The 57,396-nt window shown below is 71.9% G+C and carries 48 protein-coding genes (2 of these 48 running past the window's edge); 14 read left to right on the plus strand and 34 right to left on the minus strand.

The features are described 5' to 3' along the window. Window positions 1–431, plus strand: the 3' portion of a protein-coding gene (locus I4Q55_RS02060) for a class I SAM-dependent methyltransferase (protein WP_206784262.1). 421 nt of this gene lie to the left of the window's left edge; 431 of the gene's 852 nt are visible here — the last part of the coding sequence; its start codon lies off the left edge, out of view; its stop codon occupies window positions 429–431. Here the strand turns inward: I4Q55_RS02060 and I4Q55_RS02065 are convergent. The 9 genes from I4Q55_RS02065 to I4Q55_RS02105 form a co-directional block, all read right to left on the minus strand. Then, complete coding sequence (locus tag I4Q55_RS02065; RefSeq protein ID WP_206784263.1) at window positions 418–2,325, minus strand: TNT domain-containing protein; 1,908 nt, start codon at window positions 2,323–2,325, stop codon at window positions 418–420. The genes I4Q55_RS02060 and I4Q55_RS02065 overlap by 14 nt on opposite strands. A gap of 33 nt (window positions 2,326–2,358) precedes the next feature. After that, window positions 2,359–5,400, minus strand: a complete 3,042-nt coding sequence (locus tag I4Q55_RS02070) for an ADP-ribosylglycohydrolase family protein (RefSeq protein WP_206784264.1) — start codon at window positions 5,398–5,400, stop codon at window positions 2,359–2,361. 16 nt (window positions 5,401–5,416) lie between these two features. Continuing rightward, window positions 5,417–7,660, minus strand: coding sequence for an ADP-ribosylglycohydrolase family protein (locus I4Q55_RS50485; protein ID WP_206784265.1), 2,244 nt, complete (start codon window positions 7,658–7,660; stop codon window positions 5,417–5,419). Further along, on the minus strand, window positions 7,661–9,076 hold the full coding sequence (locus I4Q55_RS02080) for a TNT domain-containing protein (protein ID WP_242545114.1): 1,416 nt from the start codon (window positions 9,074–9,076) through the stop codon (window positions 7,661–7,663). Next, window positions 9,073–9,528: a hypothetical protein gene (locus I4Q55_RS02085; protein WP_206784267.1), complete on the minus strand. Its 456-nt coding sequence runs from the start codon at window positions 9,526–9,528 to the stop codon at window positions 9,073–9,075. Before I4Q55_RS02085 ends, I4Q55_RS02080 begins: the two co-directional genes overlap by 4 nt. Beyond that, window positions 9,528–17,246 carry a toxin glutamine deamidase domain-containing protein gene (locus tag I4Q55_RS48915; protein WP_242545115.1) on the minus strand — a complete coding sequence of 2,573 codons (7,719 nt, stop codon included), beginning with the start codon at window positions 17,244–17,246 and terminating at the stop codon, window positions 9,528–9,530. Before I4Q55_RS48915 ends, I4Q55_RS02085 begins: the two co-directional genes overlap by 1 nt. A gap of 9 nt (window positions 17,247–17,255) precedes the next feature. After that, window positions 17,256–17,579, minus strand: coding sequence for a WXG100 family type VII secretion target (locus tag I4Q55_RS02095; protein WP_206784268.1), 324 nt, complete (start codon window positions 17,577–17,579; stop codon window positions 17,256–17,258). After that, the gene (locus tag I4Q55_RS02100; protein WP_206784269.1) at window positions 17,579–18,121 is read right to left on the minus strand and encodes a YbaB/EbfC family nucleoid-associated protein; all 543 of its coding nucleotides are present in this window, start codon (window positions 18,119–18,121) and stop codon (window positions 17,579–17,581) included. The genes I4Q55_RS02095 and I4Q55_RS02100 overlap by 1 nt, the downstream gene beginning before the upstream one ends. Window positions 18,122–18,264: 143 nt before the next feature. After that, window positions 18,265–19,557, minus strand: coding sequence for an MFS transporter (locus tag I4Q55_RS02105; RefSeq protein WP_206784270.1), 1,293 nt, complete (start codon window positions 19,555–19,557; stop codon window positions 18,265–18,267). Window positions 19,558–19,873: 316 nt separating this feature from the next. Between I4Q55_RS02105 and I4Q55_RS02110 the strand changes: the two genes are divergently transcribed. Further along, window positions 19,874–20,455 carry a YqgE/AlgH family protein gene (locus tag I4Q55_RS02110; RefSeq protein ID WP_206784271.1) on the plus strand — a complete coding sequence of 194 codons (582 nt, stop codon included), beginning with the start codon at window positions 19,874–19,876 and terminating at the stop codon, window positions 20,453–20,455. Here I4Q55_RS02110 and I4Q55_RS02115 read toward each other — a convergent pair. Continuing rightward, window positions 20,452–20,871 (minus strand): SdpI family protein, encoded by a 420-nt coding sequence (locus tag I4Q55_RS02115; RefSeq protein ID WP_206784272.1) that lies wholly within the window; start codon window positions 20,869–20,871, stop codon window positions 20,452–20,454. The genes I4Q55_RS02110 and I4Q55_RS02115 overlap by 4 nt on opposite strands. 66 nt (window positions 20,872–20,937) lie before the next feature. Between I4Q55_RS02115 and I4Q55_RS02120 the strand changes: the two genes are divergently transcribed. From I4Q55_RS02120 to I4Q55_RS02130, 3 genes are all read left to right on the plus strand, one after another. Further along, the gene (locus I4Q55_RS02120; RefSeq protein ID WP_206784273.1) at window positions 20,938–22,098 is read left to right on the plus strand and encodes an esterase-like activity of phytase family protein; all 1,161 of its coding nucleotides are present in this window, start codon (window positions 20,938–20,940) and stop codon (window positions 22,096–22,098) included. A 154-nt stretch (window positions 22,099–22,252) separates the two neighbouring features. Beyond that, window positions 22,253–25,093: a leucine--tRNA ligase gene (gene leuS / locus I4Q55_RS02125; protein ID WP_206784274.1), complete on the plus strand. Its 2,841-nt coding sequence runs from the start codon at window positions 22,253–22,255 to the stop codon at window positions 25,091–25,093. Between the two features lie 90 nt (window positions 25,094–25,183). Continuing rightward, window positions 25,184–25,921, plus strand: a complete 738-nt coding sequence (locus I4Q55_RS02130; RefSeq protein WP_206784275.1) for an SDR family oxidoreductase — start codon at window positions 25,184–25,186, stop codon at window positions 25,919–25,921. On the opposite strand, the gene I4Q55_RS02135 is transcribed toward I4Q55_RS02130, so the two are convergent. From I4Q55_RS02135 to I4Q55_RS02160, 6 genes are all read right to left on the minus strand, one after another. Beyond that, complete coding sequence (locus tag I4Q55_RS02135) at window positions 25,918–26,655, minus strand: TetR/AcrR family transcriptional regulator (protein ID WP_206784276.1); 738 nt, start codon at window positions 26,653–26,655, stop codon at window positions 25,918–25,920. The two genes, I4Q55_RS02130 and I4Q55_RS02135, sit on opposite strands and share 4 nt — an antisense overlap. Window positions 26,656–26,728: 73 nt before the next feature. Next, the gene (locus tag I4Q55_RS02140; protein WP_206784277.1) at window positions 26,729–27,349 is read right to left on the minus strand and encodes a DUF3558 domain-containing protein; all 621 of its coding nucleotides are present in this window, start codon (window positions 27,347–27,349) and stop codon (window positions 26,729–26,731) included. Further along, entirely contained in the window at window positions 27,346–27,747 is a 402-nt protein-coding gene (locus I4Q55_RS02145) for a hypothetical protein (RefSeq protein WP_206784278.1), read from the minus strand. The genes I4Q55_RS02140 and I4Q55_RS02145 overlap by 4 nt, the downstream gene beginning before the upstream one ends. Continuing rightward, a complete protein-coding gene (locus I4Q55_RS02150) occupies window positions 27,744–28,487 on the minus strand; it encodes an ESX secretion-associated protein EspG (protein ID WP_206784279.1) in 744 nt (247 codons plus the stop codon). Before I4Q55_RS02150 ends, I4Q55_RS02145 begins: the two co-directional genes overlap by 4 nt. Then, window positions 28,484–29,836: a hypothetical protein gene (locus I4Q55_RS02155; RefSeq protein ID WP_206784280.1), complete on the minus strand. Its 1,353-nt coding sequence runs from the start codon at window positions 29,834–29,836 to the stop codon at window positions 28,484–28,486. Before I4Q55_RS02155 ends, I4Q55_RS02150 begins: the two co-directional genes overlap by 4 nt. 60 nt (window positions 29,837–29,896) lie before the next feature. After that, the gene (locus tag I4Q55_RS02160; protein WP_242545116.1) at window positions 29,897–30,277 is read right to left on the minus strand and encodes a hypothetical protein; all 381 of its coding nucleotides are present in this window, start codon (window positions 30,275–30,277) and stop codon (window positions 29,897–29,899) included. Window positions 30,278–30,698: 421 nt separating this feature from the next. Here I4Q55_RS02160 and I4Q55_RS02165 point away from each other — a divergent pair, with 421 nt between their 5' ends. The 4 genes from I4Q55_RS02165 to I4Q55_RS02180 all read left to right on the plus strand — a co-directional run bounded on the left by I4Q55_RS02165 (window position 30,699) and on the right by I4Q55_RS02180 (window position 35,730). Then, complete coding sequence (locus I4Q55_RS02165; RefSeq protein WP_206784282.1) at window positions 30,699–31,568, plus strand: ribokinase; 870 nt, start codon at window positions 30,699–30,701, stop codon at window positions 31,566–31,568. 28 nt (window positions 31,569–31,596) lie between these two features. Further along, a complete protein-coding gene (locus I4Q55_RS02170) occupies window positions 31,597–32,334 on the plus strand; it encodes a hypothetical protein (RefSeq protein WP_206784283.1) in 738 nt (245 codons plus the stop codon). Beyond that, the gene (gene ptsP, locus I4Q55_RS02175; protein WP_206784284.1) at window positions 32,327–33,991 is read left to right on the plus strand and encodes a phosphoenolpyruvate--protein phosphotransferase; all 1,665 of its coding nucleotides are present in this window, start codon (window positions 32,327–32,329) and stop codon (window positions 33,989–33,991) included. Before I4Q55_RS02170 ends, ptsP begins: the two co-directional genes overlap by 8 nt. Before the next feature lie 335 nt (window positions 33,992–34,326). Continuing rightward, window positions 34,327–35,730, plus strand: a complete 1,404-nt coding sequence (locus I4Q55_RS02180; RefSeq protein WP_206784285.1) for an MFS transporter — start codon at window positions 34,327–34,329, stop codon at window positions 35,728–35,730. A gap of 72 nt (window positions 35,731–35,802) precedes the next feature. Here I4Q55_RS02180 and I4Q55_RS02185 read toward each other — a convergent pair whose 3' ends face one another. Then, entirely contained in the window at window positions 35,803–36,465 is a 663-nt protein-coding gene (locus tag I4Q55_RS02185; protein WP_206784286.1) for a DUF1707 domain-containing protein, read from the minus strand. 216 nt (window positions 36,466–36,681) lie between these two features. On the opposite strand from I4Q55_RS02185, the gene I4Q55_RS02190 reads away from it, so the two are divergent. Beyond that, complete coding sequence (locus tag I4Q55_RS02190; RefSeq protein ID WP_307793095.1) at window positions 36,682–37,581, plus strand: hypothetical protein; 900 nt, start codon at window positions 36,682–36,684, stop codon at window positions 37,579–37,581. 3 nt (window positions 37,582–37,584) lie between these two features. Here I4Q55_RS02190 and I4Q55_RS02195 read toward each other — a convergent pair whose 3' ends face one another. The 3 genes from I4Q55_RS02195 to I4Q55_RS02205 are packed head-to-tail and all read right to left on the minus strand — an operon-like array spanning window position 37,585 to window position 40,573. After that, entirely contained in the window at window positions 37,585–38,244 is a 660-nt protein-coding gene (locus I4Q55_RS02195; protein WP_206784287.1) for a response regulator transcription factor, read from the minus strand. Continuing rightward, a complete protein-coding gene (gene macS / locus I4Q55_RS02200; protein ID WP_206784288.1) occupies window positions 38,241–39,377 on the minus strand; it encodes a MacS family sensor histidine kinase in 1,137 nt (378 codons plus the stop codon). The genes I4Q55_RS02195 and macS overlap by 4 nt, the downstream gene beginning before the upstream one ends. After that, complete coding sequence (locus I4Q55_RS02205) at window positions 39,374–40,573, minus strand: AI-2E family transporter (protein WP_206784289.1); 1,200 nt, start codon at window positions 40,571–40,573, stop codon at window positions 39,374–39,376. Before I4Q55_RS02205 ends, macS begins: the two co-directional genes overlap by 4 nt. Window positions 40,574–40,860: 287 nt before the next feature. Between I4Q55_RS02205 and I4Q55_RS02210 the strand changes: the two genes are divergently transcribed. Both I4Q55_RS02210 and I4Q55_RS02215 read left to right on the plus strand, forming a co-directional pair. Continuing rightward, window positions 40,861–41,820 carry a hypothetical protein gene (locus tag I4Q55_RS02210; protein WP_206784290.1) on the plus strand — a complete coding sequence of 320 codons (960 nt, stop codon included), beginning with the start codon at window positions 40,861–40,863 and terminating at the stop codon, window positions 41,818–41,820. A 204-nt stretch (window positions 41,821–42,024) separates the two neighbouring features. Continuing rightward, window positions 42,025–45,453: a PE-PGRS family protein gene (locus tag I4Q55_RS02215; RefSeq protein WP_242545117.1), complete on the plus strand. Its 3,429-nt coding sequence runs from the start codon at window positions 42,025–42,027 to the stop codon at window positions 45,451–45,453. A 208-nt stretch (window positions 45,454–45,661) separates the two neighbouring features. Here the strand turns inward: I4Q55_RS02215 and I4Q55_RS02220 are convergent, their stop codons facing one another. Further along, window positions 45,662–46,432, minus strand: a complete 771-nt coding sequence (locus I4Q55_RS02220) for a dioxygenase (RefSeq protein ID WP_206784291.1) — start codon at window positions 46,430–46,432, stop codon at window positions 45,662–45,664. Window positions 46,433–46,499: 67 nt separating this feature from the next. Beyond that, window positions 46,500–46,892, minus strand: a complete 393-nt coding sequence (locus I4Q55_RS02225; protein ID WP_206784292.1) for a MarR family winged helix-turn-helix transcriptional regulator — start codon at window positions 46,890–46,892, stop codon at window positions 46,500–46,502. Window positions 46,893–46,957: 65 nt separating this feature from the next. Here I4Q55_RS02225 and I4Q55_RS02230 point away from each other — a divergent pair, with 65 nt between their 5' ends. Beyond that, entirely contained in the window at window positions 46,958–47,410 is a 453-nt protein-coding gene (locus I4Q55_RS02230; protein WP_206784293.1) for a MarR family winged helix-turn-helix transcriptional regulator, read from the plus strand. Here I4Q55_RS02230 and dnaB read toward each other — a convergent pair. The 12 genes from dnaB to I4Q55_RS02290 all read right to left on the minus strand — a co-directional run bounded on the left by dnaB (window position 47,407) and on the right by I4Q55_RS02290 (window position 57,085). Continuing rightward, window positions 47,407–48,819, minus strand: a complete 1,413-nt coding sequence (gene dnaB / locus I4Q55_RS02235) for a replicative DNA helicase (RefSeq protein WP_091305010.1) — start codon at window positions 48,817–48,819, stop codon at window positions 47,407–47,409. The genes I4Q55_RS02230 and dnaB overlap by 4 nt on opposite strands. A 505-nt stretch (window positions 48,820–49,324) precedes the next feature. After that, the gene (locus tag I4Q55_RS02240; RefSeq protein WP_206784294.1) at window positions 49,325–50,113 is read right to left on the minus strand and encodes an ESX secretion-associated protein EspG; all 789 of its coding nucleotides are present in this window, start codon (window positions 50,111–50,113) and stop codon (window positions 49,325–49,327) included. 84 nt (window positions 50,114–50,197) lie between these two features. After that, on the minus strand, window positions 50,198–51,535 hold the full coding sequence (locus I4Q55_RS02245) for a hypothetical protein (RefSeq protein ID WP_206784295.1): 1,338 nt from the start codon (window positions 51,533–51,535) through the stop codon (window positions 50,198–50,200). Between the two features lies 1 nt (window position 51,536). Next, complete coding sequence (locus tag I4Q55_RS02250) at window positions 51,537–52,133, minus strand: DUF3558 domain-containing protein (RefSeq protein WP_206784296.1); 597 nt, start codon at window positions 52,131–52,133, stop codon at window positions 51,537–51,539. Then, window positions 52,130–52,486, minus strand: coding sequence for a hypothetical protein (locus tag I4Q55_RS02255; RefSeq protein ID WP_206784297.1), 357 nt, complete (start codon window positions 52,484–52,486; stop codon window positions 52,130–52,132). The genes I4Q55_RS02250 and I4Q55_RS02255 overlap by 4 nt, the downstream gene beginning before the upstream one ends. A 129-nt stretch (window positions 52,487–52,615) precedes the next feature. Beyond that, a complete protein-coding gene (rplI, locus tag I4Q55_RS02260) occupies window positions 52,616–53,077 on the minus strand; it encodes a 50S ribosomal protein L9 (protein ID WP_003098743.1) in 462 nt (153 codons plus the stop codon). A 14-nt stretch (window positions 53,078–53,091) separates the two neighbouring features. Next, entirely contained in the window at window positions 53,092–53,340 is a 249-nt protein-coding gene (gene rpsR / locus I4Q55_RS02265) for a 30S ribosomal protein S18 (protein WP_003098744.1), read from the minus strand. Window positions 53,341–53,380: 40 nt separating this feature from the next. Beyond that, window positions 53,381–53,887: a single-stranded DNA-binding protein gene (locus tag I4Q55_RS02270; protein ID WP_206784298.1), complete on the minus strand. Its 507-nt coding sequence runs from the start codon at window positions 53,885–53,887 to the stop codon at window positions 53,381–53,383. Window positions 53,888–53,904: 17 nt separating this feature from the next. Beyond that, window positions 53,905–54,231, minus strand: coding sequence for a 30S ribosomal protein S6 (gene rpsF, locus I4Q55_RS02275; protein ID WP_176173898.1), 327 nt, complete (start codon window positions 54,229–54,231; stop codon window positions 53,905–53,907). A 102-nt stretch (window positions 54,232–54,333) separates the two neighbouring features. Then, entirely contained in the window at window positions 54,334–55,224 is an 891-nt protein-coding gene (locus I4Q55_RS02280; protein WP_206784299.1) for a hypothetical protein, read from the minus strand. Window positions 55,225–55,303: 79 nt separating this feature from the next. Further along, the gene (locus tag I4Q55_RS02285; protein WP_206784300.1) at window positions 55,304–56,185 is read right to left on the minus strand and encodes a hypothetical protein; all 882 of its coding nucleotides are present in this window, start codon (window positions 56,183–56,185) and stop codon (window positions 55,304–55,306) included. 117 nt (window positions 56,186–56,302) lie between these two features. Continuing rightward, window positions 56,303–57,085, minus strand: a complete 783-nt coding sequence (locus I4Q55_RS02290; RefSeq protein ID WP_374194437.1) for a hypothetical protein — start codon at window positions 57,083–57,085, stop codon at window positions 56,303–56,305. A gap of 116 nt (window positions 57,086–57,201) precedes the next feature. Here I4Q55_RS02290 and I4Q55_RS02295 point away from each other — a divergent pair, with 116 nt between their 5' ends. Continuing rightward, window positions 57,202–57,396, plus strand: partial view of a deoxyribonuclease IV gene (locus I4Q55_RS02295; protein WP_206784302.1) — the 5' end (the start) only. It continues 579 nt past the right edge of the window; only the first 195 of its 774 coding nucleotides appear in the window; its start codon is at window positions 57,202–57,204; the stop codon falls past the right edge of the window.

The following is a 57,396-nucleotide window of genomic DNA, read 5'->3' on the forward strand; positions in this document are numbered from 1 at the left end:
CGACCGCCCAGGACTTCCTGGCCCGCGACGACCTCGGCTGGGACTTCGTCCAGTCGACGTTCGCCCTGCAGTCCATCGAGCCGGAGCAGCGTGCCGAGGTGCTGCGGGCACTGCAGCCGCGCACCGGGACGCTGGTGCTCGCCGAGTTCGACGTCCCCGAGTTCGAGGAAGGCTCGCCGGAGCACCTGCACTCGCTCGTCGAGCGCTACGAGCGCGGTGTGGCCGAGTACGGCGAAGACGCCACGCTGGTCGCCCAGGGCTTCCTGCTGCCGGTGCTGCTCGGGATCGTCTCCGGGCAGCAGCGGACGAACTGGGAACACCCGGCCGCGCTCTGGGCCGAGCAGCTGACGACGGCGGGCTTCACCGACGTCGGCGTCGCACCGCTCGCCGACTACTGGTGGTCGCCCGCCGTCCTGATCACTGCCTGCTGAGCGAGCCCGTCTCGACGTGCTGGGCGAGCGGCCGAGGCAGCAGGTACGCGACCGCGCCGCCCGGCAGCCCGCCCCACGGCGCCGCCACGCCGGTCAGCACCCGGATCGCGCGCTGCACCCGGTAGAGCCGCTTCTCGCGTTCGCGCTCGAACGCCAGCGCCGTCTCGACGAACCGGGAGCCGTCGGCGTGCACCAGGTTGCCGGTCTCGTTGCCGAACCGGACGACCGTGGTGCCCGGCGCGAGCGTGATCAGCCGCTTGCCGCGGTAGAAGTTCAACGGCGGTTCGCCGCGCATCGGCAGGATCGGCCAGTCGGCGGGCTGGTCGGACTCCTCCGCCGGCCGCGGCGGCAGCATCAGCAGCACACCGAGCAGGAACCGGGCCGCGTCACCGAGCGAGCCGAACGCCACCGGCTCGTCGGACGGCGGCCGCGAGACCTCCCAGCCGTTCTCGGCCCGGCGCAGCGTCCAGACGCCTTCCGCGGGCATCTCGTTGGCGCCGATCCGGTAGGCCGCCGCGGGCACGCCGTGCTCGGCCAGCCGCTGCTGGAGCAGCTCCAGGGTCTCCGCGCCCTTCAGGTTCCGCACCTGCTCGCCGCGGGCGACGCGGGTGAGCGCGCGCTCGTCCGGCAGGTCCGCGGCCGTCTGCGGCGGCCGCGGCTGGCCGAGGATCTCCGCCTCCGCCGTCGCGCGGACGAGCTCCCCGACGTGCGGCGGGCGGAACCCGGCGGCGCGGATGTGCTCGACCAGCTCCGGCTCCGGCGGCACGCCGTACTTGCGCAGGTAGTGCGGCACGGCGGCGGGCCAGATCCAGGTGCCGTCGGTGTGGAAGGCGTTCGGCACGTCCGGCTTGGCGCCCGGCGCGCCGAAGAGGTCCGGCAGCGGCGCGGGCCGGTGCAGCGCCACCGGCGCCCGGAAGAGGTAGTCGAGCAGGCCGCGGACCTGGTCCGGCGGCACCGGCGGCCGGGTGACCACCGGGCGCTCCCCCTCGACGTGGGAGTCGACGACCCGCGCGTTCCGGAACACGACGTCCAGCGGCAGGCCCGCCTTCGCCGTCAGCCACACCGGCATGTGCTTCGGCGTGCGCGGGAAGGTGGCCAGCTCCAGCTCGTAGGCGGCGGTCGACGGGCGGCCGCCGTCGTTGGGCGGCACCCGCCAGTCCGGCTCGCGGTCGGCGTCGAAGTCGAAGTCGAACTGCGACTGCGCGTCGAGGGTGAACGTGCCCTGGAACCACGTGCCGGCCTCGGCCTGGAACATCGCCGCACGCAGCCGCGCGAACAGCCCGCCGAGCCGGGGCACCGCGGGCAGCGAAACCGACACCGGGCCGTCCTCGTCGCCGATCGCCCGGACCTCGATCTCGGCGTAGTCGCCGACCTGCCGGAACTGCGCGCCGACCTTCGCCCAGCCGCCGGGCACGGTGTGCAGCAGCGTCCGGCCGATGGCGCGCAGCAGCGCGTTCTGGTCGCCGTCGCCCGGCTGCGGCCGCGCTTCCGGTGTCTCGGTGAAGTCCAGCCGCGTCTGCCACAACGCGGTGACCTGCTTGGCGGGCACGGTGACCGAGAAGTCGGTCAGGCCCAGCTGGGCCGCGCGGGCGGCGTCGTCGCGGACCCAGCGCAGGGTCAGCTCCGGCCGGTCGCCCGGCGCGACCTCGAAGACCTCGCCGTCGAACTCGGCGAAGGTGCGCAGCGTGAACGTCGACGGCACTTCGCTCGCCGGGACGACCTTCGCGGGACGGCCGTCGAACTCCTTGTCGAAGCCCTCCGGCGCTTCTTCCTCCGGCAGCACCGACAGCAGCACGGTGCCGTCCGTGGTCGACCGCTGCGCGCGGAAGGTCCCCTCGCCCCACGTCGCGTACAGGCCGTCCGGGCGTTCGGCCACCTCAACCCGGTAACGCACTTTTGTCCTCCCCGTCCCCCGTGAACCAAGAACCTAGTCGACCGGGTACCGAGCGAACCACCGGTCGTCGCCCGGCGCATCCGGGCCGAACTCGGTGAGCGCGTCGTCCGCCAGCTCGACGATGACTTCGCGGAGTTCCAGCCGGTCGAGCCAGCTCTGCCGCAGTGCCTCCTCGCCGTACATCGCGCCGACGAGGTTGCCGCAGACCGAACCGGTCGAGTCGCTGTCGCCGCTGTGGTTGACCGACGCGAGCAACGCCGAATCGGCGTCCGTGGTGGTCAGCGCGACGTACACCGACATGGACAACGCCGTCTCGCCGACGTTGCCCTGGCCCAGCCGCTCGAGCTTCTCCGGCGTGGGCGGCCCGTCCATCGCCAAGGCGGCGTCGAGGGCCGCGCTCTGCTCCTCGTGGCCCGAGTGCTTCACCAGCTCGGCCCGGGCGGTCGCGACCGCGTCGAGCAGCGGTTTTCCGTGCAGCAGCTCGTGCACGATCACCGCGAAGCAGCCCGACGAGAGATACCCGCTCGGGTGACCGTGGGTCAGGGCCGCGCTCTCGGCCCCGAGCCGGAACACCTCGGCGAGGTCGTCCGACCACAGCGCGATCGGGGCCGCGCGCATCACGCCGCCGCAGCCCTTGGAGTTGTTCACCGGCCGGTCGATGGTGCCCCGGACGCCCGAGCGGCCGTACGCCTCCAGCTCGCCGAAGCAGGTGAGCCCGGGCGCACGCCGGCTGAACAGCTCCTGGTGCGTGACCAGCCAGCCGTCCGGCTCCTCGACGTCCGACTGCGGCCCGCGGGCGCGGTCCCACGTGACGCCCTGGGTGTGCAGCCAGCGCTGGTAGGCCAGCTGCAGCGAATGGACGACGTCCGCCGACCCGGTCTTCCGCTGCTGCGCGTGCGCCCTGATCAGCGCTTCGAGCGTGAACAGCGTCATCTGCGTGTCGTCGGTGATCCGGCCGACGCCGCCGTACGCGGGGATGAAGTCGGTGATGCCGTCCGGCCCGGCGATCTCGCGGATCCGGTCGATCGAGTCGAACTCCGTCTTCGCGCCCAGCGCGTCGCCGATCGCCCCGGCCAGGAGGCTGCCCCGCAGTCGCGATCGCAAGCCCGGTCCCTTCGATCGCGGGGTGAACCGGCCGCTCGGGTACCGGCGCTCCCAACGCGGGTGTTCCGCGGTCTCCGTCTGGAGTCCGTTGCGGTTGAAGTACCAGAAGACGTCACTGGCGACGTCCTCGAGCAGGCCGAGGTCGGCCAGCTCGGTCGCCCAGGGCAGGCCGGGCACGCCGACGCGCGCGCCGACCAAGGCACCGGCGATCGCCCCGGCCACCGGGCCGGACCGCGCGGCGAGCGTGATCGCCGCCTCCGGGTCGTACCCGCGCTTGGCCGCGGCGAACAGCGCGCGGCCGAGCACCGACCGCACGCTCCGCCCGTCGCCGATCGACTCCAGCTGCGTGACGTCGTCGGCGTCGCGGTCCGCGCGCAGCGCCAGCGTCGACGCCGCCAGGTCACCGCCCACCTCGTGCAGGCGGACGTGCACCGGCAGCGCGAACGTCTCCCGCGTCAGCAGGGCCTGGAACAGGGAAATCAGCAGCTCGACGCCCTCGGTGACCTCGGCGCCCGCCGCGCTGCCGGTCAGTTCGCGGGCGACGTCCTTCGCATACCGCTCGCCGTCGACGTTCGCGAGTCCGACCGCGCTCGCCGGGGTCGCGGCCAGCGCCGTGGCCAGCAGCGCGGAGAACTCGGCGGGTGCGGGGCCGGCGTGCCGGGTCGCGACGGCGAGCCAGCCGACCGGGTCGGGCTCGGGCAGCGTCGCCGGGACTTCACCGGTCGGCACCGGCGGCAGGCCGCGCAGCACGATGTCGGTGTGGAACAGCAGGTGCCGCGTCAGGCCGCCCAGTGGCAGCGGGCCCGCCGGGTCCGCGCCGCCGCCGAGGGCGTCACCGATCGCGAAGCCGACGTACGCGCCGACGATCCGATGCCACGCGAAGCGGTCGGGCGGCGTCCCGAAGGCGGAGAACTTGCCGAACGTCCAGGGCACCGGCCGCGGCCGCGCGTCCTCGTCCACGTGCGCGATCAGGCCGTTCGCGCCCAGGTCCGCGGGCCATTCCGGCTCCTGGCCTGCCCGGCGGCGGACGCCGTTGCGGTACTGCCAGGCGAACCCGCGCAGGTACCGGACGCACTCCTCCGGCGTCAGTTCGAAGTGCTGGTCGCGGGCGTGGTCCAGGGCGTACCGCAGGTGCCGGGCCGGCAGGTCGGGCGGCTCGACGCCGAACTCCGCGACCAGCCCGGGCAGCGCCGCGGCGACCTCGGGCCCGGCTTCCGGCGCGGGCTCTTCCACGATGGGCCGGCGCTCACCGGTCGTGCCCAGTTCGGCGGCGGTGAGGCTGCGGACCAGCCCGGTGCCGGGGTCGAGCGTCAGCCCCGACGACGCCGGCAGCTCCCGGACGGCCACCCGCCACCGGCGCGGGTAGCGCCCGGGCACCTTCGCCGACGAGCTGTAGGCGATGACTTCACGCTCGTTCTTGCCCGGGACCGGCCGCAACAGCGGCTCGCCGTTGTCGAGCAACGGCACGAGCACTTCGCAGTCCAGCAGGGCACGGGCGAACTCGGCGCGGCTGATCCAGTTCGCGGCCAGGTAGTTCAGCAGCTTCCCGGCGTCGGTCGTGGGTGCCGGGAAGCCGCGCCAGACCGGGCCGGGCGTGTACTGCTCGTTGCCGCGGTATTCGCCGTCCGCCCGGAACCAGCCGCGGACCGCCCGGACCGGCAGGTCCAGCTCGGGGAACGCCTTCTCGTCGAACTCCGGGTCGACGTCCGGCCGCCACTCGGCCTCGGCGGGCGTGCTCGCCATCGCCGCCAGGTCGTAGCCGATCTCGCCGTCGTCCGGCGCGAACACCACCGGGCTGGGGAACAGCCCCGCGCCGACGTCCGTGCCGTCCAGGTAGCCGGCCGCGTTGACCGTGAAGCGCCAGCCGTCCGGGCGGCGCGCGGTGAGTTCCGGCCGGATCCGCAGCCGGTCGCCGCCGGGCTGCGTGCGCAACCACTCCCGCACGCGCGCGACGGCTTCCTCTTCTTCCATTCTCCCCATCCTCGCGCTAATGCCGCGGGTACCGCTCGATCCAGACGTCGCCGAGCGCGCTCAGCGCCGAATGCCGGTCGAAGTGCCAGTAGGCGTCCGAAGCGACCTGCTCGACCAGGTACCGCAGCTCAAGCTGGTCGACCCACTTCTGCGGCAGCCCGGGAATCCCGGTGCGCGCTCCGAGCAGGGCACCGGCGATCGCCCCGGTGAGCGCGCTGCGGCCGGAGTGGTTGACGGCGCGAAGCAGCGCCTGCTCCGGGTAGTTCTCGAAGCCGGACAACGCGGCGAAGGCGCGTCCGAGCACCGAGAGCGTCGTCTTGCCGTCGCCGATCAGCTCCGCCATCCGCAGGTCGGGCAGCCCGTGCTCGCCGAAGAACGGCACCGACTCCGCGACCGTGTCCGCGATGGCCGTCCACGCCGGGCCCTGCTGGAACTGGTTGTCCGGGTTGAGCACCTCGCGGGTGGTGTTCCAGATCGGGAAGCTGAACGCCTCCTTGGTCAGCGCGTGCTCGAACAGCCAGGTCAGGTACGTCGCGGCGGCCAGGTCGGTCTCGTCCTGGTGCGTGACACCGGCGAGTTCGCGCACCGCCTGCCGCGCCCCGCCGCTGAACCCGCTGCCGGGTCCCGCCATGGTCAGCGCGGCCGGCAACGCGGGGATCAGCGCGGCCGGGCCGGTCATCGGCGGCGCGCCGGTGACCCCGGTGGCGAGCTGGTGGTAGGCGTTGAGCTCGGCGTCGTCGATGTCACGCCGGGCGTGCAGGTCGGGGACCTGCACGAGCCAGCCGTCCGGGGCGTCCATCGGCGCGCCCTGGGTGCGCAGCCAGCGCTGCAGCGCCCCGCGGACGACGTCGGGGAAGAGCTGCTCGGCTTCGCGGGATTCCGGCTGCTCGCGGTGCGGGCTGCGGATCACGGCCTCGGTGTAGAAGAGCAGCCGCTGCGTCAGCGAGCCGATCCGGCCGGGCTGGTCGAACGCCGGGATCAGGTCGGTGATGCCCTCGATGCCGAACTTCGCGTGGATGTCGTGCAGCATCATCCGGTCGACGGCCGCGCCGAGCGCCTCCCCGAGCGCGAAGCCGACGTACGCGCCCGTGACGCGCTGCCAGCCGTAGCGGAAGCCGTCGAGGTTCCGCTCGAAGTACTTGCCGAACGTGTCGAGCCGCGGCACCGTGCGGCCGGAGTTGTCGTACGCCGGCGCCAAGCCGTTCGCGCGCAGGTCGTTGGGCTTGCTGCGCGGCGGCTCCGGCATGTTCATCCGCTTCAGCCACGACTCGCCGAGCACGGTCTTCGCGCACTCCTCGGCCGTCAGCTCGAAGCCGCGCCGCCGGGCCTTCTCGGCTGCCTTGAGCGGCGGCTTCACCGGGTCCGGCAGGCCCATCCGGGCCGCGGTTTCGGCGGCGACCCTGATCAGGTCCTCCTCCGCCTCAGGGCAGCGCCCGTGCACGTCGATGCGTGGCTCGTGCCGCGGGAACCGCTTGACGATCTCCGCGAGCTCGCCGCTGGAGACGTCCTCGATGGTCGTCGGGCCGCCGTTGATGACCAGGTTCGGCGGGTGCTCGAACTCGGCCAGCGTCGCGACGTCGACCTTCCACCAGCCGTGCTCGCGCGCGGGCAGGTGCCGGGTCGAGCTGAACACCTTGAGCTCGTTGCGCTCCTCGGCGAAGTAGAACCGGTCGGTCTTGCCGGTCTCCAGGTCGAGCGGGACGTACACCTCGCACCGGATCAGCCCGATGAGCAGCAGCTCCCGCGTCAGCCAGCCGACGCTGCCGAACGACAGCAGCGTCTCCAGGGTGTTCTCCGGCTTCGGGTAGCCGCGGCGGATCGGCCCGGCCTTGTACTCGGGGTTCTCCCGCTCTTCGCCGGTCTGGTTGCCGTCGGCGTCGACCTTCACCCAGCCCGCGACGGCCTGCAGCGGCACGCCCAGCTCGCCGAGGCCGGCCTTGACGTACTCGGGGTCGACGACCTCGCGCCAGTTCTCCTGGCCGGGGAACGCCACCGGCACCGACAGCCCGCCGGGGTGCGGGTGCGCCTGGCGCAGTTCGCCGTCCGGTTCGCGGACGACGACCGACGGCGGCGGGAAGATCTCCTTCTCCGGCCGTCCCTCGTCGAGGAAGGCGATGGTGTTGTAGGGCACCGACCAGCCCTCGGGGATGCGCAGGACCTTCTCGGTGTCCACCCGCAGGCCCGCGGGGCCGGAGACGTCCGGGCCGTGCACCGCGCGCAGCCACTGGCCGACCTTGGCAATCGCTTCCGCCGCTTCCACCTACTCGATCCTCTCCAGGCTTCCGTCGGACTCGTGCTCGGCGATCGTCTTCGGCAGCACGAAGGCCACCGCGCCACCCGGCAGGTTCGCCCACGGAACCGTGATGCCGGTGATCACGTGCAACGGGCGTCTGAGCCGGTAGCTCCGCCGCACCCGCTCCCGTTCGAGCGGCAGCGACGTCGTGGCGAACCGTACCTCCCCGTGGTGGACGAGGTTGCCCGGTTCCTCGCCGAAGCGCAGGACGACCGTACCCGCCACCAGCCTGGTGATGCGCTTGTTGCGGAGCAGGGTGAGGGGAGGCTCACCCGGTGCCGGGTGCACCGGCCAGTCGTCGAGCTCTTTCGCGGTTTCGAGCGGTGTTTCGTGCCCGGCGGTCATCCGGGCGGGGTGCAGCAGCAACGCGCCCAGCAGCTGCTGCGCGGCGTCTTCGAGCCGGGGGAAGTACTTCGGCGCGCGGGGTTTCCCGCCGGCGTGCGCGGCGACTTCCCAGCCGTCGGACGTGTAGTTGAGGCACCACGCGCCGTCCGCGCGCTCGCCGACGCGGTACGCCTCGGGCCACACGCCGTGCTCGCCCAGCCGCTGCACCAGCACGATCAGCAGCTCTTCGTCGCCGAGCTGCGGGTCCGGCGTGGTCTCCAGCTCGGCGACGACGTCCCCGGCGGTCTTCTTCACGTCGGCGCGCGACGGCTTCGGCCGCGGCTTGCCCAGCAGGTCCGCTTCGGCGGTCCGCCGGACCAGCGGCTCGACGTAAGGAGGCTGGAAGTGGTGCCGCCGGATGTGCGCGACGAGGTCCGGCTCGGGCGGCACGCCGTGTTCGGCGAGCAGGAGCGCGACGGCGTCGGACCAGATCCACGTGCCGTCGGTGTGGAAGCGCTCGTCGCCGTCCTCGTGCACGACGGCCTCCCGCGCGAGGTACTGCAGCACGAGCGGCACCTCGGTGTCGGTCAGCGGCGGCCGTTCGACGTCCGGGCCGCCGACTTCGGCGTGCCGGAACACCACGCCCAGCGGCAGCTGCGCGCGCAGCCGCCACCAGTCCGGGATGTGCTCGTCGGCCCGCGGGAACGTGGCCAGTTCTTCGGGGTAGGCGGCCGGCTCGGGCGGGTCGGTCCACACCGGATCGTCGTCGAGCGCGAAGTCGAAGTCGTAACTGCCGTCGGGGTTCAGCGCGAACCGCGCCTGCAGCCAGGTGCCGCGACCGTCGGTGTACATGCCGGCGCGCAGCTCGGCGAAGACGTCGGCCACCTCATCCGGCACGGCCGTGTTGTGCCCCGCGGTCTCGGTGTGCTTCCCGACCTGCCGGAAGTCGGCGACGGCGGGCAGGCCGGCGTTGACCCGGTGCTCGCGCACGAGCTTTCCCAGCCGCACCAGGAGGGCGCGCTGCTCGTCGGGCGAAAGTCGATGTTCCACGTGAATCATTGCCTCGGGCTCAACCGGCTCGTCACCGTGAACGACGGCGGCTCACCGGCGGCGCGGCGGGCGGCCTCGTCTTCCCACATCTTGAAGGTGCGCTTGCGAAGGGCTTGGATCAGCGCAACCTCTTGCGGTGTCCGGCGGCGTTCTTCCCGCCTCACGACATCGTCGATGCCCTTGATGGTGTCGTAGAGCGCGAAGATCGGGCCGTCCCCGGTCAGGTAGAGGCTGCGCTCGAACTCGGTCTCCTGGACGAATTTTTCCTCGTCGAACGGACCGCGGATGTTCGACTCGGTGGTCGACCAGATGAGCTCGAGGATGTGGCTGCTGTCCTGGTCCTGTTCGAAGAACCCGGTGTGGAGATTGAGGATGGTGCCCATCAACCCGCCGTCGGGCGTCGAGTCAATCCGGTACGTCCGGGAGTAGTACTTGTAGAACATCGGGGTCTGGAAGGCCATCAGCCGCTCTCCTCGGATGTCATCCCCAGCCGGAACGCTTCCTCGAAACGGCTTCGGACCTGCTCGGTCAGCGCCGCGGCGAGGGCTGCCTCCTCAGGCGAAAGGAGGCCTTCGCGGCCTTCCTTCCTGCTGAACGTTTCGAAGTCGCGGCGGACTTCGTAGAGCGCGTGCTCGTACGCAGCCACCTCGTCGATGTGCGTCAGGTGCAGCCGCAGTTCGGCCACGTGCCCGTTCGGCAGCCGGACGTTCATTTGAAGGTCGCGGTAACCGCTGTCCTTCGGGTGGGCCAAGCGGTCGGTGAAGTCGACGATCGTGAGTTCGGGATCGCGGCGCACCGCATCCAGCGCGCGGTACATGTCCGCCACCTGCCCGAACTGGATCTTGGTGCCGACCAGGTCATGCAGTTTCGAACCGTCCCAGTCGTGTTTCTCGATCTTCGCCAGCGCTCGGTCGCTGTCCTTCGGCTCCGGCCGGAATCCCGGGTGGCCATCGGTCTCACCGGCGATCCGCTCGGTGATGCGGTTCAGCGTGCCCTGTGTCTCAGGCCAGCGTTCGCGCTCCTCGGCGACCCATTGCTTGCAGTACTCCGGATCGCCGACCCGGTCCTGGTCGAAGCTGCCGTGCTGCAGCAGGTCGCCATCGACTTCTCTGACGAGCGCCGCCACGTCCGCGGAAATCTCCGCCTGCTCCGGAGTCGGGTCGAACGGCTCGACCCCCTGCTGCTCGACATCGTCGATGACGCTGTAGCCGCGCTCGTTCACCTCGTGGACCGCGTCCTCGAGGATCGGGATCGCCTCGGGGTGCTTGAGCAGGCTGGCCAGCGTCTTCGGGTTGTCCAGCAGCGAGCGCGTCAGGTAGTCGTTGGCCGGGTCGGACAGCACCCGCGCCAAGCCGGGGTGCTCTCCCAGGTGCGCGCGGATGTAGTCGGCGTCCGCGTGCCCGTCGAGCGCCGCGGCGACGTCGTCCCTGGCCAGGAAGGCGTCGTGCGGTGCCGCCGAGCCGTAGCCGCCGTGCGTCTCGCCGGCGTCGTGCCCGGTCTGGACGTGTACCTCGTCCGGCGTCCCGAGGTGCATCAGCTTGATGCTGTTCGCCGGCTGCGGCAGGTGCATGAGGTCGCCGGACTGCGGGTCGATGAACGCGACGCCCTCGCGGGTGTGCACGACCATCGCCACGTGCCCGTACTCGACGCCGTTCGGGCCGGGGTACTTCACCGCGACCACGGCGTGGTGGTCGACCGGCATGCCGCGCATCTCGCGGATGACGTCGTCGTAGCTGCCGCGCGCGGAGAACGTCTCCCCGAACTCGCCTTCGAGGTGTTCGAGCGTGCCGCGGCTGCCCATCTCGTGCGGCAGGATCGGCTCGGCCGTCGAGTCGATACCGCGCAGCTGGTCCATGTAGGCCCGGGGACCGCGCGTGCAGTTCGTCATGTAGCCGTTTTCCATGGCGCCGGGCTCGCGGAAGCCCGGGTTGACGTCGCGCAGGCGCGGGTGCCGGTCGTGGACGTAGGCCGCGCGCTCGCTCTCCGTCGTCCCGCCGGCGTGGATGGCGGGTTCGAACGGCGGGTTGGTCGCCCGCGCCAGCCGCGAGTAGTCGTGCACCGAGACGGGGGCAGGCGGCGGTTCCGCCGGGGTGTCCTGGACGTCGTGGACCGGCTGGTCCGGCTGGTGTTCCGGCTGCGGGGTGACGTGCTCGGGCTCGCCGAGCCCGCCGAGCCGGTCCGCGATCGCGGCCTGCTTGCGCCGTTCGAACTCGGGCGCGTTCTGCTCGTTCTCGGCCCGCCGCTCGGCCATCTTCTGCTTCGCGGTCTCGGGGTCGAGGTAGCGCGGGTGCCCAGGCCCGATCTCCTCGGCCACGATGACCCACTTGCGGCGGCCGTCGGGCGAGGTCTCCAGCCGTTTTTCGTGGATCAGCAGCTGGGTCCCGGGCGGCGACAGCGATTCGCGCTCGCCGGGGTTCTCGGCGAGCTTCGAGATGTCACGCAGGTTGTTCGACCGGACGTGCAGCTCGATGTCGTCGCCGAACTTCGACGTCGAGAACTCGTCGGTCTTGATCGACGCGCTGGAGAACGCGGGCTCGACGACCACCGAGCCCGGCTCGTACGGCTTGGCGACCAGGTCGGCCAGGTGCGGATCGCCGCCGACGTCGTAGGCGCGGATGGTCTCGCCGGACTCGGGTGCGATCTGGTTGAGGCCGTCCATGATCGCGCGGGTGTTCTCCTGCGCGAGGTCGAAGCCGGGGTGGCCGGGCCCGCGGCGCAGCGCCTCGTTGACGTCGTAGGCGTACTCGCCGCGCGTGTAGCCGTGCAGCGCGACGGCGCCGTCGTCGGTCACCGGCAGGCCGGCGGCGTCCCGGCGGGCGAGCGCGTGGTCGTGGACCTCCTGGTAGATGTCCTCGTCGCCGACCGCGCGGCGGATGCTCTCGTGGTCGGCCGCGGTGCCGCGGTGGTCGCGGTCGAAGAGGTAGCTCTCGTCGTGCGGGACGCGCTCGGGTTCCGGGTTGAGCCGGTCGTTGATCGTGTCTTGCCGCGGCGGCGCTTCCTGGTGCGGCGTGTCGTGCTGCGGAGGTGCGTCGTGGTGCGGAGGCGCGTCCCCACCGCCGAGCGGCAGAGTGTGGATGCCGGTGGCGTCCGCCGGCAGCTCGGCGAGCCGCCCGGTGACGGGATCGGCGAACAGGACCCCGTGCTCGGTGTGCACGCCGGCCACCAGCCGCGATTCCCCGGTGGGCGTCTCGAAGGCGACCGCGGTCCGCGCGCCGACGGGCCGTTCGCCGAGTTCGCGCGCGACGCCGTCGAAGCTGTCCCGGCTGCTCCACTGCCCGCCGAGCTGGTCGCTGATCTGGGTGAGGCTCTGCTGCCGAGCGGGCCCGGCGACGACGTCCTCGCCGTTCATCCGCCGCTCGAAGGCGACCATCGACTCGGCGGCGTTGGTCCGGTAGCCGTTCTCGAGGCCGCCCGGGCTGTAGGCGTTGCGGGTGTTGACCCCACCGAGCTCGGGAAGGGCGTCACGCAGGAGGCGAGCGTGCTGCTGCGGCGTCTCGACCGACCCGGCGTGCAGCACGGGCTGCCCACCGGGCGTGAGCGGCTCGGCGAGCTGCGCCCAGCCACCCGCCGGCTGCCCGGTGGCCGGCGGCGGCCGTTCGGGCAGCGGTTCCGCGCCCGGCTCGTCGAAGGGGTTGATCTTCGACGCCATGTCGTTGCCCGGCGCGTACTGGGGGTATTGCTCGTAGAACTTCGCGAGCTCTTCGTCGGCTTCGCGCTGGAACCGGTCCTCGTCGGCACGCTCACTGGCCCGGCGCTGCTCGATGGCGTCGCGCGCGTCGGTGCCGCTCAGATACCCCGGATCCCCGGGCGCGATCTCTTCGGCGTGCACGACGTAGTGCGGTTCGCCACGCACCGGCGCCGGCTTGTGGTCGGGGTGACCGGGTCCCTCTTCGATGCCGGTGATCTTGAACTGCGTCCCGGCCTTGAAGAGGACTTCCCGCTCGTGCCCGAGGCTGGCCAGCTTTTCGACGTCGCGCCCGGTCTTGGACTGGATCCGCATCTCGACTTCGCCGGGGAAGGTGCTGCGCGGATGCTGCGCGTCGACCTTCGACGAACTGAGGAACGACGGTTCGGTGATGTGCGCACCATCGTGGAAGCGTGCGAGGAAGGCCTGCAGCCGTCCCGGATCGCCCTTGAAGTCAACCCGCCTCGAGACAACGCCTTCGTGCGGCGGAAGTTCGTTGAGCCCCGAGACGAGCGCGGCGGCCTGCGGAGCGAGGTGGGCGAGCTCGGGACTGCCCATCCGCAACGCGTGGTTGAGCGGCCCGACCATCTCGGTCCGGGTATAGGCGTGCACGGCAACGGCCCCGGCGTCCGACATCCCGGGATGCGACTCGTCGCGCTTTTCCCGCGCCTCGCGGTGGAGCTGCTCGTGCCGCCACTCGCCGTCCTGGTGACTGGTCTTCCCGGAGTCGATGAAGGTGTCTTCGATCCGCCGGATCCCGGCGGGATCGTCGGTGTGGAAGCCGGGATCGGTGAGGTAGGGCTCGTCCGGTCCGGCGTGTTCGCGGGCGCCGGGACGCTCGGCAACGTCCCGGTCGGTGGCCCGGTCTTGCCCGTCCGGGCTTTGTTCGGGCCCGTCCTGGCCTTGCTCGGCGGCCTGCTCGCGGGCGGGGTCATCTTGGGCAGCGGGCCGCTCGTCGGCGGGCGTGCGGTCCTCACCAACGGGCGAATCCTGGTCGGTCCGGTGTTCGGCCGGCCGGTCTTGGCCGGGCTGGCGCTCGGCGGTGGGCGAGTCCTGCTTCGCCGGGTGCTCTTGGGTCGGTTCGCGTCCGGTTGTGGACGAGTCCTGGTCCGCCGGGCGGTCCTGCGCGGGCTCGCGGTCGGTGGTGGGCGAGCCCTGATCCGCCGGGCGGTCCTGCGCGGGCTCGCGCTCGGTCGTGGGCGAGTCCTGGTCCACCGGTCGTTCGTCGGCGGTTCGCGGGTGCTCGGCGTCGGGAGCATCCCGGTCCACCGGGCGTTCCGGTTCGCTCGCGCGATCCTGCCCGGTCACGGCCTGCTCGGCCGGCTGTTCGCGTACCGGTGTTCCGGCCGTCGGCGGTTGCGTGGGTTCGGTCGGCGGTGCCGGTTGCCCGGCCGTGCTTTCCCGCATGGGCGATTCGGCCACCGGCTGCTCGGCCGGCCGGGACGGTTCCGGGGCGCGGTCCATCGGCCGCGGCGGCTCGAACGGTCCACGCGGCGGCAACTGCTCCTGCGGCGGCCCGAACCGCGGCGGCGGCACCGGCGGCGTCCCGCCCGGACGGGGCGGCCCCAGCCGCGGGTCGTGCGGCGGCATGGGCGGCCGGCCACCCGGAGGCGGCGGCATCGGCGGCCGTCCACCCGGGTGCGGACCAGGACCCTGCGGCCCGCGAGGCTGGTTCGGATGCCCGGCGGGACGCGGCCCCCCAGGCATCGGCGGACGCTGCCCACCTTGCGCCGGCATCCCCGACTGCGGCGGCACCCGCCGCGGATCCTGCGGAGGCAACCCACCCTGAGGCGGCTGCCCACCCTGGTGCGGCCGAACACCAGGCGGCAACGGCTGCTGCCCACCCTGGAACGGCTGCCCACCAGGCTGCATCGGTTGCCCACCGCGCGGCTGCTGCCCACCAGGCTGTGCCGGCTGCCCGCCATGCGGCGGCTGCCCAGCTGGCTGTGCGCCGTGCGGCGGCTGCCCGCCGGGCAGCGGTTGTCCCCCGGGTTGTGCGCCGTGCGGCGGCTGCGCGCCGGGCAGCGGTTGTCCCCCAGGTTGTGCGCCGTGCAGTGGCTGCGCGCCGGGCAGCGGCTGCCCACCTGGTTGTGCGCCGGGCAGTGGCTGTCGACCACCTGGCTGCGGTTGCCCACCCGGTTGCCCGCCATGCGGTGGTTGCCCACCCGGCTGCGCACCGTGCGGCACCTGCCCACCTGGCTGTGCGCCGTGCGGTGGTTGCCCACCTGGCTGTCCGCCGTGCGGTGGTTGCCCGCCCCGCTGGGCACCGTGCTGCGGCTGCCCGCCAGGCTGTGGCCGCCCGCCCTGTGACATCGGCGGCTGACCACTCTGCGGCTGCCCGCCCGGCCGATGTCCACCCGGCGGCATCTGCGGGTGCCCGCCCTGCAGCATCCAGCGCGGGTCCTGTGGCGGAACCCTTCGGGGCTGGTCGCCGCCACGTGACGGCATCGGCTGCTGGGGCGGCCCACTCGGGCCCGGGTGTCCCGGACCGCCGCCGTTCGGCAGGCCGCCGCCCGGTGGTGGGGGCGGGGGTGTGAACCCGCCCGGAGGCGGCGCCTGCTGTGGCGACGGTCCGTTCTGGAACGGCGCCGGCCCAGCGTCCGCCGCGAACGGCTGGCTCGGCCCGCCGGTGAACCCGGCCGCTCCGACGTTGTCCTGCGGGCGGCCGGCGCTCTGGCGTCCCGCTTCCGGGCCGAACCCCGCCGCCGGGGGTGGGGCCATGCCGTACCCGCCCTGGGACGAGCCCCCACCCGTCGAAGGCTGGCCTGACGCCGCCGCCGGTGCCTCGCGGTGTGCTTCAGGGTGGTGCGCGACCGGCTCGGCCACCGGCCGCTCCGCCTGCTGGACCTGGTCGGCGCTCGGCCGCGACGGCTCGGGCGCGCGGTGCTCGGACGTCGGTTGCGACTGGGCGGGCTGCTCGCTCGGCCCGCTGTCCGCTCGTTGCTGCGGTTCCGGTTCGCGGCGGGCCTCCGGCTGCGAGTCCGTCCGCGTTTCCGGCGGGGACGGCGCCTCGCGCCGCGGTTCCTCGCTGCGTGACTCCGGTTCGGAAGCCGCCTCACGACGGGGCTCGTCTCGTGATTCGGGCGCCGGCTCGCGCCGTGGCTCTTCGCTTCGCGACTCCGGTTCCGAGGACGACTCGCGTCGTGCCTCGGGTTCCGACGAGGACTCGCGTCGTGCCTCGGGCTCCGAGGAAGGCTCGCGTCGTGCCTCGGGCTCCGACGAGGACTCGTGACGTGCCTCCGGTTCCGACGAGGACTCGCGTCGCGACTCCGGTTCCGAGGAAGGCTCGTGTCGTGACTCCGGCTCCGACGAGGACTCGCGTCGCGACTCCGGTTCCGAGGACGACTCGCGACGCGACTCGGCCTCCGACGAAGACTCACCCCGAGATTCGGAATCCCCCCGAGACGCGGACTCAGGCTCGTCCCCCGAACCCCGCCGCGATTCCCCGGAATCCGACCCACCCGAGTCCGACCCACCCGAGTCCGACCCACCCGAGTCCGACCCACCCGAGTCCGAGTCGGCCCGCGGAATGTTCGCCTCGTGGACCGAGTTCAACTGCTCCTTCGCGCCCCCGACGGCACCCCCGACCGCCCCGCTGGACGCGCCCATCAGCAGCTGCTCCGGCGTCAACGACCCCAGGTCCCCGGTGACGGCCGCCTGTCCGACGGTCTGCGCCACCCCCTCGACCGCCCCGCGCGTGCCCGCCCGCATCGCCGCGTCCGCGATCTGCCCGCCGGCGCTGTGCGACAACCCCTCGGTCGCTCCGCGGCCGATCGAGCCCGATGCCGCTCCGACGACTCCGCCGACCGCGCCCGAGATCGCCGCGTCCGAGGTCTTCGACCAGTCCCAGTCCTTGCGATCACCCTTGGCCATCTGCAGGCCCTGGATGCCCGCGTCCATGCCGAGGTTGATCGCCTCGTTCTTGAGGACCTCCATGCCGATCTTCTTGAGGCCCTGCTTGAGCAGCTTCTCCAGCAGCTCCTTCGCGACCTGCTTGAACCCCTGCTGCGCCAGCTTCTCGAGCAGCTGCCGGAACAGCATCTGCACGGTCATCCGGGTCGCGATCTGGGCCGGCGCGATCCCCGCCGTCGAGCCGCCGAACGTCACCGCCGCCGCCGCGATCATCGCCGCTATCTGGGCCGCCAGGATGATCAGCGAAATGATGATCATGTACTTCGTGTACTCGACGTCCAGCGCCGTCTGATCACACGAATCGCCGAGGGCCTTCGCCGCGTCGGCGAGCTGCTTGAAGTACGCCTCGTCGCCCTCGACGAACTTCTTCCACTGCTCCGCGAACGCGTCGGCGCCGTCACCCGTCCAGTTGTCGCGGATGCCGGACGCCGCCTGGTTGCCCGTCTCGGACACCGGCCCGATCGCCGCCGACGCCGTGTGCCACGCGTCCCGCAGCGCGCGCAGCTTGGTCTCGTCGCCCTCGGGCCAGCTCTCCCCGACGACGATCGGCAGCAGCCACTTGACCGCGTCGGGCATCTCCATACCCACGCGTCATTGCCCCTTGCTGAGCTGGGACGTCACGTCCTCGTCGGCGCCCGAAAGGGCCTTCATCGACTTCGCGACGTTCTGCTGCATCCCCCGCAACCCCTGCACGAGGTTGGTGAAGCCCTCGACGGCGCCCTGTGCACCGGGCACGTAGTCCTTGGCGAACGCCTTGCCGGACTCGTCGCCGCCCCAGCATTCGCCCTGCGCGGCGAGGGCGGACTGCAGCGCCTTCGCCGCGTTGTCGAGCGCGTCGGACGCCGTCACCAGGCCGTTCGACGCGCGCAGGACCGCGTCCGGCTCCGCGGTGAACCCGGAACCCCCGTCCGGCATCAGTCGCCCCTCGTCATCCAGGACGACGGCGGCTCCTCGTCGTCGTCACGCGGTGGGCGGACGCGCTTGGGAGCGGGCTTCGGGGCCGGCATCGGCGGCGGCGGGGGCGCCTGCTCGTTGCGCAGGATCGACCCGCCCTCTTCGAACGACTCGGGGCGCGGGGCCGGCGGTGCCTCGTCGAAGTCGGGCATCGGCGGCACCAGCCCGGCCAGCGACGGCGCGCCCTCGACCAGGTCGGCGAGGTCGGGCAGGCCTTCGGTGATCGGCGCCATCAGGTTCGCGATCTTCTGCTTGACCTGCAGCGATCCCTGGCGCACCAGCGACTGGACGGTGTTCGCGAGCTGCGCGGGCGTGGTGCGCTCGAACGTGCTCGGGGCGAACTCGAGTTTCGCGAGGCTGCCGCCGGCGTCGATGGTGGCGCGGACCAGCCCGTCGGGGGACGTCACCTCGGCCGTGGTTTCGGCGGCCGCGGCCTGGGCGTCACGCAGTTGCGCTGTCTGCCGCTCGAAGTTCTCCAGGAGGGTGTCCATCTGGTCTTTCATCGCGGCATTGCGTGCTTCGAGCCGTGCACGGTCGTCGCCCGCGGTGGTCACAGGTGCCCCCGGTGTCCCTCGAACCTACTAATGACTTACTCGTCACCCTAATGCCAATGGAGCAGTCCCCGTGACCGGTTCGAGTGTTTGCGTCAGCGAATCACGCGTCGCCGGGCGAGCACGTACCCCGCTCCGCCGACGAGGTAGCAGACCGTTGCGGCGATGAGCAGGCCCGGCGACCGGCCGTCGTCCGGCACCACCAGCGCGGCCAGCGAGACCGCAGCCACCTGCGTGATGTTGAACAGCGTGTCGTACAGCGCGAACACCCGGCCGCGGGCTTCGTCGGCGACGTCGAGCTGGATGGACGAGTCGACGCACAGCTTCAGCACCTGCCCGGCCCCGGTGATCACGAACGACGCGAGCAGCGCCAGCGGCAGCACCATCGGCAAGCCGAACGCGGACTGCGCGATCGCCGCCAGCAGCAACGCGCCGAGCACCGCGCGCAGCCGGCCGAACCGGCGGATCAGCCGCGCGGTCAGCAGCCCGGCGAGCAGCAGGCCGGTCCCGGCGAGCGCGGCGATCTGCCCGAGCCCGGGCAGGCCGGCGCGGAAGATCCCGTGGTCGGTGAAGTAGTTGCGCATCAGCAGCACGGTGACCAGCAGCGACACCCCGAACGACGCCCGGTGCGCGAACAGCGCGACGAACCCGGCCGTGACGCTCGGGGCACGCCACGCGTGCCGGGCGCCGTCGGCCAGCCCGCGCGCGACGGCCAGCACCGGGTTCTGCGGCTCGTCGACCGTCGTCGGGCCGAGCACGCCCCGGGCGAAGCCGCGGGCGATGAACGCCGAGACGAGCGTGCCGAGCACCGCGAACGCCGTGGTCTCGGCCGAGCCGACGTCGTTGCTGCCGAACAGCGCCCGCAGCCCGATCGCGCAGCCGCCGCCGATGACGGCGACCACCGAGCCGAGTGTCGTGGCGAAGGCGTTCGCCGTCACGACGCTCTTCTCCTCGACGACGTCGGGAAGCGCCGCCGAAAGCCCGGAGCCGATGAAGCGGCTGATCCCTTCCGCCGCCAGGGCCAGCGAAAACAGGCCGATGCCGCCGAACCCGAGGCCGACGGCGGTCGCCGCGCAGACGATCGCCAGCCCGCGCAGGAGGTTCGCGACGATCAGCACGCGGCGCCGGTCCCAGCGGTCCAGCAGGGCACCGGCGAACGGCCCGACGACCGAGTACGGCAGCAGCAGCGCGGCGAACCCACCGGCGATGGCCAGTGGATCGGCGGCTCGCTCGGGGTTGAACAGCACGGCACCGGCGAGGCCGGCGCGGAAGACGCCGTCACCCCAGCTGGCGGCGAAGCGCGTGAACAGGAGACGCCGGAAGTCCGGGTCCTTGAGCAGCTCCCGAGGCCCTCTTCGTACGGTCGCCGTCCGGGCGCTGATCGTCACGGAGTCAAGGTTAAGGCCCGGTAGTAGGACACAGGTCAAGAGATCTGGGTGGCCGACGCACTCGGGGGGGTCCGGGGGGCTTGCCCCCTGGTAAACACCCTTGGTGCGAGCGCGCGAAGATGGCGAAGCCATCGAGTGCGAGGTGGCCGACGCACTAAGGTCGCCTCTCGGCGGCTATGCGCAGTGTGGCTCCAGCCGGACGGTATTCCACAAAGGCGGTTCTTCAGTGAGCCCGGGGGACACGGAGTGCGCCGGCCACATGTTTCAAACGAGGCTCGTGGGGCGATTGTTCCCGAGCCGGGCCAGGGGTGGGATCATGGGTCGCGTGCCAGCGGACGCCGAGGTTGAACCGGGAACGCTCCTGGTCGCCGCCCCCACGATGGTCGACCCCAACTTCCGCCGGACCGTGGTGTTCGTCATCGACCACCGCGAGGAGGGCACGCTCGGCGTGGTCCTGAACCGGCCGAGCGACGTCGCCGTGAACGACGTGCTGCCGAACTGGGGCGGGCACGTCGCCGAGCCGCAGGCGGTGTTCGTCGGCGGGCCGGTCGAGAAGAAGACGGCGTTGTGCCTGGCCGCGCTGCGCACCGGCGAGACGGCGGCGAGCGTGCCGGGCGTGATCGCGGTCCGCGGCCCGGTCGCGCTGGTCGACCTGGACACCGACCCCGAGGTGCTGGTGCCGAAGGTCCGCGGCGTGCGCGTGTTCGCCGGGTACGCGGGCTGGGACTCCGGGCAGCTGGCGCGCGAGATCGAGCGCGACGACTGGGTCATCGTGCCCGCCCTGCCGAGCGACATTCTGGCCTCGCCGGACGGCGACCTGTGGAGCCAGGTGCTACGCCGCCAGGGCATCCCGCTCGCTCTGCTGGCCACCCACCCGGGCGACCTCCAAAGGAACTAGGCGTCTTCCTTCTTGAAGACGCCGCAGCCTCCGGCGCCACACGCGCAGCCACTGCAGCCGGCCGGCGCCGCCGGAGCCGGCGCGGGCACGGTCAGCGCCGCCCGGTTGCCGAGCACGCCACCGCCCATCACCAGCACCAGCATCGCGAGCACGCCGGCGAGCGCGGCCGAGACGAGGCCGGCGGTCGTCGGCATCGCCAGCCCGGCCAGCCCGGTGAGTACGGCGACCGCGCCCCCGGCCATGGTCGGCAGGCCCGCGACGCGGTTGGCCAGCTTGAACGCTTCTTCGCTGCGCAGTGCCGCCTGGGTGCGCACCCCGGTGCCGCCCTCGCGCGTCAAGCGCTCGCGGAACCCGAGGAACCCACCAAAGCCGACAAGCAGACCCAGCACGACCGGAACCAGCGCGATAGCGAACACGAGGTCAAGGATAAGCGTGACGTCCCGGCAACCTGCCGGATACCCTGATCGACTGTGCTACAGGCCATGTCACCGCGTGTACTGCCCACCGTCCTGGCTACTGCCCTGATCGGGGGAATCCTCGCCGCCGCGCCGGCCGAGGCGACCGAGAGTCACCAGCGGCCCATCCGGCTGCTCGGCGAGCAGATCGTCCCCAACGCCCTGCAGTTCCAGGGCACGACGGTCGGCGGCCTGTCCAGCATCGACTACGACCCGCGGACCGGCGGCTACGCGCTGATCTGCGACGACCGGTCGGCGATCAACCCCGCCCGCTTCTACACCGCGACCTTCCCGGTGTCGAAGGACGGCGTCGGCCCGGTCACCCTGACCGGCACGAAGCCGCTGCTGCGCCCGGACGGCACGCCGTACCCGCCGCTCGCGCTGAACGACCCCGCGAAACCGCAGAACGAGCAGACGATCGACCCTGAGGAGCTGCGCGTCGACCCGTGGACCGGCGACTACTACTGGTCGCAGGAGGGCGAGCGGACGGCGACGACGTTGATCGACCCGTCGATCCGCGAGGCGCGCCGCACCGGCGAATACGTCCGTGACCTGCCGATTCCCGCGAACGAAAAGATGACGCCGGCGGCCGGCCCGCGGCAGAACCTGGTGCTCGAGGGCATCACGTTCACCGGGTACGGCTCGCTGCTGGCCAGCGAGGTCGAAGGCCCGCTGCTGCAGGACGGCCCGGAGGCGACGACGACGTCGGGCGCGCTCTCGCGGATCACCCTGCAGTCGCGGTTCGGGCCGGTCCTGGCCCAGTACGCCTACCCGCAGGAGCCGCTGTTCGCCGCGCCGGTGCCGCCGACGGCGTTCGCCACCACCGGCGTCTCCTCGATGCTGGCCGTCGACCAGGCCGACCCGACGAAGTTCCTCATGATGGAGCGCTCGTTCAGCACCGGCGTCGGCAACAAGGTGCGCGTCTTCGAGATCGACACCAAGGGCGCGACGAACGTCCTGGACGTGAAGTCGCTGGCCGGCGCGAAGCACGTCAAGCCGGTGAAGAAGCGGCTCCTCTTCGACGCGGCCGACCTCGGCCTGTCCACAGTAGACAACCTCGAGGGCATGACCTGGGGGCCGAAGCTGCCGGACGGCGAGCGCAGTTTGATCTTGGTCAGCGACAACAACTTCTCTGCGACGCAGGTCACCCAGTTCGTCGCACTGGCAGTCCCCTCCGAACGCCTTTGACCAGCAAGTTACGATGTGCACATGAACACGGCTCGGCTGCTCCTTAGCCTGCCGCGCTGACCGGGCCCGGCCCGTCCGGCGCGGCGACCCCTCATGCCCTGGTGGCTGAGGGGTCGAGTTGTTTCTGGAGTAGCTCCCACGGAGGAAGACGGCGATGACCGAGACGACAGGGACCGACGTCCCGGCGCACCGCTACACGGCGGCGCTGGCGGGGCAGATCGAGCAGCGCTGGCAGGACCACTGGGCCGACCAGGGCACCTTCCACGCGCCCAACCCCGTCGGGCCGCTCGCCGTCGAGGGGCAGCCGGTGCCCAGCGACAAGCTGTTCGTCCAGGACATGTTCCCGTACCCGTCGGGCTCCGGCCTGCACGTCGGGCACCCGCTGGGCTTCATCAGCACCGACGTCTTCGCCCGGTACCACCGGATGATCGGGCGCAACGTGCTGCACACGATGGGCTTCGACGCGTTCGGCCTGCCCGCCGAGCAGTACGCGGTCCAGACCGGGCAGCACCCGCGCAAGACGACCGAGGAGAACATCCGGACCTACCTGCGCCAGATCCGGCGCCTGGGCCTGGGCCACGACGAACGCCGGCGCATCTCCACGATCGACCCCGAGTACTACCGCTGGACCCAGTGGATCTTCCTGCAGATCTTCAACTCCTGGTACGACCAGGTTGCGGGCAAGGCACGCCCGATCGCGGAGCTGGAAGCCGCGTTCGCGGACGGCTCGCGCCCGACGCCCGACGGCCGTGACTGGGCGGCGCTGAGCGCGTCGGAGCGGAAGAAGGTGATCGACGACCACCGGCTGGTGTACATCTCCGAAGCGCCGGTCAACTGGTGCCCGGGCCTGGGCACGGTGCTGTCGAACGAAGAGGTCACCGCCGACGGCCGCAGCGAGCGCGGCAACTTCCCCGTCTTCCGCCGCAACCTGCGGCAGTGGATGATGCGGATCACCGCGTACGCCGATCGCCTGGTCGACGACCTGGACCTGCTGGACTGGCCGGAGAAGGTCAAGTCCATGCAGCGGAACTGGATCGGCCGCTCGCACGGCGCCCGTGTCACCTTCAAGTCCGGTGACGACGGCATCGAGGTCTTCACGACCCGGCCGGACACGCTGTTCGGCGCCACGTACATGGTGCTGGCGCCGGAGCACCCGCTGGTCGACAAGCTGGTCACCGAAGCGTGGCCCGCGGACGTCGACGAGCGCTGGACCGGCGGCGCGGCCACGCCCGCCGAGGCCATCAAGGAGTACCGCGTCGCCGCGTCGCGCAAGTCCGAGCTGGACCGGCAGGAGAACAAGGAGAAAACCGGCGTCTTCACCGGCGCGTACGCGACGAACCCGGTCAACGGCAAGCAGATCCCGATCTTCGTCGCCGACTACGTGCTGATGGGCTACGGCACCGGCGCGATCATGGCCGTCCCCGGCCAGGACGTCCGCGACTGGGAGTTCGCCGAGAAGTTCGGGCTGGAGATCATCCGGACCGTGCAGCCGTCCGAGGGCTTCGACGGCAAGGCGTTCACCGGTGACGGCCCGGCGATCAACTCCGGCTTCCTGGACGGGATGGACGTCGCCGAGGCCAAGAAGACGATCATCGACTGGCTGGCGGAGCAGGGCGCCGGCACCGGGACCGTGCAGTACAAGCTGCGCGACTGGCTGTTCTCGCGCCAGCGCTACTGGGGCGAGCCGTTCCCGGTCGTCTACGACGAGGCCGGTGAAGTCCACGCCGTCCCCGAGTCGATGCTGCCGATCGAGCTGCCCGAGGTCGCCGACTACTCGCCGGTGACGTTCGACCCCGAGGACCGCGACTCGACGCCGTCGTCGCCGCTGGCGCGCGCGACCGACTGGGTCGAGGTCGAGCTTGACCTGGGCGACGGCCCGAAGAAGTACCGCCGCGACATCAACACGATGCCGAACTGGGCGGGTTCCTGCTGGTACCAGCTGCGCTACCTGGACCCGACGAACTCCGACACGTTCTGCGCGCCGGAAAACGAGCAGTACTGGATGGGCCCGCGACCGGGCGAGTACGGCGCGGACGACACCGGCGGCGTCGACCTGTACGTCGGCGGCGTCGAGCACGCGGTGCTGCACCTGTTGTACTCGCGGTTCTGGCACAAGGTGCTGTTCGACCTGGGCCACGTGACGTCCAAGGAGCCGTACCGGAAGCTGTTCAACCAGGGTTACATCGAGGCGTACGCGTACACCGACTCGCGTGGCGTCTACGTCCCGGCCGAGCAGGTCGAGGAGCGCGACGGGAAGTACTTCTTCAACGACGAAGAGGTCACCCAGGAGTACGGCAAGATGGGCAAGAGCCTGAAGAACGTCGTCACGCCGGACGAGATGGCCGAGAACTACGGCGCCGACACGTTCCGGTTCTACGAGATGGCGATGGGCCCGCTGGCCATGTCCCGCCCGTGGGCGACGAAGGACGTCGTGGGCGCGCACCGGTTCCTGCAGCGGCTGTGGCGCCTGGTCGTCGACGAGCAGACCGGCGAGCTGCGGGTGTCCACAGAGGACGCTTCCGAGGCGGACCGCAAGGTGCTGCACAAGACCATCGCGGGCGTCCGCGAGGACTACGCGGAGATGCGGTTCAACACGGCCGGCGCGAAGCTGATCGAGCTGAACAACCACGTCACCAAGGTGTACGGCGCGGCCGCGTCGACGCCGCGTGAGCTGGCCGAGCCGCTGGTGCTGATGCTGGCGCCGCTGGCCCCGCACATGGCGGAGGAGCTGTGGCACCGGCTGGGCCACGTGGACTCGCTGGTGCAGGGCCCGTTCCCGGTGGTGGACGAGAAGTACCTGGTGGAGGACTCGGTCGAGTACCCGATCCAGGTCAACGGCAAGGTCCGCTCCCGGGTGACGGTGCCGGCGTCCGCGTCGAACGACGAGGTCCAGGCGGCGGCGCTGGCGGACGAGAAGGTCGCGGCGATGGTCGGCGACGGCTCGCCGCGCAAGGTGATCGTGGTGCCAGGGCGGCTGGTCAACATCGTCCTGTAGCGCGGAGTCCGAAAGCCGCCGGTAGTCCTCGCCGGTTCCCGATTTGATTGAGCTGTCAACGAAAACGGCTCGATCGAAGGAGAACCGGGGATGACCCTCGACGGCAAGGTGGCGCTGGTGACGGGCGGCAGCCGGGGCATCGGCGCGGCCACGGCACTGCGGCTCGCCGAGGACGGTGCGGACGTCGCGCTGACGTACCAGCACAACGGCGCGCGGGCGGCCGAGGTGGTCGAACAGATCAAGAACCTCGGCCGTCGTGCGCTGGCGATCCAGGCGGACTCGGCGGACGCGGCCGCGGTGTCGGCGGCGGTCTCGGCGACCGTTGCCGAGTTCGGCCGGCTCGACGTGCTGGTCAACAACGCGGGCGTCGGCTTCGTCGGCGCCTTCACCGAGACCGCGCTCGAGGACGTCGACCGCGTGCTCGCGGTGAACGTCCGCGGCGTGTTCGTGGCGACCCAGGCGGCGGCCGGTGTCCTGGCCGACGGCGGCCGCGTGATCACCATCGGCAGCTGCGTCACCGACCGCGTGCCCGGCCCGGGCATGGCGCTGTACGCGACCAGCAAGGCGGCGATGGTCGGCCTCACCAAGGCACTCGCGCGCGAGCTCGGCCCGCGCGGCATCACGGTGAACCTGGTCCACCCGGGCCCGACGGACACGGACATGAACCCGGCCGACGGCCCGTACGCGGCGGACCAGCGTGCCCTGACGGCGTTCGACCGCTACGGGTCGCCGGCCGAAGTCGCGGCGGCTGTCGCTTACCTGGCCGCGCCGGCCAGCGCGTACGTCACGGCGGCCGTGCTGTCGGTGGACGGCGGCCACGCGGCCTAACCGGAGTAGAGGCCGATCTCCCGGGCGAGGTCGGCGAGCACCGACTCGAACAGGACGTCCGGCTTGGACATCGGGATCGGGTAGTTGCCGAAGACCTCGAGCGTGACGTGCCCGTAGAGCCGGGCCCAGAACTGGATCATCAGGTACGTCACGCCGAGGTCGATCTTTTCGACGGGCACCCCCTGGTCGGACTCGACGAGCACCGTGACCAGCGACTCCTGGAAGGTCTTCAGGTCGTCGCGCAGCTCGTCGGGCACGCCGCTGGCCGAGGGCAGCACGATGTCGTGGCGGGCGAGCACCCGCCCCGCGGCGGCGAGGAAGATCCGCCCGAACGGCTCGTCGACCCGGCTCAGCGCACTCCCCGACGTCGACCCGACGCCGCCGGTCGGCGACGCGAAGACGAGCGTGAATTCCTTCGTGTGGGTGAGTGCCCAGCGCCGGAAGCCCTTGCAGATGGCGAACAGCTGCAGCACCCCGTCGTCCGGCAGCTCGGCGATCTCCTCGGCGAGGTCTTCGGCCAGGTCGGCGCAGACGTCCAGCCGCAGGTTCTCGACGAGGTCGTCACGCGACTCGTAGTACCGGTAGAGCGCGGGCGCGGTGATCCCCAGCTCCCGCGCGATGGCGCGCAGCGTGACCGCCTCCGGCCCCTGCTCGACGAGCAGCTTCCGGGCGGTCCGCCGGATGTCCTGTTCGGTAGCCGCACGCGCGCGACCCCTTCGCGTGGGGTGGCTCATCCGAACAGTCTAGGTGCTTGGTACGACAGATTTTGCGTTACGGCGAACTGCGCGCCGTAATGAAAGGTGCAGCTCAAGCGCGCGCTTTGAGATTGGTCAGCACGGTGTCGGCGACGCCGCGCCCGAGCCGGCAGGCGTCCTTGCCTGCCTGGACCGCCGAGTCCCCGATGCTCAACGAGACCGAGTAGGCCAGCTCGTCGGAGATCCCGACGACGATCACGCAGGTCCGGTTGTCGGTCGACCCGACGTCCACGTAGCCGACCGCGGGGTAGCCCTGAACCGGCTCCAGGTCGTCGACCCAGCGCTTGGCCTTCGGCTTCTCGTTCTTGTAGGCGAGACTGATGCCTTCGTCGTTCTTGGTCTCGTAGATGACCAGGATGCCGGCGCTGCTTCCCGAGGTGCTGCCCCAGTCGCACATGGGACCCAGCTCCGAGTCCTTCGGTTTCGGCGAACCCGGTTGCCCGAGGTAGCCGGTCAGCTGTTCCGCGGTGAAGGCCGAATCGCAGGGACTGCCGTCCAGGACCTTGGCGGGCAGCGGGTTCGTCACCTTGGGGGCACCGCTGTTCGGCAGTTCCGCGCTGCTGGTTGGCGCCGGCGACGCGGTGCCGGGTGTGCGGCGTTCACCGCTGCACGACGTGACCAACGTCGTGCCGACGACCACCGCGGTGGCAGCGGCGAGAACCCGTCGAATCATTCGAGCGACCCCTTGATCGTTTTCGTCGAATCCGCGGCTTTCCGGTCAGCCGCTTCGGTGATGCCGAGAGCTTGGCTCAGCCGCCGGATCAGTTCCAGGTAGTAGTCGAGCTGGTATTGCAGGTGGCCCTGGTAGTAGCGGCCGGCTTCGTTGACGCCGTTCGGGCCGAGCACCGCCTGCCTGCTGACCGGTTCCTCCGCCGGCGGTTTCGCCTGGCTCAACCCTTCGGCGGCGCGCATCTGTTCGACGATGGTGTCCTTCTGGATCTCCGCCTTCTTGAGCATCGCCCGCATCTCGGCCGAGCTCATCGCGAACCCCTGCCCACCGGCCGGGCGCGACGCCGCACTCGGCATGTCCGTCGCCCAGAAGCTCACGCCGCCGAAGATCGCGTCGGTCATCGCCGGCCCCCTAACCCGTTCAGCGTCGCGTACAGGACTTCGGTCAGCGCGGCCCGGGTCCCCGGCTGGAAGCTGACCATCGGCTCGCGCCCCGGGTACACGTACGTCAGGACCCGGCCGGTCCCCGCCAGGTCGACCGCGGTGATCGGCGCGCTGCGGACCCCCTGGTTCACGGCGTAGCACTGGTGCAACCCCGTCCGCCGGGCCGCCATCAGCTGCCGGGCCCAGGGCAGCGGATCCCGCCCGCGGTCGGCGGTGGGGTCTTCGAGGTCGTAGGACTGCTCCTCCGCGCGGTCCGAGAACCGCGCCTCGGGGATGGCCACCGTCTCGATCCGGGCGGGCGGCACCGGCGGCAGCACGTCCACCAGCGACTCCGCGAGCAGCGTCGGCTCCACGACGTCGATCCGGACCGTGTCGTCCTTGCGGATCAGCCGGAGTGCGTCCGGGCCGTCGGCGGAGACGAGGACCGAGCCCGACTCGTCCGCTTCGATGTCGCCCAGCCAGGCCGTGAACCGGTGGGCGCCCTTGGCCAGGACGTGCAGGACGTCGCGGAACTCCCGCGTCAACGTGCCGCCCGCCGCGAGCCGGAGCGACGTGAGGACGTCGAGGACCTCCTCGTCGAGCCGTTTGCGGACTTCGTCGCCGAGCCAGAGGTTGTCCGCGCCGAGGACCGCGGGCGGCGGGCCGTGGCGTTCCCACTCCCACGCGGTGAGCAGGGCGAACCTGGGCAGGAAGATCACAGCCCGATCACCGGGGGCGCCGTCCGCTCGTCGGGCCCGCCGAAGACGCTCTCCGGGTCCGCCTCCACCAGGTACGACGCGCGCTGGTGCTCTTCGTCCTCGGTCTTGCCGCCCCTGGCGCCGGGGCCCATGCCACCCAGGCCGCCCATGCCCGGCGAGCCCGGTTTGCCGGCCGCGCCGCTGCGAACCCCGCCCGCCGCGCCCGGCCGTCCTTCGCCCGGAACACCGGCGCCGGTCGCCGCGCCGGGACCGCGGGCGCCCGATCCGGTGCCGCTGCCCGCGCCCGACGACGAGCCCGGTGCCGAGCCCGGCCCGAAGCCGCCGCCGGGCCCGAAGCCGGGACCGAACCCGCTTCCGGGACCCGAGCCGGGGCCGAACCCGCTCTCCGGTCCGGTTGCCGGCGGCTGGTAGCCCGGCGTCGACGGCGGTGCGTAACCCTGCGCGCGGACGCTGTCGTCCACTCCCGGCGTGACCTGGCCCGGCGGGGTGACCTGGCCCGGCGACGGCGGGACGGCCGGCGGCTGCCCGGCGGCCGGCGGCTGCCCTGGCGCGTCGATCGACCGGTCGTCGGCGCGGCCGGCCGGCGGCCGCTTCCCGGGCGGCGGTGGGACGGGCGTCTTCGGGTCCCGCACCCTGAAGTCGCCGCCGGTGTACTCGCGGAGCTGGCCGTAGTCGATCGTCCGGGCCGCGGTGTTCGCGCTGGTCTGCCGCGAGTACGCCGTGTACCGCTCGACGTTCTCCTGAGCCTTCCGGTTGTACTGGTTGATCTTGTCTTCGGTGTCGGTGTTCCACGGCGTCGCGACGTCCCACGCACTGCGCGTCGGCGGCCGGTCGGTGACGTCGGGGTGCAGCGAGTTCTTCATCCGGTGGAACTGGTCGATCTGCGTCTGGGCCAGCGTCGAGTTGCGGTCGAGGGACGTCGACGCCGAGACGGCCGACGCCGTCAACGGCTTGAGCCGTTCCCTCGCGGCGTCCGACGCGCCGCCGGTCCACGCGGATTCGAGGCTCGCGGTCAGTTCGCGCGTGCCCTGCTCGAGCCGGCGCTGGTAAGCCGACTGGTCGGCACCCGCCTGGCGCACCTTCTGCAGCGACTCGGTGCCGGGGCCGTGCAGCACGGCCTGGACCAGCTGGCCCGGTGACAGCCCAGCGGCCTGCGGGTTCGCCGCGCCCGTGCCGGTCTGCGAGCCGATGTACGCCCCCGCGATCGCGCCGATCGGACCGCCCGCGAGCAGGCCGATCCCCGCGCCCGTCAGGACCTTGCCGAGCCCCTCGGCACCCGACTGGACGGCGCGCGCGATCTCCGACCCGACGTGCTTGGCCGCGTCGAGCATGTCGCCGAACAACCCCACCGAACCGCGCTCCCCTCGCGTTCGATCTCCCCTCCTGCGTCACGCACGATACCGGATTGGTTACCGAATGTGCGAAAACCCGACCGGCTCGGGTGCCCGCACCTGCGCCCGGATCAAGGAGCGGAGCACCCACATGCCCACGACGGCCATGCCCAACGCGGCGAAGAAGTGCACGGTCCACGCCCCGATCAGCGAGGGCCCACCCCACGACCCGGCCGCGCCCTCCTCGGTCCAGAAGAACCCGAACGTCGCAATCCGGCCGACGAGGTACCAGATCAGCAACGCGACGGGAAAAGCCGCGACCGCGGCCGGGAAACCACCCGGTTTCGGCTCGGCTCCCAGCCACCGCCGCGCGAGCCGCCGCCGCGCCTGCGAACCGGCCAGGTAGGCGGGCAGCGCGAGGACTGCGTAAATCGTCCGTTTCCAGTCGGAGATGCTCATGACGATCACGCTACGAGCCGCTGACCAGCGGGAACACCCGGATTGCCGCAGGAAGAAGTGGGGAAAACCGGAAGTTCCGCAGGTGCGCGCCGGAGCTGCTGCCCCGCGAGGTCGGGTGGGGCGGGGCGCCGCCGACGCCGATCACTCGGGGGGCTACGTGATCGGCGCCGGCGACCCGATGCCCTGCCCGGCTCGCGCCGGTGGGGGCAACATCATCACGTCTCCGCGATGACGCACCAGGAGAGCGGGACCGGGGCCACGAAGTGACGGCCGGGGGACGGACATCCCCCGATCGAGTGACGGGCATCCGCTGCTCGCATGATTGTCGCACTCCGCCCCGGATAAGTTACAAAAACCTTCACTTATCTCCCTTCCGTCCGTGCTGACCTGGTCCTGACCGCCGCCGTGGCACAGTGCGGGCATGAACTCTGACGTGCTCGTTGTGGGATCCGCCAACGCCGACCTCGTCGTCGCGGTGGATCGCAGGCCGGCCGGTGGGGAGACAGTGCTGGGCGGCGACACCGTCCTCTCGCCCGGCGGCAAGGGAGCCAACACGGCGGTCGCGGCGGGCCGGCTCGGCGCCGACGTCGCCCTGCTCGGCGCCGTCGGCGACGATCCCTACGGCAGGCTGCTGCTCGATTCGCTGCGCGCCGCGGGTGTCGACACCGGCCTCGTGCGCACGAGCGACCGGCCGACCGGCATCGCCTACATCACCGTCACCCCGGACGGCGAGAACTCGATCCTCGTCTCCCCCGGCGCCAACTCCAGCCTGGAGCCCGCCGACGTCGACGCCGTCTTCGACGGGGTGGAGGTCATGGTCGTCTCGCTGGAGGTGCCGCTGCCGACCGTCGAGCACGCCGTCGCGCGCGCCGCCGAAACGGGCGTGAAGGTGCTGCTCAACCTCTCGCCGGCGGCGAAGCTCTCCCCCGAGACACTGGCCAAGCTCGACGTCCTGCTGGTCAACGAGCACGAGGCCGCGTGGCTCACCGGGCCCGGCGCGGACTTCCGGAAGCTGCTCGACCTCGGGCCGCGGACGGCCGTCGTCACGCTCGGTGCGGCCGGCGCCGTCGTCGTCGAAGCCGGCTCGGAGACCCGGGTGGAGTCGCCGAAGGTCGAGGCAGTGGACACCACCGGAGCCGGGGACGCCTTCGCGGGCGCGCTCGCCGCGTCGCTCGCCGACGGCGCCGACCTGGTCTCCGCGGCGAAGCGGGCGGTGCGCGTCGCCGCGTTGAGTGTCACGCGGCATGGGGCGCAGCCGTCCTACCCCACCGCGGCCGAACTGGAGGAATGATCATCCGGTGGCCCGTGTTGGACGTCACATGGGCGACTCGTTCGGCTCGGCCTGGTGGCGCGGCTACGCCGCTCAGCTGCGGGCGATCGCCGACGCGCGCCGCCCCGACCGGCTCGCGATCATGCCGCTCGACGAAACCCTCAAGGCGCTCGGCAAGCAGACCGAACTCGACGAAGGCGTCTACGACGTGCCTCTCGAGGGCGTCGTCGGCACGGTCGCCCGCGCCGGGGACTTCGACCGCGAGTTCCGGCCGCGCAACCGGGCGCTGCGCGACCGCTGGGAGCACCTGACGCGGACGGCGGCGGACCTCCCGCCGGTGCGGCTCGTGCGGCTCTCCGACATGTTCTTCGTCGAGGACGGCCACCACCGCGTCGGCATCGCGCGCGCCCGCGGCGCCCGGACGATTCGCGCGCGCGTCCGCTGGATCAGCACGGTCGCCTGCGCGCTGCGCTGCCTGACGCTCGCCGACCTGCCGTCGAAGACCGCCGAGCGGATGTTCCTGGAACGCGTGCCGCTGCCGGACGACGTCCGCCTCGGGCTGTGGCTCGACGACCCGGCCGACTGGTTCCGGCTCGCCGACTCGGCCGAGGCCTGGGGTTTCCGCCGTATGCTGGCCGGACGGCCGGTGCACAGCCGTGACGAGCTGGCCGAAGCCTGGTGGCACGAGGAGGTCCGGCCGGTGCTCGAACAGGTAAGGCAACGCGGTTTGTGCCCGCCACCACGAGATATCCAGGCCTATCTGAGCTATGGTCTAGACCATGTCTGAGTTGGATGCCGCCTCTGCCGAGCAGCGCACGCCGGCGGCGCTGTCCGGGGTCGCCGTCAGCCCCGGCCGCGCGAGTGGTCCCGTCGTCCGCGTCGCCGAGCCGCTGGGCGAGCCCGCCGCCACCCCGGCCCCGGCCGATCCGGCCGCCGAAGCCGCCCGGATCGCCCCCGCGGCCGCGATCGTCGCCGGCCGGCTGGAGAAACAGGCCGAGACAGCGAGCGGCGAAGCGGCGACGATCCTGATCACGACCGCCGCGATGGCCGCCGACCCGGCGCTGGCGTCCCAGGCCGAAACGCTGGTCAAGACGCAGGGGCTGCCCGCCGCGCGAGCCGTCTACCAGGCCGCCGAAGGCTTCGCCGAAGCGCTGGCCGCGGCCGGCGGGTACATGGCGGAGCGCGTCCGTGACGTCCGTGACGTGCGCGATCGGCTGATCGCCGAGCTGCTCGGCATCGCGCCGCCGGGGGTGCCCGAGCTGGCGTCGCCGAGCGTGCTGGTCGCCCGCGACCTCGCGCCGGCCGACACCGCCGGCCTCGACCCGGCGAAGGTCCTCGCTCTGGTCACCGAGGAGGGCGGCCCGACCAGCCACACCGCGATCCTCGCGCGGGCGCTCGGCATCCCGGCCGTCGTCGCGGTCCGCGGGCTGCTGGCACTGGACGCGCAAGCGCTTGCGGTGGACGGCGACACGGGCACGGTCGAGGTCGCGGACCCGTCCGCGCCGGTCGTCACGGCCACAGTGGCCCAGCTCGCCGAGTGGAACGGCACGGGCGCAACGGCCGACGGCCACCGCGTGAAGGTCTACGGCAACGTCGGCTCCCCGGCCGACGCCCAGGCCGCGGCCGACGCGGGCGCCGAGGGAGTCGGCCTGTTCCGCACCGAGTTCTGCTACCTCGACGCCGCGGACGAGCCGTCGGTGGCCGACCAGCGCGCGGCGTACACGGCGGTGCTGGCGCCGTTCCGCGGCAAGCCGGTGATCGTCCGGACGCTCGACGCGGGCGCCGACAAGCCGCTGGCCTTCCTGTCCCCCGAAGCCGAGCCGAACCCGGCGCTCGGCGTGCGCGGGCTGCGCGTGGCGTTCGACCGCCCGGAGGTCCTGGACCGCCAGCTCGAAGCCATCGCGGGCGCGGCCGGGGACTCGGGCGCCGAGGTCTCGGTGATGGCCCCGATGGTCGCGACGGTCGAGGAAGCGGCCTGGTTCGCTTCGCGGGTACGCGCGGCAGGCATCGCCCGGGCGGGCGTGATGATCGAGATCCCGGCGGCGGCGCTGAGCGCCCGGGAGATCCTCGAAGTCGTCGACTTCGTCTCGGTCGGCACGAACGACCTGGCCCAGTACACGTTCGCGGCGGACCGCCAGCTGGGCGCGGTCGCCAAGCTCAACGACCCCTGGCAGCCGGGACTGTTGCGCCTCCTGAAGCTGATCGGCGACGCGGCCAAAGCAACAGGCAAACCGGCGGGCGTCTGCGGCGAAGCGGCGGCGGACCCGCGCTTGGCCCTGGTCCTGACGGGCTTGGGCCTGACGAGCCTGTCGATGAACGCCCCGGCCATCCGCACGGTCGGAGCCGGCCTGGCAGCGGCAACGCTCGCGGAGTGCGAAGCCCTGGCGGAGGCAACGCTGGCCACCGCGGACCCGGCGGCAGCTCGCGCAGCAGCCCGCGGCTGACCGGCGCGGCCTCATCCGACGGGTTCCGCGCCCGGCCGGGCGCGGCTGGATCCAGGTGCCCCGGCGGGGCGGCCAGACCCGCTCGGGCCCCAGAACGGCTCAAACCAGCCCCCGACCCCGGGGGCGCCCCCCACTTTCAGTCTATCGGTCATCACCGACAGTGCCGGCTTGTGCGAACCTGAACCAGCGTGGTTGTCCACATTGATCGAGGGGTGTGGGCAACCCGCCCTTCACCGCGTGAAGCCCGAAAAAGATCCAGCATGGTTGTCGATCCCGCGTCCGGCCGCTCGACGAAGAGGTGAGAAGCGAAGCACCCGAGTCGAGAGGACCTCACCATGACCGCCACCATCGCCGAAGCCGCTCCGGCCGAAGCCGGCGCAGCCGTCCGGGCCGGGCGTCGGGAATGGATCGGGCTCGCCGTGCTGGCCCTGCCCGCCCTTCTTGTCTCGCTGGACGTCTTCGTCCTCGTGCTCGCCCTTCCGAAGCTCGCCACCAGCCTGCACGCCGATGGCACCGAACAGCTCTGGATCATGGACACCTACGGCTTCATGGTCGCCGGCTTCATGGTCACCATGGGGACGCTCGGTGATCGGATCGGGCGACGGAAACTGCTGCTCGTCGGGGCCGCCGCCTTCGGGGTCGCCTCCGTGGTCGCCGCCTTCTCCACCAGTGCCGGGATGCTCATCGTCGCGCGGGCCGCGCTCGGGATCGCGGGGGCGACGCTCGCTCCTTCCACGCTCTCGCTCATCGGCACCATGTTCGAAAACCCGCGGCAGCGGGCCGAAGCCATCGGGATCTGGGCCGGCTGCTTCACCGTCGGCGCCATCATCGGGCCGATGGTCGGCGGCTTCATGCTCGAACACTTCTGGTGGGGCTCGGTCTTCCTGCTCGGCGTCCCGGCCATGGTCCTGCTGCTCGTCATCGGCCCGAAGCTGCTGCCGGAATACCGCGACGAGACCGCCGGCCGCCTCGACCTGCCGAGTGTCGCCCTCTCGCTCGGCGCCATCCTGCCCGTCGTCTACGGCGTCAAGGAACTCGCCCGCGACGGCGTCCGGACCGTTCCGGTGCTCGCCCTCGGCATCGGCCTGGTCGTCGGGTACGTCTTCGTGAAGCGGCAGCGCACCCTCGACGACCCGCTCGTCGACTTCAGCCTCTTCGCCGCCAAGGCCTTCCGGACCACCCTCGGCGGGATGTTGCTGTTCAGCATGCTCGGCGGCACCACCATGCTGTTCGTCGCCCAGTTCTTCCAGCTCGCGCAGCACCTCTCGCCCGTCGGGGCCGCGCTCGGGCTGCTTCCCGGGATGGCCGCCTCGACCGTCAGCTTCCTCGCCGCTCCCCGGCTCGCCCGGCGGGTCAGGGCCGGCCGGCTGATCGCGAGCGGGGTCGCCCTCGCCGCGTCCGGGATGGTGATTCTCGCGCTCGTCGATCCCGCCGCCGGGCCCGTGTGGCCGTCGCTCGGGTTCGCCGTGACGTCGCTGGGGGTCGGGCCGATGGTCGCGCTGGGCACCGATCTCGTCGTCGGCTCGGTTCCGGTGCGCAAGGCGGGCGCCGCCGCTTCGCTGGCCCAGACCGTCAACGAGTTCGGCTACGCCTTCGGGCTCGCCACCGTCGGCACGCTCGGCAACGCCGTCACCCACTCCTACGGCCTGCCCACCGGGCTGCACGTCGTCGCCGGGCTCGCCGCCGTCGCGTTCGCCGCTCTCGTCTGGTTCGTGGCGCGGCACCTGCGGACTGCCTGACCACGGCGAAGGCCTCCCCACCGATGCCTGGGTGGGGAGGCCTTCTTGACGCCGGGGGCAGAGGGGCCCCGGCTAGCCGAAGAGCCCGCGCCGCGGGTGCCGGACGACCAGCGAGCCGCCGTGCACGCGGCCGGTGAGCACGTACCGCGGGGTGCCCATCCGCCCGTTGCTGCGCGTCTTGTCCTCCATCGAGCCGAACTTGACGTCGCTGATCGCGTTGAGGTCCACCGAGGCGTGCTCCGGGATGATGATCTCGACCGAGCCCCACTTGGCGTCCAGCTCGATGTGCACCACCGGCGACTGCACCTGGGCCTCGGTGAAGTCCAGCTTCGTCGAGCCGTACTTGTTGCGCACCACCAGCTCGGCCGGCACCACCCACGGCCCGCCGCGGACCAGCGACGAGTACTTCGCGTTCAGCTCGAACCGCTGCCCGGTCGAGTAGCCGGGGTAGCCCGCCGGCGACGCGTACGCCGGAGCCGCGGCCATGGCCGCCGCCGGGTGGTAGAGGCCGGCGAGGTCGGCCAGCACGGCGTTCAGCTCGCCGCGCGTCCTCGATGCCAGCGCGCGGTCGGTGCGCTCGGTGAACTCGTCGAGGTCGATCATGCCGCGGCCGATGGCCTTCTGCAGCACCCCGACGACGTGCTCGCGCTCGTCGTCCGACACCCGGAGATCGCGCTCGCTCAACGGCTTGGTTTCGGTCACCGGTTCCGCCGCCCCGCTCTCTTCCTCGCCCATGTCCTCGATGGTAGAACCGGATTTCACCAGGGAGATCGGGGGAAAACCCTGAACGGACCCGTAGTCGCCGCGGTCGCCGTCGCCGTCCTGCTGTCCGCGTGCACCGCCGAAACCCCGGCGCCGCCGCCGAGCACCACGACGACAACGCCGTCGCCTCCGCCACCCCCGCCGGAGGGGCTCACCGGCGTCCAGGCGACCGGCGGCATCGGCGTCACCGTGCTGCTGCCGACCGTCGGGCCCACCCTGTTCGACGCCGACCGCGGACCCGTCGCCACGCCGCCCGGCTACCCGGGCGGGGACGTCGCGCTGACCGTCGTCCGGGTCGGGCAGCAGGCCGTCTTCACGGTCTACCCGCCGTACACCCAGAACTCCGCGCCCTTCGAGGTCCTCGAGTACACCGGGCCGTCGAGCCCGCCACGGTCGCTCGGCCGGGCCTGGTCGGTCGCCCCGGACGCCGCCGGCGAGGGCGTGTGGCTGATCCGGCAGGACGGCCCGGACGACTGCCGCCTCCAGCACGTCTCGCTGGCGAAGGGCGAGCTCGGCCGCGGCCAGTCCGCCAGCTGCCGCACCCAGGTGCGGACCGAGACCACGCACGGCCTGCTGATCACCATCAACGGCGGCGCCGCCGAGTCGACCGACGTCCTGATCGAGCCGGTCACCGGCCGCACGGTCCGGCAGGCCCCGCGCATCCTCGGCGTCGCCGGCGACTGGATGCTGCTCGACGGCCTGACCGACCTGACGCTCGTCGACCTGCGCGCCGGCACCAGCAAGAAACTGAACCGGCCGGCGATCGGCGCGGCACCCACCGTGGTGCCGTCACGCGACAGTGCCGTGTGGGCCGCCGACTTCGCCAACCCCGCCTACCGGAACACCAGCACGCAGGTCCGCGACCTCTGGCTGCTCCGCCCGGCCGGCCCGACCTGGGAACACGTCCCCGGCATGCCGTTCGCCACCGAGCACCTCAAGCGTGGTGGCGGCTTCGACTGGTCGGCCGCCGGTGACCTCGTGCTCGCCGACGGCGTCCTCGCCGCCTGGCACCCCGGCGAACCGCGGTGGCGGCTGGGCCAGGCCGCGCTGCCCAAGGGCAACTGGTCGGGCTTCACCGTCCTGTTCTGACGCTCACTCCTCGTCGAGGCCGTGCTCGATCGCGTACCGGGCCAGCTCGACGCGGTTGTGCAGCTGCAGCTTCCGCAGCGTCGACTGCACGTGGTTCTCCACCGTGCGGTGCGACAGCACGAGCCGCTCGGCGATCTGCCGGGCGGTCAGCCCCTTCGCGACCAGGCGCAGGACGTCGGTTTCGCGCTCGGTCAGCCGCGGTGGCTCGGCACCTTCCGCCGGCGCGTCGGCCATCCGCCGGTACTCGCCGAGCACCAGCCCGGCCAGGCCCGCGGTGAACACCGGGTCGCCGGCGGCGGTGCGGCGGACGGCGTCGACCAGCTCCACCGCGGACGCCGACTTCACCAGGTAGCCGGACGCGCCGGCCTTCACCGCCTCCAGGACGTCCTTGTGCTCGCCGCTCGCCGAAAGCACCAGCACCTTCGTCGACGGCAGCGCCGCGGTGATCTCGCGGGTGGCGTCCACCCCCGACGTGGTGCCCAGGTTCAGGTCCATCAGCACGACGTCCGGCTGCACGGTCTTCGCGATCCGCAGCGCCGCGTCGGCGTCCGGCGCGGTCGCCCGCACGTCGAAGCCGTGTTCGGTCAGGTCACGGGCCACCCCGTCGCGCCACATCGGGTGGTCGTCGACCACCATCACGGATATCCGCGGCTCGTCACTCATCTCGCACCCCTCGTGCTCGGCACCCTGACCTCCCACTCCGTGCCCCGGCCGGGCCCGGTGTCGAGGGTCGCGCTCCCCCCGAGATCGCGGACCCGCCCCCGGATGGATTCCACCACGCCGAGGTGCCCGTCCGCGGCCGCTTGCTCGAGAACGCCGTCCGGTATGCCCGGTCCGTCGTCGCGGATGCTCACCACGACCTCGTCGCCGAGGTCCTCCAGCAGCACCCACGCGTGCGCGTCCGGGCCCGCGTGCTTCTCGACGTTGGACAGGGCCTCGCGGGTCACGGCGACCAGTTCGCCGGTGACGTGCGCCGGCAGCTCGACGTCGTCCGCCGGCGCCGAGACCTGCACCGACGACGTCGCGAGCAGCTGCAACGCGGCCCGCAGGCTCGTCCGGCCGCTTTCGTTCGGCTTCACCGGCTCGGTCGTCACCAGCGACCGCAGCGCGATCTCCTGCTCACCGGCCAGCCGGGCCAGCTCCGCCGCCTCGCCGCCGACCTCGTTGCCGCGCTTGCGGACCCGCGCGAGGACCTGCAGCACGCTGTCGTGGATCGACCGGGCCAGCCGCTCGCGCTCGGCCGTCGCGGCTTCCTTCCGCAGCGCCTGCTCCAGCCGCGCCGCCGACCGGCGGGCCATCGTCGAAGCCATGCCGACCAGCAGCCCGGCGGCGGCGAGCAGGACGCCGTCGCGGGCGACGTCGAGGTCGAACTTCTCCCGCGCCAGCGCGGTCGCCACGCCGACGACCAGCCCGGCGAGCACCCCACCGGACGCGCCGAACCGCGCGCCCGCGGCGACCGGCGGCACGGCCGCCCACACCGTGGTGATGAGCGGGACGTTGAGCGCGAACTGCGCGTCGCTGAGCACCCACGGCGAGGTCAGCAGCAACCCGGTGGTCAGCACGAGGTCGAAGACCACCAGCGCCGGCGGCCGCGTGCGCTCGCGCAGGTAGAGGAAGCTGCTCACGACCGACCAGACGGCCATCACGCCGAGGATGGTCCACGCCAGCCACTCGCGCCGGTACTCGCCGCTCTGGACGATGACCGTGCCGCAGGCGAACGCCCAGGTGAGGAACCGGAAGGCCAGCACGCCCCGCCACATCGGCGTGACGGGGTCGGGTGTCCGCCGGACGGTCACTGCTCGTCTTCGCCGCGCGTCGGCACTTCCGCCTTCGCGGATCCGGGTGTCGCGTCGTTCGGCTGGGCGGCCTGGTCCGCGAGGACGTTCACCTCGGCCGGATCCGGGTCGGTCTCGTGCAGCAGCGACCGGATGCCCGCGTTGAGCACCGCCAGGATCGGCACCGCCATCAGCGCGCCGGCGATCCCGCCGACGACGAGGCCGCCGGTGATGGCCAGGACGACGGCGAGGGGGTGCAGCTTCACCGCGCGGCCGAGCAGCAGCGGCTGCAGCACGTGGCTTTCCAGCTGCATCACGCCGATCACGATGGCCAGCACGATCAACGCGCCGATGAAGCCGTTGGTGACCAGGGCGATCAGCACCGCGACGCCACCGGTGATCACCGCCCCGATGATCGGGATGAACGCGCCGAGGAACACCAGCGTCGCCAGCGGGATCACCAGCGGCACGCCCATGATCCACAGCCCGATGCCGATGCCGACGGCGTCGACGACCGCCACGGCCGCCGTCGCCCGCACGTAGCTCACCAGCGACGCGAACCCGCGGCGCCCGGCGACGTCGACGCGGTTGCGCACGTGGGCGGGCACACCGCGGACCAGGAACGTCCAGATCCCGTCGCCGCCGCTGAGGAAGAAGATCGTGATGAACAGCGTGAGCAGGAAGCCGGTGACGATCTCGCCGACCGTGCCCGCCGTGGTCAGCGCGGTGTCGGTGAGCCAGGCCTGGTTGTTCTGCAGGAACCCGAAGACCTGGTTGATGAAGTCCTGGAGCTGCTCCTGGCGCAGGTGCGCCGGGCCGTTGATCAGCCAGTCCTTGATCTGGTTGAGGCTCTCGTTGAGCTGTTTCTGCAGCTGCGGCAGGCCGCTGGAGAACTGCGTGACGACGAACGTGAGCAACCCGGCCAGCACGGCCAGCCCGGCGATCAGCACGATCGCCGTCGCCAGCCCGCGCGGGAAGCGGACCGCCACCAGCTTCTGGACCGCCGGGGCGAGCAGGGCCGAAACCAGCAGGGCGATGCCCAGCGGGATGACGACGACCGCCAGATAGCCGATCGCCCAGACCACCGCGTAGAGCGCCGCGGCCACTACGATCAAACGCCACGCGAGTGCGGCACTTATGCGTAGGCCCCGGGGGATAAGCCCGGTGACGTCCTCGTGCTCCGGCAGAAACGGGTCTTCACGTCGCGCGTGGGTCACCGGCTCACCGTAGCGGTTGCTCCGCCCGATTCCGCCGCTTTCCCACGGCCGCGTCCGACACGCGTGCGGGCCAGGGATGATCACCGACCGTCAAATCGGACTACACCGTGTGTCTTTCACACGATGGGGGCATCAAGTCGTGTCAAGGGTGCGCGGCGCCGCGCCGGTTTGGTTAGGTCGCTTCCGCAACAGCCGGATCACGGACCGAGGCTGTGACAACCGGACCTTCGGCCCGGGCCGGGGGCTCCGCCACCCGGACCCCCGAAAGACTCACGAGGAGACGACGAGTGGCGACCACGGCGACGAACGAGGGGCAGGGCGCGAACCGCGTCGGCCGTCTCGTGTCGCGTGCGCTGCTCGTGCTCGGTGGCGCGGTGGCGGGTACCGCCGCCGCGTGGCTCGTCTCCGGCGCGACCGCCTCCGCGGACACCGTCGAGGTCGGCACCGCCTCCGTCGCCCCGGTCACCGACGCCACGGCGGGCGGGATCGGCGACGTCGACCACGGTGTCGGCCAGTTCGCCGGCGACGTCGCCCGCGCGGCCTGCCACCAGGACGCGACGACGTGGAGCGAGCCGCAGGCCGCGCGCCCGTGCGGCCGCGCCGCCGGGCACGAGGTCGCCGAGCGCGTCGGCGACTCGGTGACCGGCCTCGCCGACGACGCGGTGCTGAGCCCGGCCGAGCGCACCGCCGGTGCGCTCGAGCACATCGTGCGCAAGCCGGAGGACACCCGCCAGGTCATCGAGGAGACCATCGCCCCCGCGCCGGCCACGGACTTCGGCCGCCAGGTGTGGCACCTGCTCGACCCGGCCGGGCACGGCGACCTGGTCCCGCTCCCCACGTTCCCGGGCCTCGTCCCGGGCGGGCCGGCGCCGGTGACCTCCGATGCCGGCCAGGCGGCGGTCACTCCCGCCGTCTCGACCGTCGAACTTCCCGCCGCGTTGCGAGCCGCGCTCGCGTCGCGGACGGGTGCGGCGTACGACGACGTCACCGGTGCCGCGGGCCAGTCCCGCGACGGGCACCGTGATCTGCCGTCGCCGCTGACTCCGGCGCAGCTTCCGGCCGCGCCGGCCGTCCCCACCGCCCCGGGTGGCACCACTGCCCCCGGTGGACACCTCGACGGCTTCAACTTCGGCGTCCCCTTCTGGACGACCGAAGCCGTCGACTCCGCCGTCGCGGCGATGAGCCGCGCCGGCCTGCGCCACTCGCTGCGCACCCCGGGCGAACAGCCCGGCGTCACTCCTGACTGAACACCTCCCCCCACGGGTCGCTGACGCGCCCGGACCCGTCGTCGACTGACGGTTTCCTGCGTCCGCGCAATACCCGTGACACGGCGGTGCGCGCTTTTCAAAAAACACTGTGTCGCGCCCGCACGAAGTTTCACCTCCCCCTCGGTGCGCTCGGCGCACCCTCATGAACCCGCAAGGGAACCCGAAATAAAGGAGAAAAACCCCATGCAGACGTGGGCAAAGCGCGGACTCCAGACCGCATTTGTCACGGGTGGGTTGCTGATGCTGGGCACCGGCATCGCCTCGGCTGACGAGAACGTCAACCCCGACACCCCTGCCTCACCGCTCGACCTCAACGTCACGGTTCCGATCCAGGAAGCCAACAACGCGGTCGGCACCCCCTTCGGCCAGCTGGACCTGCCCGCCGGGCAGACGGAGCTGAGCACCAAGCCGGTCACCGGCGCGGCGAACGACGCTGCCAAGCAGCTCGACGACGCGAGCCCGATCAGCGAGAGCACCCTCGGCGGCACCGTCGGCCGGGCCGGCGGCGGGGGCGGTTTCACCCCGAGCCACAACAACCTCAAGGGCAACAAGGTCACGGGCGACGTCGTCGTCCCGATCCAGATCGTCGACAACGCGATCGGTGTCCTCGGTGACGCGACCGTCGCCGGCGGCAACCACTCGCAGACCTGGTCGCACGATCAGGACGTCAACACCACCGGCGAAGGCTCCAGTCTCGCGGGCAACGCCGTCGTCCTCGACTGGGCGCTCCCCGTCCAGATCGCCGGCAACGGCGGCGGTGTCGCCGGCGGCACCGGCCGCGTGACCGGCGGGTCGGCCAGCCAGAGCACCACCGAGACCGGGGACGTCGCCACCAACGGCGACGGGTCCGCGCTCTCCGGCAACGTGGTGGCCGGCCAGTTCGCCACCCCGGTGCAGGTGACCGGCAACGCCGCCTCGTACCTGCTCGGCAACGGGCAGAGCCACGGCTACTCCGCCGACACCGTCGCCACCTCCGGCGGCTGGCTGCAGAGCTCCGGCGACCAGGCCTCCGGGTCGGGCAACGTGGTCGGCGCGCCGATCGCCCTGCCGGTCAAGTTCAACTGCAACTCCGGTGCGGTGTGGGGCTCGCTGTCGAACTCCGACGGCTGCAACACCTCCGCCGACGCCACGGCCGGGGACACCCGCAAGGGCAGCCTCGGCATCCCGACCTACCTCGAGACCAGCGGCGACAACTCGTTCCTGTCCGGCAACGGCGGGGCGGCCTCGCTCTCCCCGATCGCGAACGTCGCGGGTGTCGCGGGCTCGTGGATCGGCAACGCGTCCTCGGGCATCCCCTGCGCCGGCAGTTCCTCCAGCACTGTCGACTCGGGTGGCTTCGTCCAGACCTCCGGTGACGACTCGAGCGGGTCGGGCAACGTCCTCAACCCGTCGCTCGCGCTGCCGGTCGAGGCCTTCGGCATCGGTGGCACGTACATCGGCCAGGCGAACGCCGAGCACGACAACACGACCGACGCCAACGCCGGCAACGGCAGCTACACCAAGGGCAACGGCGCCTTCCTCGGCGGCAACGTCGTCAACACCCAGGCCGCGGGCGCGCCCGAGGTCTTCGGCATCGGTGGCAGCCACATCGGCAACGCGACCGGCACGGCGACCGAGGACAAGACGGTCACCGCCGGCGGGTACGACGGCACGCAGGGCAACAACTCGTCCGGCTCGGGCAACCTCGTCCAGGTGCCGGTGGGCCTGCCCGCCGAGGTCTTCGGCATCGGTGGCTCGTTCATCGGCCAGGGCTCCGGCGCGGCCGACGAGACCAAGGTCGTCTCCGGTGGCGGCGGTGGCAGCACCGTGGACGACGGCGGCTTCCTGAGCTCGAACCTGGGCACCGCCCCGGTGTCGACCCCGGTGCAGGTCGCCAACATCGGTGGCGCCTTCATCGGCCAGGGCCACGGCAAGGGCTCGACCGACACGACGTCCAACGCGGGCGGCGACGTCAAGGCCCACGGCCCGGCGGGTGCCGGCGCGGGCAACATCATCGAGGCCCCTGTCGCGCTGCCCGTGCAGGCGATGGGCGTCGGTGGCGCCCTCGGCGGCATCGGCACCGGTGAGAACGACAACATCACCGACGCGACGGCCGGCGGCGACGCCGTCACCGACGGCCAGGACGGTGCGCTGACCGGCAACATCGTGAAGGCCCCGATCGCCGGCGCCGGCACGGTCTTCGGCGACGGGATCGCCGCGGCGGCGCTGGGCACCGGCAAGGGCACCAACGACGTCGAGTCGGAGGCGGGCGGCGACGCCACCACCAGTGGCGACCGCGGCAGCGTGGCCGGCAACATCATCGGCGTTGACCCGCTGGCGGTGGCGCAGGTCTTCGGTGACGCCGCCAGCGTGGCGGGTGTCGCCAAGGGCGCCGGCGTCAACATGACCGAGGTCGAGAACGCGGGCGACGACACCACCTCCGGTGTCGAAGGCGCGATCTCCGGCAACATCCTCGACCTGCCGGTGACCGCGATCGCGCAGCTGTTCGGCGACGCGGTGACCGTGGGCGGCGTTGCGCACGCCGTCGGCGAGAACACGCTGACCACGGAGAACGGTGGCAAGGCCACCACCGCGGGCGACCACGCCAGCCTGTCGGGCATCAACGCCTACCACGCGTTCGCGCTCCCGGTGCAGATCTTCGGCGTGCCCCTCGAACTGCTCGGGGTCGCCACCGCCCACGCGACGGACGCGACGAGCATCGACGAGGACGTCGACCCGATCGCGTTCCCGGCCGAGGGTTCGGAGCTGGCGGCCGGCGAGCTGCCGTCGCTGGCCGCGCTCCGCAGCGGCCTGCCCACCGCGGGCGGCATGCCGTCGGTGGATGGGCTGAACCGCGAGCTGCCGGTCGCCGCCCTGCTCGGCGGGCTGCCCTCGTTCGACGGGCTGACCGGTGCGCTGCAGGCCAGCAACCTGGGCCCGCAGGGCGTGCCCGCGCTGGCCGGTCTCGCGAGCAACGTGCCGGCCGCCGGGCTGCCCACCCAGGGCCTGCCCGCGCTGCCGGTCGCGGCTCCGCTCGGCGAGCGTGCCGACGTGCCGCAGGTGAGCAGCCCGCTGTCGGGTGTCTCGCAGCTCCCGCAGCTGCCCGCCCCGGCGCTGCCGAAGCCGGCCCTGCCCACCACCGCGGGACTGCCCGGGGTGAACGGGCTGTCGTCGCTGGGCTCCCTCGGGGGTCACGGCACCGAGCGTGCGGACGTGCCGGCCGCCGGCCTGCCCGTCGCCGTGCCGGCGCTGCCGGCCCTCGCCGGCGCTCCGGCCCTGCCGAAGCCGGCCCTGCCGACGCTGCCCTCCACCTCGGCGCTGCCCGCGGTGACCGGGCTGTCGGCGGTGGGTGGCGCGCTGCCGAAGCACACCGAGCGTGCGGACGTGCCGGCCACCGGCCTGCCGATCGCGGCTCCGGCGCTCCCGGTCGCGGCCCCGGCTCTGCCGGTCGCGGCTCCCGCGCTGCCGATCGAGGCCCCGGCCGCCCTGCCGACCACGCTGCCGGTCGCGCAGAACGTGCCGGTGAACGCCAAGCTGCCGGTGCTCGACAGCACCCCGCAGGTGCCGGCGATGTCGGGCCTGGACTCCACCGGCTTCCTCGCGAAGCTGATGGGCCTGGTCAAGCGCAAGTAGTGCGCTGAAGCCGGGCGGGCTCGGCCAGAGCCCGCCCGGCCCCCGATCCTGCTGCCGCGGACAGGCGCTCCACCGCGCCGCGAGGGCTGACCTCGCACGGAGCGTCCCGGCCCCGCGTCAGCGGAACCGAAAAGCTCTCCTTCCCTGGAGACGATGAGCCCCAGGAGCCACTTCGGCTCCTGGGGCTCGCTCGCGTCTTGAGGGAAGTTCAGGAGAACTGGAGGGACCGCTTCGCCAGGCCGTACCAGAAGCCGTCGATCACCGTGCGGCCGGAGCCCTCGTCCGAGGTGGCGCCGAGGGAGACGAACAGCGGCGCGAAGTGCTCGATCCGCGGGTGCGCGAGCGCCGCCGCCGGGGCCTTGTGCCGGAAGTCGAGCAGCGTGTCGACGTCGCCGCTGCGCAGGACCTCGTCGCCCCAGTGGTCGAATTCGGCCGACCACGCCGCCGGTGTCCCGTCGGCGGCGCGAGCCATGCCGCTCAGGTTGTGGGTGAAGAAGCCGCTGCCGATGATCAGCACGCCTTCGTCGCGCAGGGGCGCGAGCTTGCGGCCGACGTCGAACAGCTCCCGCGGGTCGAGGGACGGCATCGAGACCTGCAGCACCGGGATGTCGGCGTCCGGGTACATCTCGACCAGCGGCACGTAGGCGCCGTGGTCGAGGCCGCGCTCCGGGGCGTCGTGCACCGGCGTCTCCGTCGAGTGGAGCAGCTTCCGGACCTTCGCCGCCAGCTCCGGCGCGCCGGGAGCCGCGTACCGCACCTGGTAGTAGCGCTCGGGGAAGCCCCAGAAGTCGTACACGAGCGGCACGGTCGTCGTCGCCCCGATGGTCAGCGGCGCTTCCTCCCAGTGGGCCGAAACGATCAGGATCGCGCGGGGCTTCGGCAGGTCGGCCGACCACTCGGCGAGCTGGCGGGTCCACGTCGTGTCGTCGGCGAGCGGCGGGGCGCCGTGGCTGAGGTAGAGAACCGGGGTGCGGGTCATCGAACGCTCCAGTACTTGAAAGTTCAACTACTAGAGTAGCTGACGCCGGCGCGCCCCGGGATATTCCTCAGGCGGCTTCGAGGTTCGCGGCACACCGTTCCAGTGTCCGCAGTGTGGTGCGGTAGTCGTCGTCGCCGATGCCCTCCATGCTTCTCGCGCGGAGCTCCTTGATGCGCTCTTCGACGCGGGCGTGGGCTTCGCGGCCGTCGGCGGTCAAGGTGCCGTCCGCGGCGACCCAGCCGCGGGCACGCAGGTCGGCCACCTTCGGCGCCATCGAGCCCTCGCCGGCGACGAACGGCGCCATCGCCGTGTCGACCTGCTCCGGCGTGCGGGCGCCGAGAGCGATCGTGTTGAGTACCTGCCAGTGCCGGCGGGTCAGCGACTCCGCGTCGAGGGCCCGGGTCATGGAGGATTCGAGAAGCTCGTGGAGGTGGCGCAGCCACCAGCCGAGGGGTTTCATGAGGACTCCGATTGTCAATGAACAACTACATGTAAAATTACATGTAGTCCGGAGGTGGAGCAACCATGACGGACGCGGTGGCCGAGGTCGAGCGGGCCATGATCGCGATCCGCCGCAGCCAGCAGCGGCGAGCCCTCAGCCGGATCGGCAAAGCGAGAGGCCGCGGCGCGCACGACCCCGTGTTCGAGCTGCTCGACGTCGTCGAAGAGCTCGCCGAACGCGGCGAAGCCGGCACGGTGACGGCCTTGAGCGCGGCGATGGGCGTCGACCAGCCACGCGCCAGCCGGCTCGTGGCGCGCGCGGTCGAGCAGGGACTGCTCCGCCGCGAAGCCGATCAGCGCGACGGACGGCGCGCGGTGCTCGTGCCGACCCCGGCCGGCCAGGCGCACCTCGACGAGATGCACGCCTTCCGGCGCGGGGTGTTCGCCGAGGTCATGGCGGACTGGCCGGAGGAGGACCGCGAAAACTTCGGCAGGCTCCTCACGGCGTTCGTCCGCGGGTACAGCGCTCTCGGCTAGTCGTGCGAGAGGTCGACGAAGCGGCTGTAGTGCAGTTGGTGCGCGACGGTGATCGTCGCCGTCGGGCCGGCGCGGTGCTTCGCGATGATCAGGTCCGCCTCGCCCGCGCGCGGGTCGTCCCGCTCCCAGGCGTCCGGGCGGTTGACCAGGATGACGAGGTCGGCGTCCTGCTCCAGTGAGCCGGACTCACGCAGGTCGGACAGCATCGGGCGCTTGTCCGTGCGCTGTTCCGGGCCACGGTTCAGCTGGCTGATCGCGATCACCGGGACCTCGATCTCCTTCGCCAGCAGCTTCATCTGCCGCGAGAACTCCGAGACTTCCTGCTGCCGCGACTCGACGCGCTTGCCCGACGTCATCAGCTGGAGGTAGTCGAGGACGACGAGCTTGAGGTCGTGCCGCTGCTTCAGCCGCCGGGCCTTCGCGCGGATCTCCATCATCGTCATGTTCGGCGAGTCGTCGACGAACAGCGGCGCCTCGGACACCTCGCTCATCCGGCGGGCCAGGCGCGTCCAGTCGTCGTCCGACATCTTGCCGCCGCGCATGTCGGCGAGGCGGATCTTGGCCTCGGCCGACAGCATGCGCATGACGATCTCGGTGCGGCTCATTTCCAGCGAGAAGATGACGCTGGTCATGCCGTGCCGGATCGACGCCGAACGCGCGAAGTCCAGGCCCAGTGTCGACTTGCCGACACCGGGGCGGGCGGCGACGATGATCATCTGGCCGGGGTGCAGGCCATTGGTCAGCTCGTCGAAGTCGGCGAACCCGGTCGGGATGCCCTGGGACTGGCCGCCGCGCGACGCGATCGCGTCGATCTCGTCCATCGTCGGCTGCAGCAGCTCTTCCAGCGCGACGTAGTCCTCGCTGGTCCGCCGCTCGGTGACGTCGTAGATCGCGGCCTGCGCGCGGTCGACGACCTCGTCGATGTTCGCGCCGTCACCCGCCGCCGCGCCGTAGCCGTACTGCACGATCCGGGTGCCCGCCTCGACCAGCCGGCGCAGCACCGCCTTCTCCGAGACGATTTCCGCGTAGTAGCCCGCGTTCGCCGCCGTCGGCACCGTCGCGATCAGCGTGTGCAGGTACGGTGCGCCGCCGACGCGGCCCAGCTCCCCGCGCCGCTCCAGCTCGGCCGACACCGTGATCGGGTCGGCCGGCTCGCCGCGGCCGTAGAGGTCGAGGATGCAGTCGTAGATCGCCTGGTGCGCCGGCTTGTAGAAGTCGTCGGGGCCGAGCGCCTCGATGACGTCGGCGACGGCGTCCTTGGACAGCAGCATGCCGCCGAGCACGGACTGCTCGGCCGCGATGTCCTGCGGCGGCTGGCGGTCGAAGCCCCCACCGCCACCGGGACCGGGGTCGCTCGGACCCGGGTCTTCCTCCGCATACATCGGACTGCGGTCGTCGGTCAGCGCCACCGCCCCGGACACCTCCTCATCGTGTCGAACACCCGTTCGATTATGCCGGATCTTCGCTCTCGAAGCACGTGGCCGGCGCTCGCGCTCCCGGCCACCGGACCTCGTCCCCCGATGATCGGCGACAACGCCGACCGGCTGCCGCAGACACGCGGAGCGCCACCGTGAGTACAGGCCCGAGCGGGCACGCTAGATCCCCCGGAAGGCCGATGGCAATTCAGGGTGGGGACCCTTCTGTGGACAACCTGGGGATGAATGGGGGTAACCAATCACAGGTGCGGCGAGAGCTGTGGACAAGTTGGGGACAAGCGTGATCGGCTTTGGTAAATGTGCAGCTCAGGGGCTGTGTACAAGGTGTGGAGAACTCGCGGAAAACTCGTCCGGCGTGTCGCGCGAAGTCCGTTCTTCGGCGTGTCGTGGACCAGCTCGAACCCATTGGATCGCGCGGCCTGTGGATGAATATCACGGAGGGTAGACGCGTTACCCGGTGGGCTGAACGGCTGTTTCGTCAGGCGGCGGTGAGCCGGCCCTGTGCGCTGCGTAACCGGTCAGCGAGAACGCGCTGGTCGGCCGGGGTGAAGGCGATCCGGTTCTCGCCGCGCCCCGGAATCTCCTCGGTCAGCCACCGGCCTTCCGAGGTATCGATGTAGTTAACCGGGCGTTCGATCCGGTGCCACGCGCCGGTGCGGCTGCGAGCCGCGACGTAGAGGCTGCCGCTCCCCATCCGGCGCAACGCGAGGATCCGGCGGAGCTCGTCGGCCTCCTGCGAACCCTCGGCCGGGCGGTCGCTGCGGAGCACCCCGAAGCTGTCTTCGTCGCCGCGGGCGGTCCCTTCGAGCTGGCTCTTCGGCACCGCGAGCGGCGTCCCGCGGCCGGGCGCCAGCTTGGGGATCTGGCCGAGGAAGTCGTCGAGCAGCTCGTGCGGTTTCGTCGACTCCAGCACGACGACGTCCAGCTCCTCGTGTTTCGCCAGCACGAACGCCTCGCCCCCGGCGCTGCCGGCGAGCAGCCGGTAGCTCACCGGCTTGCCCTGGAACCCACCGTCGATCCAGCCGTAGTACTCCAGCTGCGGCCGGGCGATCGCCTCGATCGTCGCGACGAACCCGGGGTGCATCCCACGCGGGCCGAACAGGCCGGCCTTGGCGAGCTCGGCGTTGGTCCGCTCGTCCTCGCCGCGCTGGGCCTCGTCGCTGTACCAGGTCGGCTTCTCGGACAGCACCGTGTGCGGTTCGCCGCCCCGGCGCCGGATCAGGTTGATCAGGGTGCCGGTCGTGATGGTGACCTGCCTGTCCAGCACCGCGCTTTCCCCCAGTAGATCGTTGGTGAACCCGCAAGAGCCGGGCGCGCTCATCTTGGCACGCGCCCGGCGATCCCGCGTGCGCTACTCGCCGATGACCGGCGGCGCGGTCAGCTCGTCGGTCCCGAAGATCTCGTTCGGGTCGTCGCCGAGCAGGTACTTCGACGAGCGTTCCTCGTCGCCGCCGCCCTGGCCCTTGGCAGCGCCGGGGTGCATGCCACCCATGCCACCCATTCCGGCGGCCCCGGCGCGGCCCGCGGCCCCGCCGCCCATCGCCCCACCGGCACCCGCGCCACCCCGGCCGGCGCCCGCGTCACCGGCGCCGGGCATGGCCGCGCCGGTCGAGCCGCCGGGCCCGAAGCCCACGCCGCCCGGCCCGAAGCCCGCCGACGGGTCGCCGATGCCACCCGAGCCGCCGGGCCCGAAGCCGCCGCCGGGGATGGAGAAGTCGCCCGCGCCACCGCCGCCACCAGGGCCGAAGCCGCCGCCGGCCCCGGGGATCTTCGGCGGGACGAACCCCGACGAGTGGGTGCCGTCGTTGAAGTTCGGCGGGGTGTAGCCGGGGAGCTTCGACGGGTCGTAGTTGCCGCCGGGGATCTTCGAGGGGTCGAAGTTCGGCGGCTTCGACGGATCGAAGCCCGGCACCTTGCCCGGGTCGAAGCTGCCGCCGGGGGTGTTCGGCTGGCCGGGGAAGGACGGCACGGTACCCGGCTGCGGCATGTTGACGCCCGGCACCGAGCCGGTCCCGTTGCTGTCACCCGAGCCGGTGCCGTCCTGGTCGCCCGGCTTCTTCTTGCCGTCCTTGCCGTTCTTGCCGCCGTCGACGTTGACGTTCTCCTGCTGGCCCTGCAGCGCGGAGTACGTCGGCATCTTCTGGCCGTTGTCGTTGCTCGCCTTGTAGTACGTGTTGAAGGCGTCGACGTTGGCCTGGCCCTTGGCGTTGTAGTCGCGGATCGCCCGGTCGGTGTCGGTCGTCCACGGCTTCATCGCGTTGAGCAGGTTGTTCTTCGGCGGGTCCTTCGGCACCTGCTGCACCTGCGCGTGGACCGTGGTGAAGGCGTTGCGCTGCTCGCCGAGGTACTTGTCGGAGTCGGTGAGCTTGGTGCCGGAGTCCTCCATCCACACCCGCAGCGGGTGGGCGCCGGCCTGCTGGGCCGCCGCGGCCCCGCCGCCGGTCCAGGCCGCGTCCATCTCCTTGGCGAGCGCGTCGATCGTGCCGAGCCGTTCGGAGTAGGCGCCCTTCAGCCGGTTCGCCGCGGACTGCCCGCTCTCGATCGAGCCGGCGCCGGGACCGGTGGTGATCTTCTCCCAGATGTCGTAGCAGTCGATCTTGCGGTCGCCCTGCACCGACGTGTGGTCGTCCGAATGCGTGGTCGCCATGTTGTAGGCGGCGAAGCCACCCAGGAGCACCAGTTCCAGCATGTCAGCCCTCCTTCAACGTCTGCACCATCGACTCGCCGAACTTCTGCGCCACCGGGCACGGGTCCGCCGCGCCGGCGCCGTTGTCGTACTGCACGAGGATGTTGACCGCCAGTTCGTCGGTCACCCCGACGAACAGACCGCACTTGCCGTTCTTGCGGTCGTCCAGCGCGGCCGCGTAGACGGCCGGGTAGCCGCCGATCTGCGTCTCTTCCCAGTACGCGTCGTTGGCCTTCGTGTCGTAGACGTCGCTGAGGCCGTTCTTGTTCGCCGTCACCGTCGTCACGTCGATCTGGTTGCCCGGGTCGGCGGCTTCCTGGAACGTGCAGCTCGGGCCGTTGCCCGTGGAACGCGGAGCGCCGTCGCCGAGGCCGAGCGAGGAGCGCGCGGACGACGAGAGCGTCGCGCAGGCGTCCGAGGTGATCGACGCGGTGTTCAGCGGGCTCGGCACCTTCGGCGCGGAGCCGCCGCCGGCCGCCTCGCTGCTCGATGCGGCCGTGGACGGCGCCGGGTTGGCGGTGCCGCGGGTCGTGCCGCCGCAGCCGGCCAGGGTGAGCACGGCGCAGGCCAGTGCCGGGACGGCGATGAGTCGTCGGTTCACGTGGCCTGGTTCCCCGTCTTCGAAATGTCGGAGAGGGCGTCCGACTCCTTGGTGGTGATCTTCTGCTTCGCGGCGGTGAGCGCGTCGATGTAGTTCTTGACGTACTCCTGCATCTTCCGGTTCTGCTCGAGGAACGCCTTGCCGGACGGGTTCGCGAGCTTCTCCCAGTCGCCGCTGGCGAACTCCTTGCCGGGCGCCTTGACGTTCGCCATCAGGTTGGCGTCGTCGTAGTCGCGCTTCAGGTCGGCCTGCAGGTCCTGCCACTTCTTGATGACGCCGTCGATCTTGTCGGCGTCGAACGTGAAGCCGCCGCCACCACCGGCCGGCGCGGACATGTTGACCTCGTTAGCCATGCGATCCCATCCCCTTCGCGTCCTCGCCCATTCTCCTCCGACGCCGCCGCGATGTCCGAGGTTCCCCGGAAAGCGTGAAGGCGGGCCGCCCACCAGGGACGGCCCGCCTTCTCACGACGTAGTACTGCCTTACTGCGCGACGGCCTTGACCTCGAGCCGCACGTCGACCTTGACGTCCGGGTGCAGCCGGGCGCCGACCGAGTGCTTGCCCACGGTCTTGATGTGGTCGCGGAGCTCGATGACGCGCTTGTCGAGCAGCGGGCCACCGGCCGCCTTGATCGCGTCGACGATCTCGCCGGCGGTGATCGAACCGAAGAGCTTCTTCGAGCCCTCGGCCGCCTTGCCGGTGAGCTGGATGGCGCCGAGGCCCTCCAGCGTCGCCTTGATCTCCTTGGCGTGGTCGAGGTCGCGGATGCGACGGCTCTCCTGCGCGCGCTGGATCGTGCGGACGTTCTTCTCCGCGCCCTTGGAGGCCACGATCGCGTAGCCCCGCGGGAGCAGGTAGTTGCGTGCGTAGCCGTCCTTGACCTCGACGATGTCGCCGGGGCCGCCCAGGTTGGCCACGTCCGTGGTGAGGATGATCTTCGCCATTTCAGTGCCCTCCCTTAGCGCGCGGTCGAGGTGTAGGGCAGCAGCGCCATCTCGCGGGAGTTCTTGACCGCGATGGCGATGTCACGCTGGTGCTGGCTGCAGTTGCCGGTGACGCGACGGGCACGGATCTTGCCGCGGTCGGAGATGTACTTCCGCAGCAGGTTGGTGTCCTTGTAGTCGATCAGTTCCGGGCGGCCCTTCTTCTCGGCCTTGCAGAACACGCAGACCTTCTTCTTGGGCTTGCGGATGGGTGGCTTGGCCACTGTCTACTCCTGGTAATTCAAATCTTGGATGTGTACGAGATCAGAAGGGGGGCTCGTCGGAGAAGCCGCCGCCACCGCTGCTCGCGGCCGGGGCGGAACCCCACGGGTCGTCGGCGGGCATGCCGCCGCCACCGCCGCGGTTCCCGCCGCCACCGCCGCCGCCGAAGTCACCGCCGCCACCGCGACTGACCTTGTTGACCTTGGCCGTGGCGTAGCGCAGCGAGGGGCCGATCTCGTCGACCTCGAGCTCGACGACGGTGCGCTTCTCGCCTTCCTTCGTCTCGAACGAGCGCTGCTTGAGGCGGCCCTGCACGACGACGCGGGCGCCGCGGGTCAGGGACTCGGCGACGTTCTCCGCCGCCTGCCGCCAGATGTTGCAGCGCAGGAACAGCGCCTCGCCGTCCTTCCACTCGCCGGACTGCCGGTCGAGGGTGCGCGGGGTGGACGCGACGGTGAAGTTCGCGACCGCCGCACCGGACGGGGTGAAGCGCAGCTCCGGGTCGGACGTCAGGTTGCCGACCACCGTGATGACGGTGTCTCCAGCCATCGGGGTTCCCCTCGGGCTCAGGCCTTGGCGGCAGCGGGCTTGGCCGCGGCGCGCTTGACCTCGCGACGCATGACCTTGGTGCGGAGCACGGTCTCCTGCAGCGACAGCTGCCGGTCGAGCTCCTTGACCGCGTCCGAAGACGAGTTCAGGTCGAGGAGCGCGTAGATGCCCTCGGCGTGCTTCTTGATCTCGTACGAAAGGCGGCGGCGGCCCCAGACGTCGACCTTCTCCACGGAACCGCCCGAAGTGCGGATCACGTTGAGGAAGTTGTCCAGCGTGGGGGCGACCGTGCGCTCGTCGAGCGTGGGGTCCAGGATGACCATTACCTCGTAATGGCGTGACACAACCACTCACCTCCTATGGGCTCGCGGCCACGGGCTGTCCGTGGCAGGAGGGTTTGTCCAGGTAAGGCTACCTGGGGGTACCGACAGGACCGGACAGCGGGGTCAGGCGGCCCGGCGCAGCACCCAGGTGCGGACGAGCCCGGCGGTCACCCCGGCGAGCACGATCACGGCGAGCAGCATGGGCAGCTGCACGTCGTCCGGCGCGCTGTTCGAGGCCAGCGACTGCGCGTTGCCGGCGTCGCGGATGTCGGCACCCTGGCCGCTCTGTCCGCTCTGGTCGCCCTGGCCCGCCTGCGGCGCCGAGACGTCACCGGGGAGGGTGCCGTTCGCCGGGTAGCGCACCCCGGGCGCGACGGCGGTGCCCGCGGTCGCGGTGGGGATGCCGCTGTAGTCGCGCATCGGCGCGCTGCCGCCCGTGCCGCCCGCGGTGCCGGGGTTGAGGTTCGAGAGGTTGCCCGCCGCGCCGCCGGGGGCGGTGTCGGTGCGGGCCTGCGGGTTGCCGGCGCCCGGCTGGGCGGGGGCGGCGTAGTTGGTGGCGATCGTGGTCAGGCCGCAGTTCTTCGCCACGGTCGACGAAATCGCGGCGAGCACCTCGTTCTTGGTGCTGTCGAGCACGCCGAGACCGTTCGCGCCCTTCAGCGCGGTGGCGACGGCGCCGCCGACCGCGGAGCCCTCGATCGTGCCGCCCGCCGCGTTCGGCACCTGGCCGACCGTCAGCGCGCCCTTGCCCGCGATCGTGTCGGCGAGGGCGTCCGGCCATACGCTCGCAAAGGTCCAGAAGTGGCTGTTGACGTAGTCCCGCGCGCCCTTGCGGACCAGTTCCTTCACCGAGGCGCCGGTGACCGCGACCGTGTCGCCCATGCTGCCGCTGACCGAGCCCGTGCAGGTGCCCGCGAGGGTCGTCGCGGCGGAGGCGGTGCCCGTGGTGAGGAATGCGCCGCCGACCAGGAACGCGGCAACGGCGGTGACGGTCAGCTTCTTCCGCACGAGCATTTCCTCCGGGGTTATCGGGGCGTCGTCCTGAACAACAGGGTCAACGAGGGCGATACGCGAAAGATACTCGGCAGTCAGATCAATTCGCAGCGGCCATTCGGCGGAGTACCCAGGTGCGGACGAGGCCCGCGCTGACTCCGGAGAGTGCCAAAACCGCGATCAGGAGCGGCAAATTCGACCCGTTCGTGAAGCCGTCCGATGCGGAAGGTAGCGCTTCGGCCTGGCCCGCGGTCTGGACGCCGGAATTGCCCTCCGCGGAGGCGCCGTCCGGACCGCTGAGGCCGTACTGCGGCGCGTAGCCCGGGATCTGGCTGCCGTACCGGATGGCGGGCGACGGCGTGAACAGCCCGGCCGTCGCGAACGGGATGCCGCTGTAGTCGCGCATCGGCGCGTAGCCGGTGCCGAGGGTGAACGGGAAGCCGCCGAACACCGGCGTGCTCGCGAAGCCCGGCAGGAGCGGGCTGTTCGCCTCCGGGATCGGCGTGGTGCCCGCCGGGGTGCCGCCCTGCGGCCCGCCCCCGGTCCCGCCCTGGGCCGGCGGTTGCTGCGGGCTGCCGCCGGAGGGGGGTTGCTGCGGGGCGGGCTGACCGCCGCCGGTGAGCGATCGGATGCCCTGTTCGGTGCCACTGGTCACGCCCTGGACGCCCTGGTTGATCGCGCTCGCCGCGGGCGCGCCGACCACCGGCACCGGCGAGACGACGGTGTTCACCACTTTCACGGTGACGTTGCAGAGGCTGCCGAGCAGCACGGTGGTCGCCTGGGTGACGATGCCGAGGTCGAGCTTCAGGCCAAGCAGCGTCGTGCCCACGATCTTGTCGCCGGGCGCGGCCTCCACGGTGCTGCCGCAGGGCACGGTCTTCGTCTCGGCCGAGGCGGTGCCGGGCATCCCGAGCACAGCGGAACCCGCGAGCACGACCGCCGCCGCTCCGACCGCCGTTGCCCTCCGTGTCCGATCCTGCATGCTCGCCGCCCCTGGTCTCGTCGCCTACTTCCCAGTACAACGACGCTAAGGCAGCTCGGTGACGCCCGCTCGCTCAAAAATGTCCGGCATTCGGGTGGAAGCGGGGGTGACCGTGCGTCAGGCGGGGCTGCGGCGGATCCAGGCCCGGACGAGCGCGGCCGCGACGATCGCCAGCGCCAGCACGGCCAGCAGCATCGGCAGCTTGGCCGGCGGGGTCACTCCCGGCAGGGCCTCCGCGGTGCCGGACCGCTGGGCGTCGACGGTCGGCGGCGGGACCTGCTGGCCCGGGATGATCTGCGCGATCACCGGCGCCTGCACGAGGCTGCCCGGCAGCAGGGCGGCGTTGGTGAAGATGCCCGAGATCGCGTCGCCCGGCAGGCCCGCGTTCCCCGGGCCGGTGACGACCGGGCCGGTGCTGCTGCCCGGCGGGTTCGGCCCCGGGTTCGGCGGCGTGGGGCCGGGCGGCGCGGGCTGCGGCGGGTTCGGGCCCGGCGGGAGGGGCAGCGGCGGCAGCTCGCCCGTCACGCCCTGGGTCAGGCCGCCGATGGCGTTGACCGTGCCCTGCGCGGCCGGGCAGACGCCCTTCGCCGCCGCGTCACCGACCACCGGTACCTGGCCGATGCCGAGCGCCTTCACGGTGTCGCCGACCGGCAGGGTGAGCAGGGGCTTCGAGCCGTTCGTGTTCCGCGAACTCGAGTCGAGGCCGACGGTGAGCTGGTTCGGGGCGTTCAGCGGGGCGCCGGCGTCGAGCGTCAGCCCGGAAGCACTCCCCTGCTGCAGCGTGGCCTCGCAGCTCCCGCCGAGGGTGGGGCTGGTTTCCGCGACGGCCGGCGCCGCGAGCGCGGCCGAGGCGGCGATCGTGAATCCCAGTGCGGTGATCCGGGCGACGTGCTTCCCCATCATGCCCCTCCGGCAAGTCGGACCGATCTGGATCACGGAACGCGCTCACGGTACTCCACGAGCGTCACCAACCGGGCCCACCGGCCGGAAACGGGATCGGGAGTAGCGTGCAACGCATGCTGATTGGCGCCCATGTCCGTGACGACGACCCGTTGACCGCGGTCGCCGAGCGCAAAGCCGACGTCGTCCAGTTCTTCCTCTCCGACCCGCAGGGCTGGAAGGCCCCGAAGCCGCACCCGCACGGCGAGGCCATCGCGGCCGACCCGGTCGAGGTGTTCATCCACTCGCCGTACCTGATCAACGTGGCTTCG

It is taken from the genome of Amycolatopsis sp. MtRt-6 (assembly GCF_017308975.1).
Lineage (GTDB): Bacteria > Actinomycetota > Actinomycetes > Mycobacteriales > Pseudonocardiaceae > Amycolatopsis.

What these genes read in the sequence shown, in the direction of transcription:
- leuS (WP_206784274.1), top strand. Translation starts at nt 22,253, where the DNA reads ATGACCGAGACGACAGGGACCGACGTCCCGGCGCACCGCTACACGGCG.
- I4Q55_RS02280 (WP_206784299.1), bottom strand. Translation starts at nt 55,224, where the DNA reads ATGCTCGTGCGGAAGAAGCTGACCGTCACCGCCGTTGCCGCGTTCCTG.
- I4Q55_RS48915 (WP_242545115.1), bottom strand. Translation starts at nt 17,246, where the DNA reads ATGGAGATGCCCGACGCGGTCAAGTGGCTGCTGCCGATCGTCGTCGGG.
- I4Q55_RS02185 (WP_206784286.1), bottom strand. Translation starts at nt 36,465, where the DNA reads ATGGGCGAGGAAGAGAGCGGGGCGGCGGAACCGGTGACCGAAACCAAG.
- I4Q55_RS02110 (WP_206784271.1), top strand. Translation starts at nt 19,874, where the DNA reads ATGGGTCGCGTGCCAGCGGACGCCGAGGTTGAACCGGGAACGCTCCTG.
- I4Q55_RS02245 (WP_206784295.1), bottom strand. Translation starts at nt 51,535, where the DNA reads ATGCTGGAACTGGTGCTCCTGGGTGGCTTCGCCGCCTACAACATGGCG.
- I4Q55_RS02230 (WP_206784293.1), top strand. Translation starts at nt 46,958, where the DNA reads ATGACGGACGCGGTGGCCGAGGTCGAGCGGGCCATGATCGCGATCCGC.
- I4Q55_RS02100 (WP_206784269.1), bottom strand. Translation starts at nt 18,121, where the DNA reads ATGAAAGACCAGATGGACACCCTCCTGGAGAACTTCGAGCGGCAGACA.
- I4Q55_RS02160 (WP_242545116.1), bottom strand. Translation starts at nt 30,277, where the DNA reads ATGAGCATCTCCGACTGGAAACGGACGATTTACGCAGTCCTCGCGCTG.
- I4Q55_RS02080 (WP_242545114.1), bottom strand. Translation starts at nt 9,076, where the DNA reads ATGATTCACGTGGAACATCGACTTTCGCCCGACGAGCAGCGCGCCCTC.
- I4Q55_RS02270 (WP_206784298.1), bottom strand. Translation starts at nt 53,887, where the DNA reads ATGGCTGGAGACACCGTCATCACGGTGGTCGGCAACCTGACGTCCGAC.
- I4Q55_RS02070 (WP_206784264.1), bottom strand. Translation starts at nt 5,400, where the DNA reads ATGGAAGAAGAGGAAGCCGTCGCGCGCGTGCGGGAGTGGTTGCGCACG.
- I4Q55_RS02225 (WP_206784292.1), bottom strand. Translation starts at nt 46,892, where the DNA reads ATGAAACCCCTCGGCTGGTGGCTGCGCCACCTCCACGAGCTTCTCGAA.
- I4Q55_RS02095 (WP_206784268.1), bottom strand. Translation starts at nt 17,579, where the DNA reads ATGCCGGACGGGGGTTCCGGGTTCACCGCGGAGCCGGACGCGGTCCTG.
- ptsP (WP_206784284.1), top strand. Translation starts at nt 32,327, where the DNA reads ATGTCTGAGTTGGATGCCGCCTCTGCCGAGCAGCGCACGCCGGCGGCG.
- I4Q55_RS02165 (WP_206784282.1), top strand. Translation starts at nt 30,699, where the DNA reads ATGAACTCTGACGTGCTCGTTGTGGGATCCGCCAACGCCGACCTCGTC.
- I4Q55_RS02215 (WP_242545117.1), top strand. Translation starts at nt 42,025, where the DNA reads ATGCAGACGTGGGCAAAGCGCGGACTCCAGACCGCATTTGTCACGGGT.
- I4Q55_RS02170 (WP_206784283.1), top strand. Translation starts at nt 31,597, where the DNA reads ATGGGCGACTCGTTCGGCTCGGCCTGGTGGCGCGGCTACGCCGCTCAG.
- I4Q55_RS02145 (WP_206784278.1), bottom strand. Translation starts at nt 27,747, where the DNA reads ATGACCGACGCGATCTTCGGCGGCGTGAGCTTCTGGGCGACGGACATG.
- I4Q55_RS02290 (WP_374194437.1), bottom strand. Translation starts at nt 57,085, where the DNA reads ATGGGGAAGCACGTCGCCCGGATCACCGCACTGGGATTCACGATCGCC.
- I4Q55_RS02085 (WP_206784267.1), bottom strand. Translation starts at nt 9,528, where the DNA reads ATGGCCTTCCAGACCCCGATGTTCTACAAGTACTACTCCCGGACGTAC.
- rplI (WP_003098743.1), bottom strand. Translation starts at nt 53,077, where the DNA reads ATGGCGAAGATCATCCTCACCACGGACGTGGCCAACCTGGGCGGCCCC.
- I4Q55_RS02195 (WP_206784287.1), bottom strand. Translation starts at nt 38,244, where the DNA reads ATGAGTGACGAGCCGCGGATATCCGTGATGGTGGTCGACGACCACCCG.
- I4Q55_RS02220 (WP_206784291.1), bottom strand. Translation starts at nt 46,432, where the DNA reads ATGACCCGCACCCCGGTTCTCTACCTCAGCCACGGCGCCCCGCCGCTC.
- I4Q55_RS02135 (WP_206784276.1), bottom strand. Translation starts at nt 26,655, where the DNA reads ATGAGCCACCCCACGCGAAGGGGTCGCGCGCGTGCGGCTACCGAACAG.
- I4Q55_RS02140 (WP_206784277.1), bottom strand. Translation starts at nt 27,349, where the DNA reads ATGATTCGACGGGTTCTCGCCGCTGCCACCGCGGTGGTCGTCGGCACG.
- I4Q55_RS02180 (WP_206784285.1), top strand. Translation starts at nt 34,327, where the DNA reads ATGACCGCCACCATCGCCGAAGCCGCTCCGGCCGAAGCCGGCGCAGCC.
- I4Q55_RS02120 (WP_206784273.1), top strand. Translation starts at nt 20,938, where the DNA reads ATGTCACCGCGTGTACTGCCCACCGTCCTGGCTACTGCCCTGATCGGG.
- I4Q55_RS02285 (WP_206784300.1), bottom strand. Translation starts at nt 56,185, where the DNA reads ATGCAGGATCGGACACGGAGGGCAACGGCGGTCGGAGCGGCGGCGGTC.
- I4Q55_RS02130 (WP_206784275.1), top strand. Translation starts at nt 25,184, where the DNA reads ATGACCCTCGACGGCAAGGTGGCGCTGGTGACGGGCGGCAGCCGGGGC.
- I4Q55_RS02255 (WP_206784297.1), bottom strand. Translation starts at nt 52,486, where the DNA reads ATGGCTAACGAGGTCAACATGTCCGCGCCGGCCGGTGGTGGCGGCGGC.